Here is a 57671-nt window from a genome sequence, read left to right as displayed (position 1 = left end):
GCACGTTCGCTGGTTAGTGATTATAGTAAACTCAACAGTCCGACTGTTGAGGTATTTAACAGACTAGGCTTCGAGCTAGAGGTTGGTTTTGCCTCTGAGTTCCCAGTAGTGTTAATAGACGTAATTCGCCACTCAGATATGTTCATGGGTATTAGCAACTGTTTCCCAATCCAGGACTTTCCAGATCTCATCATGCTGAGACCCGATATGGATGTACCAGAAGCTCAATATCCAGCGAACGCCTATTTCCATGCTCGTCATACCAACAGCGAAATGATGAACTGGTTTACCTCATCGATCTCTGAAGTTTTTGAAAACAGCAAGCAACACAACACGATAACAAGCAAATAATCGTTCTTTAGGTACCATCAGTCATACGCTAACTGAAAAATCAGGCGTGACTCTCTGTTGTTTGCGCCCCTCATTTCACGATCAACGTCACACCCCGACCATCAAATCGATGAATAACCTTTCATTAACATGGCTGAGCTAGACAGTGTCGTTTTAGATTGATTACCCTATAAATTGCAGTTGGTTGTATAGGATAATAATGATGCGCTCTCAAAGTTTATTAATAAAAGCATCAATTTTGAGTGCCATAACCCTATTAGCAGGTTGTGGTACAGAAGAAGAATCAAGCGTCGCCGAAGTTGAAGCTTTAACCGTTTCAACAACAAATGTTGCTCTTAGCCCTTCTTACCAAGTAAGACGAGAATATGTAGGTACGGTTAGAGCTGGTCAGCAAGCAAATTTAGGCTTTGAGCTTTCAGGAAAAGTTGAGACGATCCAAGTTGATGTCGGTGACACTGTCACCAAAGATACACCACTGATCCAACTTAATACCGACCTTTTACATACCGAGCTTGGGCAGCTTAATGCACAAGATAATGAGGTACGAGCACAGCTCAATCTAGTCAATGCTAACCTGAAACGACAGCAATCTCTAAAAGCGAAAGGCTTCAGCGCGGATGCTGAAATCGATGCATTGACCAGTGAAAAAGGCGTATTGCAAGCCAACCTAGTTCGATTAAAAGCCGCCATCAGCGCGACGAAGCTCAGAATCGAAAAATCAACTATCCTCGCACCTTATAACGGTACGATTGCTCAGCGTCATGTCTCTCTTGGCGATGTGGTCAATGTTGGAACACCAACATTGGTGTTATTGGCCACGGAAGGCAAGGAAGCTTTCATAGGGATCCCAGCTGCTCAGTTATCACGAGTCTCTGACCTCTCCTCTCCCACTATTCGTGTAGATACTCAAGAATATGACGTAAAACTTCTGAATCCCGGAGCGAGAGTCGATACCCAGTCAAGAAGTGTAGGGCTTCGTTATCAGTTACCTGAAGGGGCTGACGTACTTGAAGGTCAGCTTGCTTACCTAGCATTTGATGAGACGATTCAAGACCACGGCTATTGGGTGCCATTGACGGCGCTCATTGACGGTTTACGCGGAGTCTGGAACGTCTATGTGGTCGGTGAAAAAAGCCAGGTAGAACGCAGGACCGTTAACGTACTTTATGCTAACAGCGAGCAGGCCTTTATTTCAGGCGCTGTCGCAGATGGAGAAGCGATCATTGCAAGCGGTCTGCACCGGGTCGTACCCGGTCAGCCAGTTAAAGTAGCGGAGTAAACTGTCACAATGAAGGTTATTCACGCCATAACGAATACTCGGCTTCTGATTCTCATCACTGCACTGCTCATTGTGAGTGGCTTTGCTGCTTTCTCCTCTTTGCCGCGTGCCGAAGACCCCATCATCAGTAACCGATTTGCCAATGTTACCACCAGCTTTCCCGGTGCCAGTGCAGAACGAGTAGAAACACTCGTTACTGAAGTCGTTGAGAACAAGCTACGTGAACTGAGCGAAGTTAAACTGCTCACCTCTACCTCCAGACCTGGTGTCTCTATTGTCACCATCGAGCTCAAGGATGAAATCACAGAGCCAGAGCCTGTGTGGTCGAAGGCCAGAGACAAGCTCTCGGATGTCGAGCCTTTCCTGCCTTCAGGAACGGCCCCTCCCGATCTTGATAGTGACCACACCTATGCCTTCACCGTTATCACTGCATTAACGTGGGCAGGCCCAGGTGACGTCGATGTTTTAACTTTGGGGCGCTACGCCAAAGAGTTGGCTAAGAGACTTCGAACCCTCTCAGGAACGGAGTTCGTTGATGAGTACGCGATGCCTGAAGAAGAGATTCAGGTTAACTTAAGGACCGCAGACACTGCCGCATTTGGCTCTTCAAGTATCCAAATAGGTGATAGCTTAAGTGGCGCAGATGCGAAAAACTCTGCGGGACAACTCGTCAGTCATTTTTCTCGATTTGGACTAGAGATAGAGTCTGAACTTGACTCTATAGAGCGTATCAAGCAGGTGCCATTAGTTGTCGCTAAAAACGGTCATATCATTCGAGTTGAGGACATTGCAACGGTCACTCGAAGCCAGAAAACACCAGAAAGTGAAGTTGCCATTATCGATGGTGAGCCTGGTGTGATCGTTGCTGCGAGAATGGAGCCAACACTTCGAGTTGATCAATGGACAGTTCGTGCCAAAGCCACCATTGAGAGTTTTGAACGAGACCTGCCAAGCAACGTAAACGTCACCATCTTATTTGACCAGCAAGGCTACACCACGACTCGCCTCGTCGACTTGGGTGAAAGCCTGCTTATCGGCTTTACGCTGATCCTCATCGTGCTCTTTATCACTCTTGGTGTTCGAGCCGCAATACTTGTCGCCATCGCTCTCCCTCTCACCTGTATGCTTACGCTGTCATTGATGAAAATGACCGCGATCCCAATCAATCAGATGTCAGTGACAGGCTTGATCGTTGCGTTGGGTATTATGGTCGACAATGCCGTGGTTATGGTCGATACCATCCAAAGCTATCGACTCAAGGGACAGGCTAGGCTAGAGGCGACAATGAATGCCATCTCGCATTTATGGGTTCCGCTGTTAGGCTCAACGCTCACCACCATTCTCGCCTTTGCACCAATCTTCCTGATGCCCGGCGCGACAGGTGAGTTTGTTGGTGCCATTGCGATTACGGTGTCATTCTCACTCGTGGGTTCCTATATTTTATCTCACACGGTAATAGCGGGATTTGCGACTATGTTATTGCCTAGTCACGCATCCGGTGACCATTGGTATAACACTGGATTGCGTATACCGGCGATGACTAAGTGGTTTAGCGAGTCCGTTCGACTGGCGATTAAGCACCCTGCGATATCATTGCTATTAGTGTTAACGGTTCCTATTACAGGCTATTGGAGCATTTCTCAGCTTACCGAACAGTTCTTCCCGCCATCGGATAGAGACATGTTTGAGGTTCAGGTGTATTTGCCACCTCAAGCAAGTTTGTATGCCACGCAAGCCATAACCGAGGAGGTTGATGCCGTTATCCGCTCTTATGATGGCGTTGAACGTGTCGATTGGTTGGTAGGCGCTAACTTTCCATCCTTCTACTATAACCTGCAAGCAACGCAAAACAACGCGCCTTACTTCTCGCAGGCGATGGTAAAAATGGATAACTTCCAACTCGCCAATGAACTGATTCCTGAGCTGCAGACAAGACTCAATAGAGAGTTGCCTGCGGCACAAATTCTGGTTCGTAAGCTAGAGCAAGGACCTCCGTTTAGAGCACCTATTGAGCTGCGTGTGTATGGCGAAAACCTGGATGTACTTAAATCCATTGGTGAAGATGTTCGCCTCATACTCGCTAATACTCCTCATGTCACTCACACAAGGGAAACACTGCAGCCTGGAACACCTAAGGTTTGGCTAAAAGTTGACGAGGATACCGCCAAACTCAATGGTATTTCACTTAATCAATTCGCCAACATGCTACAAGCCACTCTTGTGGGCAGAGAAACGGGCTCAGTCACTGAGGGCTCTGAGTCGATTCCAATCAGGGTACGAGTCGCAAATGAAGAGCGTGAAAATCTCTCTCACCTTGGTAATCTGCGTTTACCTATCTCTTCAGAGGTATACACGACCGGCGTCAGTGTGTCGACGCTCGCTGACCTTGAGTTAACCACCAGCCGTGGCGCTATCACGAGACGAAATGGCGAACGCGTTAATACAATTGAAGGTTATATTCAGGCAGGTGTGCTTCCTCAAACTGTACTTAATGAGTTTCAGAGTCGACTCGAGTCTTATGACCTACCCGCTGGCTATCGCATCGATTTTGGTGGTGAGTCCGCAGAGCGTGATCGCTCCGTCGCCTTACTGATCTCAAACATCTCAGTGGTTGTGGTCTTGATGATCTTAGTGGTTGTGATGTCGTTTAACTCATTCAGGCTAAGCTCGATCATCTTTATGGTTGCCGGTTTAGCGGGCGGTTTAGGTCTGCTCTCAGTCTGGTTATTTGGCTACCCATTTGGCTTCACCGTCATTATTGCCATGCTCGGTATCATGGGTCTAGCGATCAATGCCGCGATTGTCATTTTGGCAGAGCTAAGATTAGATAAAGACGCGTCCGAGGGTGATATTGATGCATCGGTCGACGCGGTCATGTCATGCACTCGACACATTACTTCAACAACCATTACGACCGTGGGCGGATTTATGCCATTAATCATTGCAGGTGGTGGTTTCTGGCCCCCATTTGCAGTGGCGATCGCAGGTGGTACGGTATTAACCACCTTACTGTCGTTCTACTTTGTCCCCGTCATGTATCGATTGATGGTAAAAAAGCGCAAGCCTCAAATCGTCGCTAGCACCTAAAGCCAGCAATAGGCAATTGCTTCATAGAAAAACGTCTCATTCGAGGCGTTTTTTATACTCCGGAATCATATATCAACCTGAGGGCACGTCAGATAAGCAAACAAAAAAGAGAAGAATTATTCACATAGCACGAGTTCTTCCAACATAAACAAAACATACCGCCCAGTATTTCTTCATTATTAGTTCTGCTCACCTTTCCGATTAGAAAATCTCGTGCTCGTAGCCCACATTCTCATACAACGATAAAACATGTAACAAATCTTGTCTGATAAAATAATAATGGATGTATAAACCACTTAATAGAAATTATTAAGGATAAAATCATGTGGAATAAACTCAACAAATCCATGATGTTCTGTCAGATGATGTTTGGTCTGTCGTTCTATGGCGTTATGGTCATTCTTACTCGCTTCTTCCTAGAAAATCTAGATTACAGCGAAGCCGATACAATGATGGTTGTCGGTGCCTTCTCCTCGATCGGGCCACTGTTTGCTATTGCTGGCGGCTTTATTGCAGATAAATTCTTAGGCGCTTACCGCTCTCTCACTATCGCTTATTTGGGCTTTACCTGCGGCTATGTACTGCTTGTACTCGGTGCTTCGACCGTAAACATTCCAATGAGTCTTGCCGGTATCGCATTAGCCAGCTACGGACGTGGCTTGATGTCTCCTTCTTACCCAAGCCTTTACAAGCGCACGTTTAAAAGCCAAGAAGACTTTGAGAATGGCTATCCAGTAAACTACTCCGTGAACAATGTCGGCGCATTGCTGGGTCAATATCTGTTCCCTATGTTTGTGCTTGTAATCGGATTCTATGGAAGCTTTGCACTGTCGGGTGTTTTAGCCTTTGCCGCTCTATTTATGCTGTTTAGCTTTAGGAAACAGCTACAAGGCGTTGGGGCCGACATCGATAAAGCGCCTGTATCGACCGCTAACTGGATCAAATTTGGCATTACTTCCGTGGCAATGATTGGCATGGTGTTTTTCATGTTCTCAAACATGGATATTGGTAAGAACATCGTTTACGCCATCGGCCTGGCCGCTATCGGTTACTTTATTTCATTGATGTTCAAAGCTGAGAGAGCAGACGCCTTGCGAATGGGCACCATTATCATCGTGACCGTGCTAACCACAGCCTTCTTTGTCTACTACGGTCAGATGATGACCTCTATGACCATGGTCACCATCAACACAATGCGCGGTGATCTATTCGGTCTTATCCCTATTGCACCAGAAGCCTCTATGTCGATGAACCCACTATGGTGTATTGTCGCTGGTCCAGTAATCGCAGCGACCTTCTCAGGTCTTGAAAAGCGTAATATTCACTTTACCACCGCGACCAAGATCGGCTTCTCATTCATTCTGACGGCAATTGCGTTTGGTATCCTTGCGTTTGCAGTTAAAAACGTCGGTGAAGACGTAATTATTCGTCCAGAAATATTCCTAGTAATCCACTTCTTCCAAGCATTTGCTGAAGTGATTGTGGGCTCTCTTGTTGTTGCCTTTATCCTGTCTGTTGCGCCTAAGCATATTGAGAACTTCTCTGTTAGTCTGTTCTCGGTGGCGATTGCACTATCAGGTATTGTTGGCGCCGTGTTCTCGACATCGATCGCGGCAGAGAAAGGACAAAAGATCACCCAGGAGTTTGTACAAACCGTCTATGGTGACTACTTCGGAATGCTCACAATGCTCGCTGTCGTGATGGTTCTGGTAGCCTTGGTCTCTTCCATTGCTATTCGTAAGATGCTCGCGGCTGCAGACAAGCATCAGCCGGAAGTGGAGCTTACGGAAGCAGAAAGCTAGATAACAAAAAGGCTCGCTACACATAAGTCGGCGAGCCTTTTTGATTTGAACAAGCAGTCACTATCAATTCACATTGATGCGTGTATCTCTCTGGTCATACATCTCCGGAGTGACGTGCAAGCCTCCCGAATAACCCGCTTTTTCTAGCATTTCTCGAACCTCTCTTACATCGCTCTCAGTGACCGACTCTTCTCTTGCCCCTAAGTGCAGTCGCACGAAGGTAATGAGATCTGCCAGCTTTTTATCTGAGAGCACATCTTCGAAGCTCGCCATTGGCATGAAGTTACGATCCTTATCGAGATAGGTTGGCTGAAGCCCTCTAATTGTCACCGCTATTGTATTGAACGGATCACTGTGCATGATTATCCCGTTGTTTAGCAATGTCGGAGCAATCGGGTCTCGCCCTTTGCCATCCGCACCGTGGCAAGCACCACAGGTTTGGTTGTACGTAGCGTATATTTCCTCTGCATACGCAGCGTCATCAAACCCTTTTGGCTGCAAGACAACAGCCGTGTCGCTAATCATGTTGTTGGTATCGCCAGCCAACAAATAATACGACATAGACTCAATGTCTTCTCGGGTCATCAAACTAAGGCTATTTTTAATGACATCCGCCATGCCCGCAAAAGCCGTTCCTTTATCTGAATGTCCGGTATGGAGGAAGTCAGTTAATGACTTGAGATCCCAGCCATCAACATAGAGTTCCTCTGCTGTAATGTCGGGCGCATTCCATCCGTCGATGAGATTACCCTGAAAGATGCGATCATTATCTAGCGCCTGCGCAATGTTGCGCGGCGTGTGACATTCTGAACAATGCCCAAGCCCTGCGACCCAATATTTGCCCCTTTGCCACTTATCAACATCCTCCACCTTGCCTTGCAGTTCTGTCGGCAGGTCGTAGTTCATTGGTGTTCTGTCAGCAAACACAATATCCCAAGCGAGCAAACCCAATCGTATGTTCGCGGGGAACATCATTTCATTGGTGTCATTGCGGCGAGCAACTGCTGCGATAGATTGCATGTACTCCCACATATCCCGCATGTCTTGCTCTGTTACGTATTGATATGAGGTAAACGGCATTGCGGGATATAGGTATCCATGTTTGCCCTTCCCATCAACCAACGCTGCGCGAAAATCCTCATAATCGTAACTGCCTATCCCTTCAGTCACATGCGGGGTAATGTTGGTCGAGTAGATGGTGCCAAATGGTGTGACAAAAGGTAGGCCTCCAGCGAATGGCTCTCCTCCCTCTGCGCTGTGACAGGCTACGCAGTCACCAGCATGGGCGAGATACTCCCCTCTCGTCACCGCTTCTGCATCTAGAGAGGCAAGTCGTTGGTCACTTTGAAGCCGTGCGTAGGTGATGTAAGCGCCGAGCGCTAAAATTTCGTTTTGCGAAAGCTGGCCCCCAAAGGCCGGCATCACGTTGTTTAATCCTGCTCTGATCGTATGCTGGATCTCCTCAATGCTGCCTCCGTGGAGCCAGATATTGTCGGAGAGATCCGGGACGCCTGTTTCGGTGTTAACTAACCTTCCGTCACCGTGGCAAGATGAGCAGGTTTTTATGAACAGCTCTTTACCCAACTCGACTTTCACCTCAGGGACATCAGTATGGCGTTGATTCAAAGACGCTAAGTAATAAGAGATCTTTGATATTTCGTCAGAACGAAGTACATCTATCCAGCCTGGCATCGCACCGTTTCGTCCTAGCTCAATGGAGTGAATAATCGCCTCATCTGATCCACCGTACATCCATTCATTATCAATAAGGTTTGGGAAATGCTTAGCACCCTGAGCATTGTCTCTATGGCAAGCGGCACAGTGAGTTTGAAACAACATACGTCCAGACGACACAATCTCGTTGTTGCTAGCAAGCGATACTAGCGAGGTGTCTTGTACACTTTCAAATTGCTCATCAAGTGAAGTCGATGGACGACTGAGTTTATCTTCCGATTGATCATAATTCATCAGACCAGACCAACTGCCAATCCCCGGGTAGAGAATGAGATAACCAAACGATATCGCAAACGCAGCAAAATAAGAGACAAACAAAATCTTAGGTGGCGGTGCGTCGTTCTCATCGATACCATCAAAAGTGTCTAACACCTTATCTTTGTCTGCCAAATGATTGCTGCGCCAATACTTAACAATGACGCCGACCATCAGAATAAAGAAAATAATGGTGCAGATAGCTGCCCACCAGCTCCAGAAGCTACTCATTACAGTCCCTCCTCTGCGGTATCAACACCAAGACTTTGAAGATAACGGATCAATGCCTCGCCTTTGGTCTTGCCTCTTACTTGCAGTCGGGCATTCGCGATTTCATCTTCGGTGTAAGGCACACCTAATGCACGGAGCGTTTCCATTTTGCCAGTAATGTCATCGCCTGAAAGCACTTGCTGAAACAGCCACGGGTACGCTGGCATTATCGAGGTTGGGATAACTCTACGTGGGTCGATAAGGTGAATTTCGTGCCATTGGTCAGAATATTTGCGACCTAAGTTCGTAAGATCAGGACCAGTTCGTTTTGAGCCCCACAGGTTTGGAAATTCATAGATGTCGTCAGACTCCTGGTTTGCTCTGCCGTTGCGCTTGGTCTCCGGCTCCAAAGGGCGCACCATCTGAGTGTGGCACACATGGCACCCTTCACTGATGTAAATATCTCGCCCTGCCACTTCGATTGCGGTCAGTGGTTTAGCTTGGCTCTCAGCGACTAACTCAGGCGTTCTCAGCAAGTTGGGTAACACCCAAACCAAAATAGAGAAAGAGGCAACGACCGCTGTCGATACAATCAATATAACGAGTGATTTAGTAAAATCCGCATTCATATCACGCCTCCTTAGTTACAAGAGCGGCAGGTGCTCGCACTGTTTTGTAAAGATTTAGCGCCATCAAGAACAAGCCAAGCACGAATAACGACCCGCCAAAGAAGCGCAGGAATAGCCAAGGTGCTTTAAAGTTCATCGCTTCAACGAAGCTATATTGCAACCCACCATTCTCACCTTGCGCTAGCCACATAACGCCTTCACCAATACCCGCAACCCAGAGCGCGATGGCGTACAAGGCAACGCCGGCGTGCGCTAACCAAAAATGCCACTTAATGAGTCGCGGTGACCATAGCTCTGTCTTGCCCCACAAACGTGGTATGAAGTAGTAAAAAACCGCTATCCCCGACATGCCTACCCAACCTAGGGCACCGGAGTGAACATGCCCAATCACCCACTCACTGTTATGAGCAATCATGTTGAACCAACGGATGGCAAGAAGTGGCCCTTCAAAGGTTGCTAGGCAGTAATAGAGAATCGCGGAGAAGAAAAACAGCATGATGTAATCTGTTTTGAGCTTCTGCTTATTTTGTAGCAAGGTCATCGCACTGTTGAACGCCCCTGCCCATGAGGGAAGCCAGAGGATCAGCGACATCACGATACCTATATTTTGTACCCAGACCGGTACAGAAGAATAGATGAGATGATGCGTGCCCGCCCAAGTGTAGAAGCCGACCAAACCCCAGAAGTGAATGATGGACAGTCTATATGAGTAGATGGGTCTATCTGCGACCTTTGGAATGAAGTAGTAATTCATCCCAATGACGCCCGCAGTGAGGAGAAAGCCTACTGCATTGTGGCCCCACCACCATTGAACAATGGCATCTTGCGCCCCCGCGAACACAGAATAGGACTTCATCAATGACGCTGGCATCGCAAGGTTGTTCACGATAAAGATCATCGCGATGACGATTATGAACGCTGCGAAGAACCAGTTGGCGACGAAGATATGCTGGACCTTGCGTTTAGCGATCGTACCGAAAAACAAAACACCGTACAGCACCCAAACCAGCACGATTAAGAGATCAATCGGCCATTCCAACTCCGCGTACTCTTTGGACGTGGTGTAGCCTAGAGGCAAGGATATCAGTGCAAGAAGCAGAACGAGTTGCCAACCCCAAAACACCATCCAAGATAAGCTTTTATTGAACAGGACGCACTGACAGGTTCGCTGAACGATATAAAGCGATGTCCCCATCAATATATTGACGACAAAGCCGTAAATAACACCAGAGGTGTGCAACGGTCTAAGCCGCCCAAACTGAAAATACTGAGAGTCGAAGTTCAAGACTGGCCAATACAACTGCGCCGCCAGAATGACGCCAATAACCATACCGGCAATAGCCCAGATGAACGAGGCCAGAATGAAATAACGAACTACTTTTGTATCGTATTGAGTCGCCGTGATGTCCATAATGGCTCCTTCACTGCTTATCGGCTTCTGTGCCAAGTTTTGAGTAGTAATAAGCGATATCGCTGATGTCTTGATCGCTGAGCGCGTCAGCTTGCTGTTGCATTAATACCGCCAAGCCTCCGCTGCGCTCTCTGGTTTGATAAGCCTTTAACGATGTAATGAGGTAAGCCATCTTTTGCCCGCGAAGATTCGGGTATGACTCTATGCTGGATATGCCATTGTCACCGTGGCAGGTCATGCAGGTTTTGGATTTCTGTTCACCTAACTTAAATCGCTCATCTGCAGCGACCAATGGTGATACCACCAGCGAACCCAACGCTAGTGGAAGAGACAGGAGTGTGACGGGGTTGATCATAATACGCGTCCTTGTTTGGTCAGGATTATGACTGCATAGTTGTCAAAGCATAGGTAGTGGTGACCCGATCAGTCAAAGCGTCAGCCTATATTGGTCTGACGCTTGCGAGCGTAATAGCTCGCCTTCAGTAAGTCAGGAGGCACACAGAGTACTTACGCACCCGCACGTAAAAGAGTACAAATATTGAGCTAGCTATTTGAGAAATGGAGAGAAATAAGAATTATTTATTATTAGAAATTAGTCTCGCAAAATCCAACGGATCTATTGGTTTGGAGAACACATACCCCTGCCCAAACTGGCAACCATGTTCCGTCAAAAATTCAACCTGCTGTTGATCTTCAACCCCTTCCGCAACCACAACTAAATCTAACGCTTGCGCCATCGCAATAATCGCTTGAACGATCGCATTGCTGTCAGCCTGGCTAGGGACATCATTGATGAAAGAGCGATCGATTTTGAGTTTGTTGATCGGTAGTCCTTTTAAGTAGGAAAGTGATGAATAACCCGTCCCGAAATCATCGAGCGAGATATCTATCCCTAGCTCTCGCAATTGACCTAGGGTTGCGAATGCGTGTTGCTGGTTTCTTAATAAGAAGCTTTCGGTAATTTCTATTTCTAGTTGCGATGTCGGAAAGCCAGTTTGTTGTGTAATCTCCACCAGTTGACTCACGAAGTCGGAGCGTTGCAACTGTAATGCCGAAGCATTAACGGCGATTTTTCCAAAATTCACACCAGAATCCAGCCATCGCTTGCCTTGCTCACAACCCGCACGCAGCACCCAGGCACCGATGCTTTGAATCAGGCCCGTTTTCTCAGCAATAGGAATAAACACACTTGGCGGTATCCAGCCAAGATCGGGGTGCTCCCAACGCAGTAATGCCTCAACACCAATTAGCGAGCGATCCGAAAAACGGTATTGAGGTTGATACGCTAGGGATAACTGTTGGCGGTCTACCGCTTCGTGTAAAGCAGACTGAATACGCACATGTTGTACCGACCTATCCGTCAGATCCGGGGAATAGAATGCATAGCCATTGCGTCCATTCTTCTTGGCAAGGTACATTGCCGTGTCGGCGTTTTTCAGTAAGGTTTCGCTGTCACTTCCGTCATCAGGATATAGCGCAATACCAATACTTCCAGAAACACAAATGTGGTCGTCTTGCTCTATTTCAAATGGCGCATTAAAAACACTTAAGGTCTGATCGACAATATCGAGAAGCTCCGCCTCAGAGCGGTACCCCGTCAAAATCATCACAAACTCATCACCACCAATTCGCCCCACAGCTCCGTTAGCCTTTTGGTGCGAAGTGAGGCGCTTCGCGACACTGGCCAGCAGCTTGTCGCCATAATGGTGCCCTTTACTATCATTGATGTGCTTGAAATGATCGAGGTCGAGAAACAGTGTCGCGAAGGGTTGACGCTCTTGTTTACCCACCTCGATGTGCTGCTCCAATAGTCGGGTTAGGTGAGCTCGATTCGGGAGATTGGTCAGTGGATCAAAAAAAGCCATACGGCGGAGCTTTTCTTCATTGGTTTTACGTAAAGAGATATCTTCAAACACGCAAATATAGTGAAGTAGGTCTCCGTGATCACCAGTAATAGCGCTTATCGTCGCCATTTGAGGATACACTGTCCCATCCTTCTTGCGGTTAATGAACTCCCCTTTCCATTGTCCTTGTTCTTTAAGTTGATCCCACATACTGGTATAGAATGTCCGACTATGGTGACCTGACTGCAAGAAACGTGGGTTCTCACCAATAACTTCCGATTCTTGATACCCAGTCAATACCGTAAAAGCGCGATTCACGTCCATGATTCTGGCATTGTGATCTGTGATCATCATGCCTTCTTGGAAGTTATTAAAGATCTCGCTGGTGATCGATAGTCTAGCTTCTACCTGCTTACGACGAGTCGCATTTCGGGTCATGCCTATAATGCCCACGAAATCCCCACTCTCATTATGAATAGGCGATTTAACCGTTTCTAGCCAAACTTCATTTCCGCGCTTATCAAGCGCGGCACACTCCTCAACGGTATGCTGAGAACCATGAGAAATGATTTGATCATCAACTTGTTTGAAGTGCCTTGCCCTCTCAGCATCAAACAGATCGTCATCGGTTTTGCCGTAGATATCGTTTCGATGGCGCTGCCAAGCGATTTCACTGGCTTCATTGACCGCAATATATTCACCGTTTGCATCCTTGACCCAGATATGGTCATCAAGTGCATCGATAAATTGCTGTAAGGTAGGGAGGTTCTTGCTGGACATGGTACTGAAACTCGGGACTGTCGGTTACTACTCGGCCAGGCCGAAGTTTCAGTATATCGTACTAAATGAAAGTACAAATTTATACAGAACAACTGTTTGAATCTGCAATTTATAAGTACCTAATATGGGGGAAAGTGCACATCAGAGTTTACAAAATCAAACAATCTGTTACTAACATAAGAGCATTTCGACTTTAAGCGATCAATACATTTTTCAACTGTGTCAGAGAGTTAACTTCATAATTAGGCGTAATTCCCTCAGGGGCTGCAGCACCTTGTGTGTTAAGCCAACAAGTTTCAACACCAAAGTTAATCCCACCCAATACATCTGAATGCGGGTTGTCCCCCACCATCAGCACTTTCGACTTACAAGGCAACCCCATAAGTTGGTGCGCGTGATCGAAGATCCCCAAGTCTGGCTTTGCTATGCCGACCTGCTCTGAGATAACCACATGCTCAAAATAATTTGTTAAGCCCGTACGCTCAAGACGAATAGCCTGTAGCTCGGTGAAACCATTGGTGATAATACCAAGTTTGGCTCGACCTGAGATGGCATCAAGCAGCTCTTTGGCACCCGGCAGCAAAGTACAGATATCCGCCATGGCTTCCAAAAACGCAGAGTTCATCTCTAAAGGGGTGATACCGAGCTTAGCTGCCCACCCTTCAAAACGAATCTGTTTTAGTTGATCCGCAGTGATTTTGCCGTCTTGGTAATCGACCCATAGTGGCTTGTTGACCAACTGATAGGCGTCGTAGTCTTCACGTGTAAAATCAACGCCAAAACGCTCGAACATCAGTCTCATTCCACCAAATGAATCGAAGTGGAATAACGTCTCGTCGGCATCAAATAAGATCCAGTCATACTTCATTATTGTTATACCTTTATTAACTATCGGGGCGATTATATACGCTCTAAAAAACAAACTGTACCCACATAATTTGGTGCTATCCAAAACATGCATAAAATGCATAGATGGATTCACAAAATGTCATTTGAGTCATACACTGTTGATCATTACACTGCGCGCTCTTTTTATTTCACTTTTGGGCGTTATGTTTTCACAATCCATTTTTGCTCAGCTAATGAGGATGTCGCTTCTACTGGCAGTGACTCTGTTGGCGGTACATCACTCACCAAAGTTATTAGACTTGCTGGCACAGCAAGCGATTAACAGTGGGTGTCACCAACAGAACCCATCGGATCCCATGGATCATTCTCATCATCAACACCACCATCATTAGAGCGTCATTACAATGAGTATTTTCCGCTTTCCAGCCCTTGTCTGGCTGGGCATTGGTATCCTGATCGTTAGTCTGGGTATTCGTCAGTCTTTTGGTATTTTCATGATGCCAATCTCTGATCACTTTCAAACGGGACGTGAGTTCTTCAGTTTTGCGATTGCGCTGCAAAACTTGCTGTTCGGTTTATTCCAGCCGTTCGTTGGCATGGCTGCAGATAAATGGGGCTCAAAACGCATTATTCTGCTCGGCGCCATCGCCTATGCAGTAGGACTCTATCTGACGTCGATTACAACGGAAGCCTCAGTTCTTTACTTCTCACTGGGCGCATTGGTTGGCTTAGGTCTCAGTGCAACTAGCTACGTTATTGTGCTTGGCGCCGTCGCCAAAGTAGTACCAGCAGAGCACGCAGCGAAAGCATTCGGCTTAACAACCGCAGCTGGGTCTTTTGGTATGTTCGCGATGATTCCTGGTGCGCAGCTAATGCTAGAAGATATGGGCTGGCAGGGTGCCCTACAGGGCTTCGCTGTGCTTTGTACCTTGATGATCGCCTTTTCGCTATTCATGAAGTCGTCACGCCAAGGAAAAGCAGCCTCTGCTCAAGTCGAAGCAAACGAGTTAACGCTGAAAGAAGCATTAAAAGAAGCGTTTAATCACAAAGGCTACTGGCTTATCCATGCCGGCTTTTTCGTGTGTGGTTTCCATGTCATGTTTATCGCTACGCACTTACCGAGTTATCTAGCGGATAAGAACCTTCCATCGAGCAGCGCCGCACTGGCACTGGCTTATGTGGGTATCTTTAATATCTTTGGCTCTTATTTCTGGGGTTTGATGGGTGACAAGTTCAGCAAACGCCATGTGATGTCGATGTTGTATCTATTTAGAACGGTAGTGATCGCCGCATTTGTGACCATGCCAGTTACCGAGCATACTGCCGCTCTTTTTGGTGGAGCTATTGGCTTCTGCTGGTTGGGCACAGTGCCATTAACTTCGGGTCTTGTTCGCCAGATCTTTGGTGCGCGCTATCTATCGACTCTATACGGTTTAGTCTTCTTCACCCATCAAGTCGGCAGCTTCTTGGGCGCTTGGGCTGGCGGTCGTATTTATGATTACTACGGCTCTTATGAACCTATTTGGTGGTCAACTGTGGTACTCGCATTTGCAGCAGCCTTGATTCACCTGCCAATAAATGACAAGCCATTGAGAGTACCAGCAGCAGCTTAATGTTCCTGAAAGCACTGTAAAAAAGAGGTCAACGAATCTGATTTGTTGACCTCTTTTTTAATTATATGCTTTGAACGCTTCCCTAATAATCGAAAGCTCTACATATCAAAGTTCTCTGAGCAGCGGGAATGACTCTTGGATCCTTTGCTCCGTCGCAACAAAGCCAATCAGCTTGTCATCAGCATTATAGGATTTCGCTACAATGCCCGATCGACTTACGTCGTAAGACCAGCGTGTCACATCCTCGCCAGTTAATACGCCAGATAACTGTATTGGGTAAGCTGGCGTTTTAACTTTGGTCAGCATGTTAGGTAGTAGTACTTTGGTTGGCGAAGACGTTAGCGTTTTCGCAAGTGCCGTAGCGCTAACAACAATGGGTTGTAAGTAGGCTCGAACCATTCCATAGATCTCCGCACAATCTCCCAATGCATAAATGTCTGGCTGAGAGGTTGCTAAGTACTCATCAACAATGATGCCTCTGTTCACAGACAGTTGAGCTTTCGTTGCCAATTGAACATTTGGACGTAGACCTGCGCATACGGTTACTTCATCGACTTTTAACGTTTCGCCATTACTGAGCTTGACCAGCTTCTCTGTTGATCGGTGTGACACTTCATCCATACACAAACCTGTGTAGATATTGATTGACTTAGCCTCCATTGCGTTGCGTAGTTTTGCCTCCAAAAACTCGGGCAATTGTGCAGTCATTAAGCGATTTGCAGGTTCAACTAGAGTTACCTCTTTTCCTGAATCAGCTAAATCCATTGCCAACTCTACCCCTATTAACCCGCCACCAATAACCAACACACTTTGTGCATCATTCCAGCGAGTTTGTCTCTGCTGGTATTCATACAGAGAATTATGAGTAATGACATCTGTTTCGGCATTCCCTGTGAAAGGAGGAATAAACGGTGAGGCACCTGTCGCCAATACCAACTTATGGTACTGAATCTTCTCCACAGCCGTTTTAACGACACGGTCATAGACTTCGATATCTTCCACTTTACTTTGCGCAAACAGAGTAACGTTGAATTCCGAAGCAAACTCGCTCGCCGTTTTTACCACCAAATCTGATGCCGTTTGCCGCTTTGAAAAAACATGACTCAGGTCCGGTTTATTGTATTCATGCCCTTCGTCTTGGGTAATCACAGCGATGGTTTTGTCTTGGTCCAGACGACGCACCGATTTTATTAGCTGGTATGCAGCAAAGCCACTGCCAATAATGACAATATCAAATAGTTTCATACTGGAGCCTACTGGTTGTGAGGAACGAAAACGTCTTTTCCAAGGTTACATTCCGGGCATAAGAAGTAATCCGGCACATCTACCCACGCTGTACCTGGATCTACGCCTTGGTTGGGTTCGCCAAGTTCCGGATCGTAAACCCAATTGCAAACACTACAAATCATGCATTGGCAATTTGCACCATGCTCAGAAGCGTTCACAGGTTCAGGTAACACTTCTGAGCCTATTGGTCCTTGCTCATTGGCCTGAGTGCTCACCGGCTCTTGATATTGAAGTGGCGCCTGTTCCAGTGGACGCAAGTTTGTTTGTCCAACAGACCACGCTTTAGCGATCTCTTGTCCATACGTTTTGCATTCGCGCATTGCTTTGCCGTCTGGTCGCCATTTTACCTTCATGCTTGCGGTCGTCTCGAAACCCGCGTCAGTCAGCCTAGTGTGGATTCGATCTACGGCTCCACCATTCCAGCCGTAGCTACCGAATGCAGCCGCTCGCTTATCCTTAAATCTCAGCCCAGTGATCTCTTCCAGCATGCCTGCAATTTTAGGCATCATCACATTATTCATGGTTGATGAACCGACAAGTACTCCCTTAGATCGGAATACATTGGCAAGGATTTCGTTTTTATCCTGACGGGAAACGTTAAACACCTTCACGGCCACACTCGGATCGACGTCATGAATACCTTGCGCAATCGCATCGGCCATCATTCGAGTGTTGTTAGACATAGTGTCGTAAAAGATCGTAATGCGATTCTCTTTATAGTTATCTGCCCACTCGAGATATTTCTCGATGATCTGAACTGGATTCTCACGCCACACAATACCGTGAGAAGTTGCGATCATATCGACTGGCAAGTTAAAGCTCAGGACTTCTTTAATTTTCGCGATGACTAAATTACTGAACGGCGTCAATATGTTTGAGTAGTATCGCAAGCATTGTTCATACAATTCAGCTTGATCGACTTCATCGTTGAATAGTCTTTCATCGCAATAGTGCTGACCAAATGCGTCGTTACTGAATAGGACGGCATCCCCCGTCAAGTAGGTCATCATACTATCGGGCCAGTGAAGCATTGGCGCTTCTACAAAAACAAGTTGCTTCCCATTACCAATATCAAGAGAATCACCCGTTTTCACAGTTTTAAAGTTCCACTCTGGATGGTGATGGTGACCAACGATTGAATCGATCGCAGCCTCTGTACAGTAGATTGGTGTTCCGGGAATACGCTCCATCAGCGCAGCGAGCGCGCCAGAGTGATCCTCTTCTGCGTGATTCACGATAATATAATCGATAGAGCTAAGGTCGATCTCCAGCTCTAGGTTCTGTAGAAACTGCTGGCTGAACCTGTGATCAACGGTATCAATCAAGACGGTCTTTTCTTCACGAATGAGGTAGCTGTTGTAGCTTGTACCTTTTGTCATTTTGTATTCTGTGCCGTGAAAGTCTTGCACTTCCCAGTCACGTTGGCCTACCCAATGAATGTTGTTTTTTACGTGAATAGTCATACTACTACCTATACCTGTGTTTTGTATTCTAGTGAGTTGCCCTTCCTATTGCATTGTGCATGCCAACTTAAAAATATCTTGTAAGCCACTGATTGATATATAATATTATTTATCAATGACATTTTATTTGTCCTATAGACAACAAATAAAAATTGTCCATAAGACAATATATTGTCATAGTGACAAAATACGAATCAAAAAAAGGCTCCAACTTGTGGAGCCTAACTGCAAATATGGGTCGTAATATTGATTCTCAGAAACCAATCACCATCCTCAAACCACGCCTCAAACAACAATTGCTTCTAGCGACTATGAAACATAGCTTGATCTGATTTCTCTTTATCAGACCAAAAGTTGATATTGAATTGTGCATCGTCCGACATTTCGATTCGATGCCAGTATTGTGGAGGGCTTGTAGCAAATTGCCCCGCCTCAATCACGACTTTAACTTCAGGCACTTCTGACTGCGAATCTGCAAATCCGAAATAGGTAACCGTCCCTTCCATTACGCACAGCTGCCCAAATACGCCCTCCGCAGTGTTGTGATGAGATAACAGTGCCTGAGGGACATTTTCTTTAGTAAAGAAAGGGGTAGAGCGCTGGATTGTCCAGTTTGCAGGAATACGGTGATGACTCATAGCAATGACCTCTTTAATACTTTATGAAAGAAACTCGTCACTAAACGGCGCACGATATTCACAATGAACTGACGCGGCGCAAAGCTTTCGTGTACCTCGCCTTTACTGACGATCGCAAATAGCTCAGCATTGGCCTCATTGAGTACATTCTCTAAATGAAGTTGATTCATATCATGGCTTCCTCTGATACAGTGACATACAAATGATATTCATTACTATCTTTGCATCTACTGTGCCAAATTATGCTCAACATGAAGGTTCCCGCTAAAATTAACTTAACCAACTGAATTTACGACAGTTATCCATACTTCAATCGTCTATCATGCACACATTGATTTTAGTACTTATCAAAATGATAAAGGCGTCGTATTATCATAGAGACAAAACAATTGTATTTATGACAATAATTAGAGGTTTTCTATGGGACAGTTTCGGTCTGCCTGGCTACAAATAGCGCTTGATATTACGTCCGGTATTTCACAACAAGATAGGTTTGACCGCTTGCTAGAAACCATCCGCAGCGTGTTGAAAAGTGATGCTGCAGCTTTGCTTAAGTTTGACGGTAAATCGTTTGTACCATTAGCCATTGATGGCCTGAGTGCCGATGTTCTAGGACGACGCTTTGCAATTGATAAGCACCCACGTTTTGAGGCCATCGCACGCGCTGGTGATATTGTTCGGTTTCCTTCAGATAGTGACTTGGTGGACCCATACGATGGTCTTATCCCTAATCACGAAGGAAACCTAGAGGTGCACTCATGCGTTGGGTTGCCACTTTTACTCCAAGACAACCTCATAGGTGCAATCACAATTGACGCATTCAACCCTGAGCAGTTTAATGCAACATCAGACAAAGATTTGCGAATACTAAGTGCTTTGGCGGCTAACAGTCTTCATACCGCCCTTCTGGTTGATAAACTGGAACGCTCCGGTGGAATCAGCTCTAGTAGCCCTTCGGTAAGCCCTATTAAAGAGCCCAACGACATCATCGGCAACTCTGCCCCAATGCTCTCCCTTAAAAGCCAAATTGAAGCCGTTGCTGCCACCGACTTATCTGTACTGATTGTTGGAGAAACGGGTACAGGTAAAGAGCTGGTGGCGCACTCTATTTTCTCTCAGTCCGAACGAGCAGATAAACCCTTTGTGTACCTAAACTGTGCTGCGCTTCCTGAGTCTGTCGCGGAAAGTGAACTCTTTGGACATATAAAAGGTTCGTTTACAGGCGCAATCAGCAATCGTAAAGGTAAGTTCGAACTCGCCAATGGTGGTACCCTTTTCTTAGATGAAATTGGTGAACTTTCTATGGCACTTCAAGCAAAACTGCTTCGGGCGCTACAATATGGTGATATTCAGCGTGTCGGTGATGATCGCAATATCAAGGTTGATGTTCGGATCGTGGCTGCCACCAATAGAGTCATGCACGAAGAAGTCAAAGCAGGGCGTTTTCGAGCAGATTTGTATCACCGCCTGAGTGTCTTCCCTATCTTCGTACCTACGCTGAAAGAGCGCGGTAATGACGTTGTATTACTTGCTGGTTTTTTCGCGGAGCGCTGTCAGTACAAACTCAAAGTTTCAAGTATCAGCTTAGAGCCCAGCGCACTCTCTGTGCTTAAAGGTTACTCCTGGCCGGGTAATGTTCGAGAGCTTGAACACGCTATTAATCGTGCGGCGGTCATTGCTAGAGCTCAAAGCCGCTCATCGCATATTGCAATTGGTAGTCGCCACCTCACCCTAGATCACGAGACTTCCACGTCACCAACAGAACCAAATACTGAAGGTGAAACAATACTTCAAGCACATTCAATCAAAGCAAGGAGTTTGAAAGAAGCGATCGATCACTTTCAAATCGAGTATATACAGTCAGCGTATTTGGATAATGACAGGAACCTCAGCGCGACAGCTCGCCAGCTTGACGTGAACCCTGGTAACCTTCACCGATTGATGAAACGCTTAAGCCTAAAATAGGTGTTGTAGAAATAGTATTACCCCATAGTTTGAGGACTTTCTTTGTAATTGCCGGGACATCAATGTGACTTCAATCGCTAAGTTAGATAGATGCGACTTTTCTCCTATAGCAAGTATGATAAAAGTTTCCTAGCATTAGAGCATTCACTCATTTTCGGATTAACGCTGTGGAAATTGAATATCAGAGTACCGTAGAAGACTCGCAACTTGTCAAATGGCTAACAACTAAACTCAGTCACGTCTCTGAGGAAGAACTCACTCAAAGCGAAGACGCCGATACGCTGAGTCGTAGCGATGTTTTTCAGCTTAGCTCTTTAATCTCGGACTACTTCTCGCAAGAGAATATTGCTCACAATGAAAAAAACTATTCCATCGTTTATGGCTTAATTACCGGCTATAAGGCCGACCAGTCACTATCTCGACAAGACATGCTGGAGTACTTGGTGAGCTGCGTTTTTCTATTTCAGAACTAGCCTAACCACTGGTTAGCCCTGCCAATAGTTTCCGATCCCACAGATAAAAAAAGCCCCTCACTAGGAGGGGCAATAGTACCATCGCTTATAATTATAGTGATATGCCAGTAAATTCTGTCACTCGCTAACTCTATGATTCAAAATGAATCGTGCGATAAATGGAAATTGTGTTCAAACGCTTGCTGGCAAGACCAACATTAACCAAAGTCACCGTTTACATAACCTTGAGTACGGTCATCGCTTGGGTTTGAGAAGATAACCTGAGTATCGTTATGCTCTACTAGCTCTCCCATTAGGAAGAATGCAGTTCGGTCTGAAATACGACGAGCCTGTTGCATAGAGTGCGTTACGATAACGATGGTGTAGTCTTTCTTAAGCTCTTCCATCAACTCTTCGATTTTGTGTGTCGCAATTGGGTCAAGTGCAGACGTTGGTTCATCCATTAGGATAACGTCAGGCTGCATTGCAATCGTACGAGCGATACATAGACGCTGTTGCTGACCACCAGACAGGCCAAAAGCGTGTGACTTCAAACGATCTTTAACTTCGTCCCAAAGCGCTGCGCCGCGAAGCGAGCTCTCTACCACTTCATCAATGTGCTTCTTGTCTTTGATGCCTTGTGCACGAAGACCGTAAGCAACGTTCTCGTAGATGCTCATTGGGAATGGGTTTGGCTTCTGGAATACCATACCTACTTTGATACGTAGGTCTGCAACGTCGATGTTGCCGTAGATGTCCGTACCATCCATTTCTAGCAAACCGGTAATTTTAACGCCTTCGATAAGGTCGTTCATGCGGTTCAAACAGCGAAGCAGTGTTGACTTACCACAGCCTGAAGGGCCAATTAGCGCTGTTACTTGGCGAGTAGGGATCGGTAGGTTGATCGCTTTAAGTGCTTGGTTTTCGCCGTAGAAAAGGTCTAGATTTTCAATGTTAAACTTGTTCATGTCTTTATTCTCTAAATTCTTTGTCGTGTTAATTCGTCTTTAATTTGATGGCTTGGCTCTTTATGGTCTGGCCTCACCATCAGTCGAATTGTTCTCAATTAGTACGTTGCTGTATTAAAGCGGCTAGCGATAAACTTCGTTAGCATATTGATAAGTAGGACAACCACAATCAGTACAGTCGCTGTACCGTATGCTTGGTTCCACTCATCCATGGTAAACAGTTCCGTTGTGAGTTTGTACAGGTGAACCGTTAGGGTACGACCTGAATCTAGCAGTGAATCTGGCACACGTGCCACCATACCTGCTGTCAAGAATACCGGTGCAGATTCACCGATAACACGACCAATACTTAGAATGACCGAAGTAAGAATACCTGGGGTTGCACTTGGCAGAATAAGACGCCAAATGGTGTAGATTTTCGACGCACCCAAACCGTAAGAACCTTCACGGTAAGTTTGTGGTACCGCCATTAGCGCTTCTTCTGTCGTACGGATAATAACCGGTAGAATCAAGATACTTAGCGTCAATGCACCCGATAGAATCGAGAAGCCAAAGCCCATGATGACTACAAAGAACGTCATACCAAACAGACCGAAGATGATTGACGGAATACCCGCCAACGATTCAGTACAGAAACGGATAACCTTAACCAGTTTACTGCCTACCTTCGCGTATTCGGTTAGGTAGATAGCCGTCATGATGCCCAGAGGCGCTGCAACAGCAATCGATGCAATAACCATGTAGATGGTCGAGACGATCATCGGGAAGATGCCCTTCTCTTTACCCGTTGCCGTGTAGTTGTCAGTAATAAAGTTCCAATCTACGTGCTGAAGACCATTGGATAGGATGTACCAAATAATCCAGAACAAGAAGCCTACGGTCATTGCCGCTGCTGCCCAAACAAAGGCATTGAGAATCGCGTCTTTTTGAACACGCGCTTTCTTTAGTTTTACTGTATCCATAATAATTACTTCGCTTTCTCACGGTTCAAGTACAGAAGAATCGAGTTGAGCATCATGATAAACACGAGAAGCACAACACCTGTCGCGTAAAGTGCGTTTGCATGCACGCCACTTGCGTAAGACATTTCGATTGCGATATTTGCTGTCAGTGTACGAGCAGACTCTAGGATGCTGCCAGGCATCGCTGGGGCGTTACCCATTACCATGATAATTGCCATGGTTTCACCTAGAGCACGACCGATGCCCAGAATCACGCCAGTCATGATGCCTGAACGAGCCGCAGGAACGAGAAGTTTAAAAATGGTGTAAATCTTTGATGCACCAAGAGCCAGTGAGCCCTCTTTGTAGGTGCGTGGTACTGCGCGAATCGATGTCTCTGACACGGTAATTACCGTTGGAAGAATCATGATGCCAAGTACGATGATACCCGCAAGAATCGTGTTACCCGCTGGTACATTAAACACCTGCTGGATAAGCGGTACGATGATAATCAGACCAAAGAAGCCGTAAACCACCGATGGGATACCCGCCAGTAGTTCAACCGCAGGACGGATAATATCTGCTAGACGCTTTGGTGCGATTTCAGCGATAAAGATAGCCGTTAGAACACCAATTGGAACACCAACGACGACAGCACCAAGTGTAGAGACAATCGATGCCACAATCATGGTTGCAACGCCGTAAAGCGCTGGTGGTAGCCAGTGCTGACCTAGTACGATGCCACTAACACCCACTTCTTGGAATGCTGGGATACTTTCTTTAACGATGAAGTAAGCAATAACGGCAAGAGAAACGATACCGATAATTGCACTGGTTAGGAAAAGTCCGTGGAAGATTCTTTCTCTCCAATCCACACGCTTTTGTGCCTTAAGGCTGCGAGGTTCGGACTGAGTCGCTTCGTTGTTCATAAGCTTCTCACTATTTGTTGCGATGGTCATAATACTGCTTCTATTTTTAAATACTTCGATAGACGCGCAAAAGGCTCAGCCCGAAAAGGTGGGCCGAGCAACTTAAATAATTTACTGGGTGACTTAGTTTACAGTGATGTAACCTTTATCAGCTGATAGTGCTTGAGCTTCGTCGCCAACCATCCAGTCTAGGAACTGTTGAGTTTCTGTTGAAGGAGCGCCATCTTTGTAAAGAACAAGGAAAGGACGAGCTACTTTGTAAGAACCGTTCTTAACGTTGTCTACAGTTGCAGCAGCGCCATCGATAGTTAGAGGCTGAACTGTGTCATCAACTGTACCTAGAGAGATGTAACCGATAGCGTATGGGTTGTTCGCTACAGATACTTTTAGTGCACCGTTGCCGTTTGCAACTTGAGCACGTTGAGAGATAGCAGAAACTTTCTTACCGCTGATCTCCATTTTCAGTTTCATGATGTCTTCGAATGCACCACGAGTACCAGAAGCTGTGTCACGAGTGATAGCAACGATTGGTTTGTTTTCGCCACCTACTTCGCTCCAGTTTGAGATTTCGCCTTTGTAGATGCGAGTGATTTGGTCAGCAGTTAGCTCTTTTACGCTGTTGTTTGGGTTAACTACAACTGCGATACCGTCACGAGCGATAACTAGCTCTTTAAGGTCTGCTGATTTTTCTTCTGCTTTAAGGTCACGAGAAGAGATACCTAGGTCTGCGCTGCCATCCTTCGCTGCACGAATACCTGCTGAAGAACCTGGTGCTTGGATTTCGATAAACACTGGTTCGCCTTTGTTCATGTAAGTTTCTGCAAAAACCTCAACCAGTGGAGAAGCACTATTAGAACCTACTACAGAGATAGTTTCTTTTGCTGAAGCTGATGTCACTGTTAGTGCGCCTAGTAGAGCGATTGCACCGATAACTGTCTTTTTCATCACAATTTCCTTTAATGGCTTGATTGCCTTGTTTCGTTTGAACGCTGACAAGATTAGTGGGGAAATATGACAGTTGTGTTTCAGTTCCTTGAAAGGTCTATGACAAATGAGAATTTTAAAAATGAGGGGTAATGGGAGAAGATCACTATAATTCAGAGGTTTACCAGGCTTATTTGAGCCTAAACTCAAATATGACAGCGAAAAATCGTACGATTATGACTGTCATAAACGAACTCGTTTGCTGAGTTTTTCGCCTCTTTTAAGATGCAAAAAGGGCCTCGATGAGGCCCTTTTTAGTTATTCACTGTCTGTTGGCTTAGGTTTTTTCTTCGGAATGAAGACCGAATCCCCCACAGCAACATTGTTGAAAAACGTTTTGTCGCGCTTGGCAGGCTTCTTAGGCGTCGCTTTCTTCTGCTGAGCTTTGCCTTTAGCTGCTTGTGCTTTCTTCTTGAAAGCCGGCTTCTTAGGACGGAATCCTTTGAATTTGCCTTTAAGACCTTCTAGTACTGAGAAGCTAATGTCTTGCTGAAGGAACGCCTCAACGCGTTTAAAGCTATCCCAGTCTTTAGGACCAACTAATGAAATCGCATCACCTTTGTTGCCAGCACGACCAGTACGACCAACACGGTGAACGTATTCCTCGGTATGTTTTGGCATATCAAAGTTAATTACGTGCGTGACAGTAGCGATGTCCAGACCACGAGAGGCAACATCAGTAGTCACTAGGATCTTAAACACGTGACGCTCGAACTGACTCATGATGGTGTTTCGTTGAGTTTGGTTTAGATTACCGCTAAGCGCGATAGCCTTAAGCTGTTTTTCATTTAGCCATTTAGTCAAACGATCGGTATCAACACGAGTAGCGGTAAAGATGATTACCTGCTTGTACTCAGCTTCTTCTAGAATACGCTCTAGTATAGCTTCTTTATGATCTAGATGATCACATAGGTAGAACTTCTGAGTGATGTCTTTATGTTCTTCGTTTGAAACACCAATAGAGATACGCTTTGGCGCATCCAGCATTTCTGCTGCGATATCGTTCACTTCGGCGTGATCAAGCGTCGCAGAAAACATCAATGTTTGACGGCGGCGGTGTTTCGCAGCGTTGTGGATGCGACGCAGCTCTGGAGCAAAACCTAGATCCAACATACGGTCAGCTTCATCAAGAACCAAGGTTTCTAGGCCGTCTAAGAACAATGAACGGTGCTCTAAGTGGTCAGCTAGGCGTCCTGGCGTCGCTACAATGAACTTTGGAAAACGGCGCAGTGCTTTTACTTGGTCGTTGAAGTTCTCACCACCTAAGATAAGTGTTGCCTCGTAAGACAAGCCACCCAACATAGATTTCAGCTCACCATATACCTGCTTTGCCAATTCACGTGTTGGTGCCAAAATCACACCACGTGGATCTTTTGCAGAGAATGCTTTGTTCTTAAGAGATTTATGCAGCATCGGCAATACAAATGCCAAAGTCTTGCCCGAACCCGTTTTTGAAGACGCCAGCAAGTCCTTACCAGCGATGGCTACTGGAATAGCCTGCTTCTGGATATCGGTCGCTTTTTTAAAGTCGTAGTGACTTAAGTTCTTCAATAGTCGGTTATCTAGGCCAAGTTCTTTAAATTGCAATGCAAGTTCTCCTCAGACGGTTGCAGGCTAAAAATGAGCGCGCATGATACCCGATAATTCCTCATGCCACCAGCCGATAAATATAGTATCTAACTAGCGTATATACCGCCTATGTAGGATAACTCCGAACACAATTCGATTGTTTTTTCATCAAAATGAAATAAAATCAGTCTATACAGAGACTTATCACGGCAACATGAACTCAACGTGACTTAGATCACATTAATCTCGCCAGTGTTAATCTCATAATTAAGACAAAGGAAGTTTAACCTCAAAATCGCGTAATTTTTTGGTTTTTCTGACTTTTAAATAATTTGCGTTCTTAAAATTAGGCACTAAACTCAAAAATAGCCTTATTGCTAACAATCAAGTTGCAGGGCTGTTTTAAATACTAATCCTGAAGGAGCTTATAATGAAGAAAGTTTTAATTGCAGCTGCAGCATCGTCAGTTCTACTACTAGCAGGTTGTGCATCTGGTCCAGATGAAGCAACGACAGCAAAAATGGATGACCTAAGCAACCAAGTTAGCCAACTAAGTGCAGACGTACAAGCACTTAAGAATGAAGTACAAATGGGTAACAAAAACGCGATGGCTGCTCAAGAAGAAGCTGAGCGTGCTAACGAGCGTATCGACAACATCGCTCAGTCTTACACTAAGTAAGCATAAATTAGACACTACGAAAAACGCCCACGATAATGAACTGACCCCATAAAGTTGGACTCATTTCTAAGCGGCTGCTAAGGCTTGATTTCGATATGCTATCGGACTCAGGCCTTTTAACTTCAGCTTAATTCGTTCGTTATTGTAATAGTCTATGTATTCTCTAATTCTTTCAATCAGTTCATCTGCACTTTTAAAGACTTCGTTATGATACATCTCTGTCTTGAGTATTCCGAAGAAGTTCTCAGCAACCGCATTGTCTAAGCAATTCCCTTTTCTAGACATACTTTGAGCGAGCCCTTTCTTCTTGAGATGGTTTTGATACGCCTTATTTTGATACTGCCAGCCTTGGTCTGAATGCACGATGGGATTCTCATGCTTTTTAAGTGTCTTTATCGCCTTTTTTATCATGTCAGTGACCAAGGGTAATGCTGCTGACTTACGCACCTCATAACTCACGACTTCTCGGTTGAATAAGTCGATAACGGGTGACAGATAAACCTTCTGACCATCGACTTTAAACTCGGTCACATCCGTTACCCACTTTTGGTTCGGTTTGTTGGCATTGAATTCTCTTTTTAATAAGTCCGAAGCGATCCGCCCAACTTCGCCTTTGTATGATTTGTATCTCTTGGGCCTGACCTTGGACCTAAGACCAAGCTCAATCATAAGACGTTGAACTCGTTTATGGTTAATCACCATGCCTGCCTTCCTCAAGGTGCATGTGATTCTGCGATATCCATAGCGCCCTTTGTGTTGCTGATAGATATCACGTATTTGCCTTTTTAAACTCGATTCAGAGTATGACTCCTGTGTTGTATTACGATGATAGTAATACACACTTCGGGCTAACCCAGTAGCTTTGAGTAAATGGTGCAAGCGGTACTTTGCCTTGAGCTCATCGACTACGAGTGTCTTTGCTTTGCTTTTTCCTTTTTGGCTTGAGCCAAGGCCTCTAACTTTTTTAGGACAGCATTCTCTGCACGTAAATACTCAAGTTCCTCTCTTAGTTCTTTCTCTGTCATCTGCTCAGATGGCTTAGGTTTAAGAGAGTGGTTTGTCATGCAAGGTCTGCCTTTTTTCTGTGGTTTAAGCCGGGATATACCCTGCTGAGCATAAAGCTTTTGCCATTGAAATAGTATCCCTGGAGACGATAAATCAAAGTAAGCACTGGTATATCTTAAGGACCAGTTATTAATACGCATAGTCTTTAGAACTTCTAGTTTAAAGTCTTGACTATAGGGAGCTTGCTCGTGACGAAAGCTATTTTCCCCATGAATTTGATAAACCGACACCCAATAACGAATTTGGTCTGACGATACTCCGAATTTAAGGTCAAGAGCTCTTGACCCCTCGTGTTGTGCATACTTAGCCAATTTTAGCTTGAATGCTCTGTGGTGTTTGGACATAAAAAGACCCCCAGTAATTGGAATGTCCAACTATTGGGGGTCAGTTCATAACGTGGGCGTTTTTTTATATCTGTTAAAACACTCTATTCAAGGTCATCCATCGCCGGAACCACCTCTACTGGCACCCCATTTTGAGCGAGCACAGCGGCACGTGCGATTTGATCACGTATGCCATACTCTTCCAACCACCAAGTCAGCTCCTGAGGGATCTCCATGTCTTTCTTGCTGCCATCGCTTCGCGTAAGCGGTTCGTGAGCCTCGATAAATACACTGCGATCAGGTTCTAGAGCTACTTTGATCGGTTCATCAATAATGCGCACTTGCATTCCGATATTTGCCTGATGGAACAGCCAGTCAATATCTTTAGGGTCCATTCGAATACAACCCGCACTCACCCTCAGACCGATACCAAAGTCTTTGTTCGTGCCATGGATAAGATAAGAGCCCGTACCATAAGCCAATCGCATGGCGTAGTCGCCTAGAGGGTTATCAGGCCCAGCAGGGACAACATCAGGCAGTTCAACCCCTTTTGCTAAGTAGTCCTTGCGAATAGAGGCTGGGGGCGTCCAAGTCGGGTTTTCCCTTAACTGACTTATTTTGGTAGTCATCTCTGGCGTATCTTGTCCAATACGACCGATGCCCACAGGGAAAATGTGTACCAGATTTTTCTCTGGCTCAAAGTAATACAAACGAAGCTCTGCAAGGTTAATAACGATCCCCCTGTACTCAACCTCTGGCAGAATGGCTTGGCTCGGGATGGTCAAGACATACCCTTCTTTTGGCAAGAATGGGTCAACGCCTTTGTTTGCTGCCATCAGCGACAAAAAGCCAACATCGTATTGTTTGGCAATGTCTGACATTGTTTCGCCTGCTTCAACACTGTGGTACTGAAGAGTGCCCACCATGTTACTTCCATCAGTAGGAAGCTCAAATGTCGCGGCGCTCACCCATTGAGAGAGTCCTAAGCATGCTGCTAACAAGGTCTTACGTAACATCAAAATTGGTCCTTCGCTTCTTTGTATAGTGCTAAGGTTATCTCTCTTTGCGTCTTATGATCAACTATTGGCTCCGGATAGGCCAACGAAGCAAACTCTGGCCACGTCCATGGCTTGTGGATAAATTTGTTAGGAACATCACGTAGCTCTGGGAGCCAAGTGCGAATAAACTCACCCTGGGAGTCAAACCGCTCACCCTGAGTAATCGGGTTGAAGATTCGAAAATAAGGCTGACCATCGCACCCTGTTGATGCGCACCACTGCCACCCGCCGTTGTTGGCTGCAAAGTCGCCATCGACGAGCTTACTCATAAAATATCTCTCTCCGCGGCGCCAGTCGATGTTGAGGTCTTTGGTCAAAAAGCTCGCCACAATCATTCTTAACCTATTGTGCATCCAACCAGTTTGGTTCAGTTGCTGCATGGCGGCATCAACGATAGGGTATCCCGTCTTTCCTTCGCACCAGCGCTCAAACCACGAATCCTCCCCCGGCCACCTCAATGCCCTTTCCCAATCTAAGTATCCATGATGTTTGCTTAACTTAGGTTCAAAATGGGTTAGGTGTTGGTAAAACTCACGCCAAATGAGTTCACTCAACCACACTTGAGCACCTTCGGATAACGGTTCATTACCCGCATCATAGTAAAGCCGCGCGATACACTGTCTGACAGATAACGCCCCAATAGCCAAATAAGGACTGAGTTGACTTGTACCGTCTATCGAGGGAATGTCACGCTCGGTATTGTAGTAACGAGCCGATTCATCAGAAAACTGCCTTAATCGTGCCAATATGTCCTTGGTTGACACCAACCATTGGCTGCTGTCTTGGCGCGGGTAATCAAACACGTCATCTAATGAGTCACGATCCTCTTGAGGCAATGACACCTCAACGGACACCTTCGGTTTTCTTACCTCGGCGTGAGAGAATTGGTTCTGCCAAGCTTTTCGAAAAGGCGTAAAGACTTTGAAGTAGCCACCTTGCTTGTTCAGTACCGTTCCGGGTGTCAGCATACATTTGTCTGAAAAGGTGTGAACTGAAATATTGTGAGTCGATGCTGCCTGGGATAAAAATGTTTCACGCTGGACTTCATTAAACTCGTAATCGCTGTTCAAATAGATATCGGTAACGCTTTGTTTGAGACAGTAGCTAATCAACCAATCATTCGCAGAACTGAAGTTATCACTGCACCCGTAAATAAGTGGGACATTAATATCGCTGAGCTCGGATTCTAGTTCACCGAGTCGTCGGTAGATGAGATCGGCTTGCATTGGAGACAGATCATGCTGCTCCCATTGTTTAGGGGTAACCATATAACAGCCAATAACAGGCGTGGTTCCATCTATCGCTTCAATGAGGGCAGTGTTATCAATCGCCCTTAGATCACGGTTAAACAACACCAATCTCATGTTTCAGTACTCTCTTTTTCTTCTAATAAATGTTCTATGACAGGTGACAGCTTCCACACCACGCCACCTTTTTCTCTTTGTATGCGAATCGATTCAAGCTGCTTTTCAGACAAAGACTTTTCTGCGAACAACTGAACCGAGCCAAAGCTCGAAGGATCGGACTGAAGTACCGATAAATCTTCGACACCATCTAAAAACGTCACACTGACACCCTGCTCCGCGAGCTTAGCGTAACTGAGCCAAGCAAAAGGGTTTCCTGCTACATCCATGCTAACGAACAAGACTGTTTCTGATTTTTTGCGCTTGGAATCCAACGTCGACATCACTGCGAGTTTCTGAACAAGGGACGTTCGGAATAGAGATAGCTGTATAGCTTTTGGACCCACTTTCAAAAACTCTGCAGCGTTAAGCACTGGGACCACGAATTTACTCTCTACTATATCGAGAGGATATTCCTTCAAGACGGTATCCAATATCTTGTCTATCTTATTGCCATTCAGGTGACTGAGCGCGTCTAACATCTCAGACACCTCTTCGAGCTGGTCGGTATCAACACTCGCTTGTGAGAGTGTGTCAGAGTCGAGTAACGACTTGACCTTGCCTATAGAAACGCCCTTGCTTAGCCAACCTTGTATGGTATTGATACGCTCAACGTCCTCCGGCGTGTAGAGCCTATGCCCCTTGTCAGTGCGCTGGGGCTGAATCAAGTTGTATCGGCGCTGCCACGCTCGCAAGGTAACGGGCTTTACGCCCGTTAAATCGGCGACTTCACGGATCGCATATAAAGTTTCATTACAAGCCATACCTTAGACGCATCTCCTCTGGGTGTGGTTGCAAAAACTGCTGCTGCGCCAAGTATTCATCTGGATACGCATTGAGATAGTGTTTCAGCAGCGTAAGTGGAGCAAGAACAGGAAGTATGCCAGTACGGTAGTCGTCTATTACCGTCGCAAGTTCTGCTTTTTCAGCTTTGGTGAGCGAGCGTTTGAAGTAGCCTTGGATGTGCATAAGAACGTTGGTTACGTTTTTACGGCTTGCACGATTCTTAAGACCCTCCATCAATCCGAGCCGGTAAGCTTGATAAAACTCTTCAGGGCTATAATCGGCTTGATTCGCCACCAATCTACCTAACTCCTTGTACGAGGCAGGGTCATGCGCCATGAGCGTCAGCTTGTATCGTGAGTGAAACGCAACGATTTTACCCGCAGTTGGTTCCCCCTCCATTGATTTGTAGAAGTCATTCAGGCCGTATACGCGCGATATAAAGTTTTCTTTCAATATAGGGTCATTGAGCCTGCCATCTTCTTCTACTGGCAGCCAAGGCATAGTCTCCATCAAGTGTTTTGTATACAAGCCAACGCCATCGGTTGATGCGTGACCATTTGAATAGACCTTCACACGCTCCATACCGCAACTTGGCGATTTCGCGCACACGATGTAGCCGCACATCTCGGTGTCTTTGAGTTCATCGACCTTACCTCGGGTGAATTGCATCATGCCATCGGTGTAGTCTTTCGAAGCGTCTTTTGTTTCAACTAGAATAATGCGCTCTTCGTCACTCATTAATCGAATCGTAGGACGTGGAACAGACAGCCCCATTCCCACCTCCGGGCACACGGATACGAAGTCAAAATAGTCGCGAAGTTCTTTGTTTACGTACGTGCTTTGCTTATGACCTGAATCAAATCGAACCTTTTCACCTAAAAGACAGGAACTGATACCCACTTTAATTTTGTCACCCATTGCCATCTCCCTATTCTTATCGCTCTTGCTAACGTTGTACAAAAAATATCTATGTATAAGTATTAGACTACTTTGGAATGTGATACAAAAAATTGTTTTGTACAATTATATGGAGAGGGGAAGCGATTGGTTCACATCGAGATGAGAAATACCTCGCCATCGCTGTTAGTTGCAGAAAAATCGATTGCCCTACCGCTTTCAACATATTTAGTTATCATCATGTCATTATCTTCTCCTTACAGATAAAACTGTGACTAAACTCTCATAGAACCCTTACACCAAGCGCTAGAATCACCCACAACAACGAACGACACGTTCAACAATATTAGTTAAAACTTTAGGAGTGACTCCATGGCAACCCCACATATCAATGCAAAACCAGGTGATTTCGCAGAAACTGTCCTAATGCCAGGCGACCCACTTCGTGCTCAATACATCGCTGAAACCTTCCTAGAAGACGTTGAGAAAGTGTGCGATGTTCGTAACATGTTCGGTTACACCGGTACTTATAAAGGTCAACGCGTGTCCGTTATGGGTCACGGTATGGGTATCCCGTCATGCTGCATTTACGTTCATGAGTTGATTAAAGACTACGGTGTAAAAAACGTTATTCGCGTGGGTAGTTGTGGCGCTGTGCGTGACGATGTAAACCTAATGGACGTTGTAATCGGTATGGGTGCTTCTACTGATTCTAAAGTGAACCGCATTCGCTTCAACGATCACGATTTCGCAGCCATCGCAGACTTTGGCCTACTAGAAGAAGCGGTTAAGCAAGCTCGCCTTCAAGAAGTACCAGTAAAAGTGGGTAACATCTTCTCTGCAGACCTGTTCTACACTCCAGAAGCTGATATCTTCGACAAAATGAAGCATCTAGGTATTCTTGGTGTTGATATGGAAGCCGCAGGCATCTACGGCGTTGCTGCTGACCTAGGTGCAAAAGCGCTGACCGTACTTACTGTTTCTGACCACATCATTCGTGGTGAAAAACTAAGCTCTGAAGACCGTCAAAAATCATTCAACGATATGATGGTCGTCGCGCTAGAAACAGCGATTAACCTGTAATCAGAAAAAGCCAGCTCTTAGCCTGAAATGAGCTGGCTTTTTTCTAACTGGATAACGATAAAGCGTACTGCGAGATAATCACTGAGTTGAATCCGCGGTACGAAACAAACCATAGGGGGTGAACGTGTCAGAAGGCAGACTGCCGATGGCCGCAGAAGGGTTACAGCTCAATTTTTGTAAAACATTGGCGTGTGACAATTTTGGACTAAGTGATGCAAACCTCTATATCCTGCAGCACAGTAACCCTAAACGGCCAGCGATGGTATGCCGCGAGTGTGGCGCGTTTCCCCCCCTACTTAACAACCAAGAAGTTCTCAATGAGCTTAAACGGTTGAAACTTCATCATCATGAAGGACTCCCTTCGTGCAAAGATCCTCAATGCGAACATTTTGGGCTCTCTGTTCATACCCACAAAGATCGTTACCACTCGTTTGGTTTTAGTGGTGATCGTCAACGCTACCGCTGCAAAGCTTGTCAGGGTACCTTTGTTGATAAATGGTCTGGAAGTAACAAGAAACTGAGCTTTCAAGAGTCGCTTTTAGGGCTGCTTTTCACCGGATATTCCGTTCGTGAGATTTGTCGTAAGTTAGGTATTAATCCGAAGACTTTCTACGACCATATCGATCAAATCGCGAGTCGTTGCCGACGTAAACTCGCGGATATTGATGGTCGCTGGATAAAACATGCCGATACTTTTGAACTCGCATCGCATTACCGTGCACTGCAACCACAAAGTAACAATGGTGTTTTTTGGTTTGCTACCTGTGATGCTAAATCGGGGTATGTGCTTTGCCAGCACACGAACTATTCTGCAAGTGATGCCACAGACGCGTTAGAAGATCATGACGCATACGCTGTAAATGCTCAGATTGTTCCGAAAAGCTATAGCGCAGAAACCAACCATGAGATTTCAGCATCAGCCTCTGATTTAAAAGCGCGCATCGATCTCACCTATCAAAACATTCTGGCAAGAAGCAATGTTGAGGATCCTTTAGGGAATTACGCGCGTTTTTCCTACCCTGCGGTGGGGTCGCTCATTCGCGCACCTTATACTTCCTATGCACACTATTTGCTGATTCTAGAGTCACTGTTCGAGGAAAACTCAGACGGCAATAAACGTATTACTCTCTACATGCCCCAAGACCCTGTACTCCGTTCTGCCGCGCTCAGCGTTTTCTTAAAGCAGATTCAAAGTAATCATGTCGAACTCATGTATGTAGAGCAAGACGACCAATGGCAAGATGGTGAAACTTCCGAGCTTGTGGATGTAGTGTTAATGGGGTGGTGGAGAGATCGCTGGGCAGTCACTCATCAGAGCACAGGAGCAAGCAAAGGCGTTTGCTACCTAGCTGGCAACAACCCCAATGTCTCATACTGGTTACAAACCGCGAACACCAAGCAAGTCAGTTTCTATCAAGATAGATTCCAGCTATTGTTTGAGAGCTTCGTTAATGAGCCCAGAAGAAAGCTAAGACCCGCCGGAATACATCCCCTTCTGGATATCTTCCGAGCTTGGCACAACTTATGTTATCAAGATAAGCAAGGATTGACGGCTGCTCAGAGGCTTGGCGTCACCGACGCTCCGATGACGCTTCGCTGTCTACTTGAGTAGCTAGTTTGTCGCTTTACAAAAAGAACAAAGAAATTCCCAATAGCGCACACAGAGTACCGACAACACTACGTCGAGAGATTTGCTCTCCTCGCACTGCGTAGATAATCAAAATGAACAATGGACTGGTTGCAATAAGGGTCTGCGCCACGGCCGGATTCGCATGCTTGAGCGCAATTTGTTGCAGCCACAACGCAAGGAAAGTTCCAACAAAGATAGCGGCGATTAGCCAATACCAACTCACCGCTTTCATAGTGCGCCCTTGCTGAATCATCGAGCGGTAAGGCTTTTTCTCGAGCAATGGAACAAGACAAGCAACAACGGCCACACCAATAGTCAGACGGATAAAGGCACCGAGAAGCGGTGGCAAATCCCCTTGGACTAGCGCAAAGTGAGAGATAACCACCCCCGTCGCTTGGCAAACGCTCGCCACCAATCCAAACCCGATCCCAGAAAGGCTGGTTTTTTCGTTTCCATCACCATTTGGCTGGAACACAACCGCGGTAACCGCGACGGTTGTAATAACGACACCTAACCAACTTTGAAAACCCAGAGCAGTACCTAAAAACATCAATGCCAGGACACCAGACAGTGGCGGAGCAAGGGATTCTAGTAGCAATGTTTTCCCTGCACCGATGCGTTTTAGAGACGCAAAGTAGGCACTGTCCCCGATGGCAATCCCGATCACGCCAGATATACCGAGAATCAAAACGTAACTTGATTTCAACTCTACCGCTGGCATTGGTATAAAGGGCATCACTAACAGCATCATGGTCGATGCTAATACGCCTTTAATAATATTAAGCTGCATTGCAGAGAACTGATGGCTAAATTGACTGTAGATCCATGTCGCGACGGCCCATACGACCGCAGCGCCTATCGCGGCGAACTCCCCAAGAAATGTCACTAAAACCTCGAATATTTATCAGATTGCTATTGCACAATACATAATTATAACAAATACTTAACTAGCGTCGATTCGTTGCGCTTTTTGTAAATGTTGTTGAGCAAGGATGCATTATGTTTCTGGACTATTTTGCCTTAGGGCTACTCGTGTTTGTTGCCCTGGTACTGTTTTATGGAATTATCGTTATCCACGATATTCCCTATGAGATCGCCAAAGAGCGCGACCACCCTCATCAGGATGCCATACATGTCGCAGGTTGGGTAAGCTTATTTACGCTACATGCCATCTGGCCGTTTCTGTGGATTTGGGCCACGTTATGGCGCAATGAAAGAGGTTGGGGCTTCCATAAGCTCGAAGAAGAACAACACGACCTTCACCACCGCCTAGAAAAACTGATTGATCAAGTTAGCTCACTCGAGCAAGAGGTGGGCTACCTCAAAGGCAAGCAAGCACAAGAAAAAGCCGCCGCACAAACTCAATCACAGCCGCAGGCCGAGGAGAAGTAAGCCATGGATTTATTACTTGTTTTAACCTATGCCGCGCTTTGTATCGCTATTTTTAAGATCTTTAAGATCCCTCTGAATAAATGGACCGTTCCAACGGCTGTACTTGGTGGCGTGGTGCTAGTCGGCACGCTAATCCTGCTGATGAACTACAACCACCCATTTAGCCAAATCGGCGGGCAGTTCTACACGACCACCCCTATCGTATCAAGTGTTCGAGGCAAAGTGGTTTCGGTTGACGTAGAGGCAAACCAGCAACTGCGCAAAGGTGATGTCCTATTCAAAATTGATCCTATTCCGTTTGAAGCAGAAGTCATTCGTGCAAAAGCTGCACTCGCTGATGCAGAGCAGGATGTTCTTGAGTTAGAAAGTGCTTATAAAGCCGCTCAGTCACAAACCATCAAGGCGCAAGCGGAACGTGATAAGGCGGAACGTGAGTATAATCGTTACCAACAAGGCTTTAAAAAAGGCGCTTTCACCGAGCAACAAGTCGACACTCGCTTACAAACCTTTAAGGCAAATCAAGCCGCTTTAGAGGCAGCACAAGCGCAAGAAGAAAGCTCGCGACTCGCTTTCGAGTCAGAGATCTTTGGCGAGAATACGATGGTCGCTCAGCTAAAAGCACAGCTGATTCAAGCTGAGTTTAATCTAAGAGAAACGGTTGTCGTTGCGCCAACAGATGGCTACGTTACCCAGCTTGCGTTAAGACCCGGTATGATGGCAGTGCCTCTTCCACTTGCACCACTCATGACCTTTGTCCACACTGAGCAAGACTTTTATGTAGGTGCATTTAGACAAAACTCACTACAGCGCCTAGAGTCAGGTTTCGAAGCGGAATTCTTGTTCCGAGCACTGCCAGGTAAAGTATTCAAAGGAAAAGTCGTTGAAGTGTTGCCGACGATTCCAGAAGGGCAAATCAGTGCTAGCGGCACGCTGCGTACTACGCAAACCTTCAATACCTCTGGTAGAGCTATGGTGAAGTTGATTATCGAGGATGATATGAGTGAATACGTACTACCTACGGGTTCCAATGCCGAAATTGCCGTCTACTCAGATAGCTTCACGCACGTGTCCATCATGCGCAAAGTTCTTATCAGAATGAAGAGTTGGCAAAACTACTTGTATCTAGACCACTAATATTTGGGACTATGATTAACAATAAAGGCAACTCAAACGAGTTGCCTTTGCTTTTTCTACCATTCCCAATACGTATTAACATTCCCAATACGGTGGGCTGCCGTAAAACTCAGTAAAGTAATCGATAAATGCTCTCACCTTAGGCGCAAGTAATCGTGAGCTTGGATAAACCACCCAAATCGCCACATCTGAGTCCAAGGGGTAATCTTCTAGTACCTGGACTAAAGTGCCCTCTTTAAGCTGTTTATACACACTCCATGTCGAGTTGATAGCAAGCCCTAATCCATCGATACAAGCATCTCTCATGGCGTCACCATTGTCAGTTCGCAGCACACCCTTGGTCTTAATTGTCTCTTTTCCCTGAGAGGTCACAAAGGTCCAGCTCTCTAAACCCACTAATTGCACACATTGGTGGTTTGATAACTCGCTCGGCGTCTCAGGTGCGCCAAACTTTGATAGATACTCAGGTGAAGCGCAAACAATACGCCTATCTGTCGCCAATTTTCGAGCGATCAAGGTTGAATCTTTAAGCTCTGCATCGCGTATCGCTACGTCAAATCCTCCCTCAACCAAATCAACGATATTGTCGCTAAAACGAAAATCAATCGTTAGCTCGGGGTATTGAGTTAAGAAGCCCTTCAAAGCAGGAACAATATGCAAACGACCAAATGACGCTGGCGCCGTTACTCTCAGTGTGCCGGAAGGCGTTGTACTGCCCACGCCGACTGAGGCCCTTGCGGTTTCCACCGTCGAAAGCACTTCTTCAGCATGAGGTAGGAAAGCTACGCCCTCTTCGGTCAACGACACCTTTCTCGTGGTTCGATGTACTAAACGCACGCCGAGCGCCTGCTCAAGCTTACTTATATGCGCGCTCGACACAGCAGGAGAAAGACCCAACTCTTGCCCTGCAAGGCTGATGTTGTTGGTGGCAGCAAGCCGGACAAACAGTTTAAGGTGTTCGATATTCATGGCTGGAAGTTAAAATATGAAGTGATAGCAATACTTTAGCTAACGCCAGAACTGGGGTCAATCGAGTCGCCTTGGCTTATAACTGACCTTTGATCATTGACGTAATCTTAGCGTCTGTTGGCGAGGTTCCTGTCGAGAAAACACCGACGACGTTACCGTCACGGCCGACAAGATACTTATAAAAATTCCACTTCGGCGTCACGCCACTCTGCTTTGCCATCTCAGCAAAAACTGGGTTAGCATTGTCTCCCTTGATTGAGCTTCGCGCCATCATAGGAAAGGTGACGCCGTAATCTAGGTAACACACTTTTGCCGTGTTTTCTTCGCTTCCCCTGTCTTGATTAAAATCGTTTGAAGGAAAGCCAACCACACTGAAGCCTTGGTCTTTAAACTCGTTGTGAAGCGCTTCAAGCTCCTTAAACTGACCAGTGAATCCACATTGGCTAGCAGTATTGACGACAAGTAACACTTTTCCCTGATAGGCGTCGCACAGACTTACGGAATCGTTAGAGTTGAGTTTGCGTTGGGTAGAATCCAACAAGGAGGGACAATTGCTTGCGAGGGCTTCTTTGGCGAATAAACCAAACAATAAACCGAGTATCAATGCTTTGAAAACCATGCTCATTTCTGCCTCCTTTTAGTGAGATTATTCTTACGGGTAAAAGTAAGAATAGTTCATCAGCAAAAATGTACACATTACCTAACTTCACTAGTGCACCAGCGATACTTGATTAAAACGACAAGCAGCCACACTAGGTGGCTGCTGATAGTATGTAATGCTGGCGTGTCTAGCCAATCGTCAATTTGAACTGCTCAAGCAAGTCTCTTTGTCTGTCAGTCAGGTTAGTCGGAGTTTCCACTTGAATCTTAACAAGCAAGTCACCCGTTTGCCCCTTACGGTCTGTCACACCCTTCCCAGTCATTTTAAATTTTCGACCAGATTGTGTGCCCGCTGGAATCTTTAGCTTAAAGCGGCTATCGAGCACATTCACTTCAGCCTCGCCGCCCAGAGCAGCCGTCACCATATCAACTTTGGTGTTGCAGATTAAATCGTTACCATCACGCTCTAAAAAAGCATGACTGCGCGTCGCGATAGACAGGAGAAGGTCGCCCGCTGGACCACCATTAATGCCCGCACCGCCTTTGCCCGAGAAGCGAATTTTCTCGCCATCTTTAATCCCTGCTGGGATCTTCACATTGATCTTTTTGCTCTCGCCGTTAATCGGCAGTTCAACCACTTTTTCAGCGCCTTGAATCGCATCAACAAAGTCGACCGTTAGAGTAAACTCTTGATCTCTGCCTTTCTGAGCTCTTGCTCGGCCATGACCACCACGCGCTTGGGAGAAGATATCCTCAAAACCTCCAAATCCACCACCGAAGCCGCCACCAAAGCCACCACCACGCTGGCGGAATGCGTCGCCAAAGATATCCTCGAATCCACCGCCACCATGGCCGCCGTGGCCGCCAAAACCGCCACCTTCAAATGCAGCATGGCCAAACTGATCATACTGACGTCTTTTTTCAGTATCAGTGAGTACCTCGTAGGCCTCTTTAACTTCCTTAAAGTTTGCTTCTGCTGCGGTGTCACCTGGGTTTTTGTCTGGGTGATATTTCATCGCCAACTTTTTGTAGGCTTTCTTAATATCCTTTTCTGAGGCTCCCTTGGAGACACCTAGCACGCTGTAATAATCTCTTTTTGACATGCTAAAACCTCACTCAATCTCTTACTCAAACGGAAAAAAGGGCGTATGAGTTTCCCTCTTACGCCCTGAATACCGATAAGTTTATGTATTTATGAACATAACTCAACTGTTTATTACACCGTTTTCACGGCTCACCAGAGGCGTTATTTCACTTCTTCAAAATCTGCTTCGACGACATCGTCATCAGCGCCTGATTTAGATTGAGCGTTGTTGCTTTGGGCTTGCGCTTTCTGCTGAGCAATTTCCATTAGCTTCTGCGCTGCGGTTACCAGAGCCTGAATCTTGTCATCAATCGCAACCTTATCCTCGCCCTTGCGTGCATCTTCTAGCTCAGATATGGCCGTTTCGATCTCATTTTTCACGTCTGCTGGGAGCTCATCACCTGCTTCCTCCACCTGCTTGCGCGTGGAGTGAATCATCTGATCCGCTTGATTCCTAGCTGTCGCTAACTCTTCAAACTTTTTATCCGCTTCCTTGTTTGCTTCTGCTTCTTGAACCATTTTTTCGATGTCAGCATCACTCAAACCGCCTGATGCTTGGATCGTGATCTTTTGCTCTTTACCAGTAGACTTATCTTTCGCAGATACGTTGAGGATACCGTTCGCATCAATATCGAATGTCACTTCAATCTGTGGCATTCCGCGTGGTGCTGGTTGAATACCCTCAAGGTTGAACTGACCAAGTGACTTGTTGTACATCGCTTGCTTACGCTCACCTTGTACAACATGAATCGTTACTGCGCTCTGGTTGTCCTCTGCAGTAGAGAATACCTGATTCGCTTTAGTTGGAATCGTGGTGTTCTTCTCGACAAGCTTAGTCATCACGCCACCCATGGTTTCAATACCCAGTGATAGCGGGGTTACATCAAGCAGAAGGACATCTTTCACGTCACCCGCGAGAACGCCCCCTTGAACCGCAGCCCCCATAGCGACGGCTTCATCTGGATTGACATCACGGCGTGCTTCTTTACCAAAGAACTCTGCTACTTTCGCTTGGACCATTGGCATACGCGTTTGACCACCGACAAGAATGACATCTGTGATATCACTTGCTGACAGTTCAGCATCGTTAAGCGCGGTCTTAAGCGGTTCAATCGAACGAAGTACAAGATCTTCAACCAAGGATTCGAGTTTAGCTCTGGTCACCTTCACGTTTAGGTGCTTAGGTCCCGTTGCATCGGCTGTCACGTACGGCAAGTTAACATCTGTTTGAGAAGTAGAAGAGAGTTCAATCTTCGCTTTCTCAGCCGCCTCTTTAACACGCTGCATCGCTAGAGCATCCTTCTTAAGGTCGATGCCTTGCTCTTTTTTGAACTCTTCCACTAAGTAATTAATCAAGCGGTTATCAAAGTCTTCACCACCTAGGTGTGTATCACCATTGGTTGCTAATACTTCAAAGGTCTGTTCGCCTTCGACTTCATCTATCTCGATAATAGAGATATCGAAAGTACCACCACCTAAGTCGTAAACAGCGATTGTGCGGTCGCCGCCTTTCTTATCAAGGCCATAAGCAAGGGCCGCAGCCGTTGGTTCGTTAATGATTCGCTTAACTTCTAAACCCGCTATGCGACCTGCGTCTTTTGTGGCTTGTCGCTGTGCGTCGTTGAAGTAAGCTGGCACCGTAATGACTGCCCCGGTAACTTCTTCACCAAGGAAATCTTCCGCTGTTTTCTTCATTTTCTTCAGTACTTCAGCCGAAACCTGTGGCGCGGCCATTTTTTGGCCTTTGGCTTCTACCCAAGCGTCACCGTTGTCTGCCTTGACGATGTTGTAAGGCATGATTTCGATATCACGTTGAACTTCTTCGTCTTCAAAGCGACGGCCGATCAAACGCTTGATAGCGAACAGTGTATTCTCTGGATTAGTCACTGCCTGGCGTTTCGCCGGTTGACCGACCAAAGTCTCACCATCGGTGTAAGCAATAACGGATGCCGTGGTACGTTCACCCTCTGCGTTCTCAATCACACGTGGTTTGTCGCCATCAAGAACCGCGACACATGAGTTTGTTGTACCCAAGTCAATACCAATAATTTTTCCCATAATAATACCTCTCCGCTTCGCATTATTTATTCTAATGCAAAGCCTTAATTCTATAGTTTATTTCTGCGCACCAAAGGAGCAGCTTAGGCGCGCAGTTTACGTTGATTGCACATTCGATCAGGCACTGTTATCTCGTTGAGGGTTATCACTAGCAAATTAAATGGTTTGCTAGTTTTCGACTCTAACGACTGTGCCTCTCAACAGACTTATTATTTGCTGATCGAAATCTTACGTGGCTGCATTGCTTCTGGCACTTCGCGGACTAAATCGACGTGTAGTAAACCATTTTCCACACTTGCTGCTTTCACGGTGACATAATCTGCAAGCTGGAATTTGCGCTCGAAATTGCGCTCGGCGATGCCTTGATAGACGTAGTTTGGCTTATGTTCCGAAGGTTTAACCTCACCAGACACGATCAGCATGTTCTCGTTTTGAGTCAGGGTTAATGCATCTTCAGCGAAGCCAGCGACAGCCATCGTGATGCGATAGTTGTTTTCGTCTTTCTGCTCGATGTTGTATGGAGGGTATCCATTAGATGACGGCTTCTTCGCACTGTTTTCCGCTAGGTTAAACAGACGATCGAAACCAATGGCATGACGGTATAGGGGTGAAAAGTCTACATTACGCATAATACTATCCTCACAATAAGCAATAGTTCTCAACGTGATCACAAACATGCGATAACATCGAGACTGGACACATACTCTCCGCGCGCTCAGGTGCCGCATTTAGACATATGTTCCAAGTGTTAACAGGGTTGAAGCTCATTTAGTCTCGCCAAACGGCTTCAAATAACGAACGGTTATTGCTTCCCTAGTAAGGCAAAGCTAACCGCTCAAGAACTCCAATAGGCAGTTCATGTAAATAATATATGCTTCCGAAAATAACCTGTCAACACTTGCATTAGATTTTTTATTACTTTGTTGTTGGAAGTACTCTCACTTCAATCATTGATGAGACATCAATCCGATTCGCTAGTTTTTGAATATCTTCCACGCTCACCTGACGAGCATAAGCTTCAAAATTTGCTTCATTGGCTAGGTTCTCTGGATAGCTTGATGCTTGTGCCATAAGACCAAACCAAAAGCCATTGCTCTCATAACTTTGCTCTACGCGGTCAGTCATGGGTGTGACCGCACGGACTAGCTCATCCTGAGTCACTCCCTTCTCTTGAAGATCTTTAACCAGCTGTTTGTAGATATTGAGCACCACATCTACATTTTCAATCGTGGTGTTACTGTTTAAGTTGAGGTAACCATAGTCTTTGTAGAGAAGTGACTGAGAAGAATCCACCCAAGGAGAGTAAGCTTTACCGGTCGACTCTCTAATCGCATCGTTGACTCGAATTTGCAGGATAGATCTTAAGATCGCAAAACCAACGACATCGCTATAATTGGAGCCGTCAGGTAAAGTAAAATAGCCCGATGCCAGAGCGGTATTCGGCTCTCCGTGATGGTAAAAAGTGTACGACTTATTCGGTTGTAACTTCATCTCCGTCACAGGCCTGTCTATAAAGGCTTGTGCCTTTATATCCAATGCTCCAAAAGTTTGAGCTACGTAATCGACAGCCTGCTGCTCACTGATGTTCCCCAGCAGCGACACCTCCACTGGCCCCTTATTAATCGAACGCTCGACAAAAGGTTGCAACACCGTCAAGGGAAGCGCTTCAACCGATTCAATACTTGGATAAACCCAGCGGGGGTCACCCTGATACATTAACTCACCACTATTGAAGCCTAGAACTCTCTCTGGCGTCGTTGGGTACGAATCATAAATTGACTTTAGGTGCTCAATCGCGAAAGCGTGACCACTTGCTCTATATCCGGGATGGGTGAGAAACGCTGCCGTCACTCTTAACTGGTCAAGCACATCTTGAGGTGGCACACGATATTGACTCTCTATCGCATCGTCTGTCAGATAAATGTTGGCATTAATCTGTCGACCCGAAAATATCGATCTCAGGTCATTGATATCGTGAGCCTCTAATCCACCAGCCACAAAGCCGGCATCAAAAAGTGTTGCGAATGCGCCCTCCTCCGGGGTGAGCCCGAGCTTGCCTTTACCAGCACGAACGCTGATGTAAACCGCATTTGACTCATAGTCGGTTGGTTTTACGTTAAGATAGACGCCGTTTTCAAACCTATAACGAGTCACGCCGCCAAAATTCGTTGTTTCCAGCTTTTCAGCCGTCCCTTCTTTGCCAAAGCTCTGATAGGCAAACTCAGCTTGTTTCTGAGGAGTGTAAGGAGACACTTGTTTAGCGCTCGCTATCTGATAAGTTTCAAGAACATCCCGACTCGTTGCAGATTTCGCCTGTCCAGTAGAAGGTCGTTCGGTTACGTAAATTCGCGGCGCTTTTCCTTGCCAGTGCTGCTGAAAAGCGCGATTGAATACCTCAATATCTTGTGACATCACATCTTGCTCGAACAGAGACAAATCAAATGCACTGCTGGTCGTGACCATGCTATTGTTGACGTCGCTAACAAGCTTAGACGCATAATCCGCACTGTAAGTATCGTCTTCCGCCTCTGCGTCTAATTTGAGCAGATTATGGTATTTGTCGAGCTGTCGTTTTATCTCTTGCTCGGTAAACCCATATTGAGCCGCTTGACGAAGACCTTGGTCTAATACCTGAAGTCCTTCTCGCCACAGACCGTAAGGGGTTGTCATGCTCAATTGATTAATGGCAATGACATCAAACTGATTGTAAGAGCCGACATAAGGTGACAATAACTTGCCTTCACTGGCATAAGACTGAGTTTCAAGTCGATACTGAAGTGCTTGATTAGCAATATACAAAGTAAGTTCTTGGGAGCGTTTTGACTTTGAGTCTGGTTCGCGATTTATTGGCTCGAGAAAGTTCAATTCCACCGTAGTTCTAGCGTTAACATCAAGAAATACCCTCGCTTCAGGCTGACTTGGCAGAGTGACTTGTTTGCTATACGCCTCTGGCTGCTTGCCTTTTACCCGCCAATCTCCAAACTGCTTTTCAACCATAGCAAAGGTTTGCTGAACGTCGACATCACCAGAGATGATTAGCGTCGTGTTCTCTGGCGTATAGTAATGGCGATAAAAGTCTGTCAAACGCTGCTTATCCACCATTTTCATGCCGTTAAGTGTTCCTAGAGGGATCCGCTCTATGATATTGCCGTCTCGTAGAACAAAGCTAGACCAGTCGTAGAGCATGTTAAGATCGAGCGTCGTCCTCTCGCGAACCTCTGAGGAGATAACTGGTAGTTCACGCTCAATTGCCTCTTTATCAAGTGTCAGTTCCGACGCGGTTTCTCTCATGATAAATAGCGATGTTTTTAACGTTTCAACATCATTTTTCGGTAGTTCTAGCATGTATACCGTTTGCTTAAAGTTGGTTTCAGCATTGGTATCTTTACCAAATGACAAGCCATGTCTTTCAAGGATTTGAACCATTTCTCCCTCGGGCACATTCGTCGAACCGTTAAATGCCATATGCTCGAGAAAGTGCGCTAAACCCGGTTCTTCTTGCCCCGGTTCTTGCAAGGAGCCCGCCGCAACACGCATACGAATCGACACGGCCTTTTTAGGCTTATCGTTAGCAATAACAATCACCCTCATACCATTGCCCAAAGCTTTGACATGCAGTTTCTCATCAAGCGGCAGATCTGACTTTTCAAACCAAAGTGTTGTCTGATTATCTGGTGTCTCTATGTGTGCATGTGCGCTAAACGAAGCAACTTGAATCAAGGCCAGTGTGGCGAGTAAAAACAACTTCACGGTTGGAGTGTGAAGGCGATGAGAAAAAATCATATCGAATATCCCTGAGGTTTTATTTGTCACCATCATGTAACAAAACACATATAGCGTGCTTATATTAGTAAAAATCAATCAATATGACCGTAAGGGTCTGTACGAAATTTCTCCTTCGTTTCATACGTTGCGAAGCTAACTGTGATAAGAGGTTGAAATTATGTATTTTTGATAAAACTTTACATTTTATGGTATGGATTGCATACGAAAGTTCTGCTCTTATAGAGGGGAATTTTTTATCGACGTCATCGAGTGTTCTAGTTACAAATTAAGCTACCCCAAAGAAGGGTAGCGTTACTCACACTCCCCCGAAAACGTCTTTTGTGCTTGTTATATAAGGAGTTATACAATGCCGAAGGAAAACCAATATTCCCATATTTCTAGTAACGCTCGTCTAAGAAACACAACCGCTATGATTCTAGCGGGAGGGAAAGGCACTAGGCTTAAAGAGCTTACCTCGACGATCGCAAAACCTGCGGTCTCGTTTGGTGGTAAGTTTAAAATCATCGACTTCGCACTCTCTAACTGCATCAACTCAGGTATCCGCAAGGTCGGTGTCCTGACCCAATATATGGCTCAAGACCTGATCAGCCACATTCAGTCAGGCTGGCAGTCGTCTTATTCTGCATTGGGCGAAGGCGTACACATCATTCCTGCTCAACAGCGTATCGGTGAAAACTGGTATCGCGGTACGGCAGATGCCATCTACCAAAACCTTGATTTGATCAAGCGTCAAACGGCCACTGAGCGTATTTTGATTTTAGGCGGGGACCATATCTACAAGATGGATTACTCGCGAATGATCAACTTCCACGTTGAGAGCGGTGCTGACGTCACAGTTGCCTGTATCCAAAAACCCATCGAACAAGCCTCAGAATTTGGTGTGATGGGTCTAAACGAACAGGGCGATATCATCAATTTCGTTGAGAAACCAAAGAACCCAACTCCGATGCCTAACGATGACAGCAAGGCGTTAATCTCGATGGGTATCTATATTTTCAATGTCGATGTCTTGGATGCTGAGCTTCGTCAAGCGTTAGACAATCCTGACTACAAACACGATTTTGGTCATAACATCATTCCAAGTCTAATTGGCCGTAGCAACCTAAAAGGCTATGTGTTTACCGAGCGTGGTCACCCAGGAGGTAATGGTTATTGGCGCGATGTTGGTCATGTTGATGAGTATTACGCCGCGACTATGGATCTGTTGGCTCCGACGCCAGAGTTGGACCTATATGACACCAGCTGGCCAATTATGACCAATCAGGTTCAAAGACCTGGAGTGAAGTTCTTGTTCAACGATCCAAACCGCCGAGGGTTTGCAGTCGACTCAGTGCTTTGCGCTGGTGCGATTATTTCTGGTGGTCAAGTCAACCACAGTTTGGTCTCTTCCGATGTACGAGTAGAAGACTTCGCTGAAGTACAAGACAGTATCCTTTTACCGCGCTCAATTGTTGGCAAAAGCTGCAAGCTTAAGAAAGTCATCGTTGGTGAAGAGTGCATCATACCTGATGGTACAGTCATTGGTTATGATCTTGAAAAAGACAAGAAACGTTACACGGTAACTGACAATGATGTAGTACTCGTTTCAGCCGAGATGTTTGAGGCTAAACAAGAAGTCGACGCTAACAGCGATATTGAGGCTCTAGCTTAAACCTAGCTACTTGCTTAAACCTAACGAAAGAGGGGCGCTCGCGCCCCTCTATTTTTTTTGTTTATTTTACTTGTCGCTTTTGTACAGCTTCAAGGCATCATAAAACGCCGCCATCGTCTTAGCATGAGCATCAAATAGTTCGTCCACACTGACTTTATCTCTAACTTCCGCCACATATCGCGTCGCGATGTCATCAGTTTTCGTTCTATGCAATCGAATTAAGGCTCGGCCTTGCTCAGTGACACTGAGCATTTTTTTAACTCGACCATTTTCTTTGGTCTTTGTCGCAGTGAGCAAACCACTCGATTCTAGCTCACGAACCGCTTTGTTGACTTTGGAGGTATCAGCCAGTAGAGCTTGGCTGATTTGATACTGCGTGCACTCACATTGTTCAGAGCACCTCTCTACGTACTGGAGTACAAAGAAATTGAACAATGAGAGCTTCGTCGTTGAGGCTTCTGAGACTAATTTTTTTAGGTGTTCCGTCACCAAATAGCAAATGTATCCATCACTGGGTAGCGGATTCATAACTGTCGGCTCCACAGAGGATTTATGTATTTATTGGGTAAATATAACAGCCCCATAGTAAAGATTTAAACCATAATATTTTGTTACACGGTTCCTGTGATCTGGTTGGTATTCTGTGGCTTTGAGGGACTTTAGCACTGCAAATGACTGCATTTTTCAGTTATAGCGAAAAACATTCAAGGTCTGCATAATGACATACAAGCATCGGTACTTATGCTTGAGTATGATGGTCACAGTCTACTTAGGTTGAACTACCCCTAGATGCTATTAACCCTTGAAGAGGAGATGCCTCTTCGGATTGTAATACGGAATTTGACCTTACGTTTAATGACGTTTAGCGGGCTTTATGTCCGCTTTTTTTTTGTATTAGCAAAAGATTAAGAAAGCATAAGATATAGATTAAGCTTCCCTAACTGTTATTGCGGACTTACCTTAATCACGCTAGGATTTCCTCTCGATACAAACGAATGTTTCCTATAACAATTGTGGAGAGAAAGAAGCATGAGTACTGAATATATCCCACCAAAAGTATGGACTCACGATAGCGAAAGTGGTGGTCAATGGGCCAGCATCAATCGCCCTGATTCTGGCGCAAGACACGAACAAACCCTACCCGCTGGCGAACATGCTCTTCAACTCTATTCGTTAGCTACGCCAAATGGTCAAAAGGTTACCATCATGCTTGAAGAGCTTCTTGCTCTTGGTAAAGCTGATGCTGAATATGACGCCTACACCATTAAGATCGGTGATGGAGACCAGTTTGGCTCTGGTTTCGTTGCGGTAAACCCAAACTCAAAGATTCCTGCATTGCTTGACCGCTCAGGTAGTGAACCTGTTCGCGTCTTTGAATCGGGAAACATTCTTCTTTATCTCGCTGAAAAGTTTGATGCTCTGTTACCTAAGAAAGCAGAAACTCGTGTAGAAGCAATGAACTGGCTATTCTGGCTACAAGGTTCGGCACCCTACCTAGGGGGTGGTTTCGGTCACTTTTACGCTTATGCGCCGGAAAAGTTCGAGTACCCAATCAATCGCTTTACGATGGAAACTAAGCGCCAACTTCACCTTCTTGATGCTCGATTGGCTGAGAATCAGTTCCTTGCGGGTGACGAATACACTATCGCTGATATCGCTACGTGGCCATGGTATGGAAATCTAGTGATCAACAACCAGTACGATGCGGCTGAGTTTCTAGATGTCGAAAGCTACCCTAACCTAATCCGCTGGGCAAAAGAGGTTGCTGAGCGTCCAGCTGTGAAGCGTGGCCGTATTGTAAACCGCGTCTGGGGGGAAGAATGGGAAACGTTGGCTGAGCGCCATAGTGCAGCAGATATTGACGAAGTACTCGCCAAACAACCTAAATAGAGTAATACCGACATTGCAACAAGGTGCACAAAAAATGCGACGCCTACGGGAAAGCGCCAATATTGTGTGATAGGCTCCACAGAAATAGCGGTGTTGCATATGAGCACACCGCTATTTTTTACAAGGAGTCATACGAGGAACGTTGAGTTAATGTCTAAAGAAGAATTCTGTCATCTGGCAAGCTTTGAGGCATTCGATGGAATGGATGTCATCAACGCACAATTTGTTGATACCACATTTGGCAAACACGCACATGGAGAATTTGTGATTACGCTGGTTGATGCAGGCGTTCAGCAATTCTTTCATAAAGGTGCAACTCATAATGCTATTAGTGGCGATATTTGTATCATTAGCCCAGACGAAATCCACACTGGCAGCAAAGGGTGTGAACAAGGATGGCGTTATCGTGGTATCTATCCTAGTGAACAGCAAGTCCGTGACATCTACAAAGAGATGTACGCAAAGGATGGACTGCCAACGTTTCGTAATAGCACCATCTCTGATGAGAGGTTAAAACGGCAAATGCATCTGCTATTTTCAACCATCAACAACGGCGGCGAACAACTAGAGGTGGAGAGCCATCTAGAACTGCTATTGGTAAAAATGATCCTACAATATGGTTCATCGAGACTTGCTACTACAGATGGTTCCAATGCCAAGTCCAACATCATTGTCGCCCGTGACTACCTCGCTGATAACTGCACCAAAAAGGTCGCTCTCGATGAACTAGCGCAATTAACTGGCGTAAGTAAATACCATCTAATTCATGAATTTAAACGTCACTTAGGCGTTACCCCTCACCAGTTTCAAGTCCAACAGCGGATCAGCTATTCCAAATCCTTATTAAAAGCTGGCAACAAGCCCATCGACGTTGCGCTAGCCTGTGGTTTTCATGATCAAAGCCATTTCCACAAAACCTTCGTCAGCGCGATGGGAATCAACCCAACGACCTACCAACAACAATTTTTTACAAGATAACTGACTCTAGGCTCATTAGAGTGGCTACTGCATAAACAAATAAAATAACAACGTCAGTAGCTAGGTTAGTTGGAGTAATAAATAAAATGGAGTTACATCAAGTCGAGTTCTCGACAGAACGATCTCGTTCGTACAAATTGGCTTTGAATCAATTTCCAGAGTGTTGGAAAGAAGACACCTTAATGATGTTTGATTTTCTTGCCCCTCAATGTGGTGAGGCAATACTAGAAATTGGAGCGGGAAGCGGCTTTTTCTCATTCGACATTTCTACCGCCATTGGTCCAGAAGGACGACTTTTTGTTGTTGATCCCTCTCCAGATCAATTAAGACCCATCTATGATCGAGCCAATGAGAACATCACCATAATGCAAAGACCCGCTGAGGATATTTCTCTGTCTGAAGGCGTAGCACTCGACGCAATTTGGTCACGCGGTGCTTTTCACCATGTAAAAAGTAAAGAAGCGGTATTGAGCAACCTAGCACAGTTCGCCAAGCCTGGTGCGCGCTTGGTGATTTGTGACATCTTCAGTGGTACTAAGCTATCGGACTACTTTGATGAGCATGTCGCGATTTCATGCACGACAGGGCACGAAGTGAGTTTTTTGAGCAAACCATACGCCAAGAGTTTGTGCAAACTGACAGGATGGAGTGAGCCTAAATTCACAGATTTAGCACTACAGTGGCATTTTGAGCGAAAAGAAGATATCGGTGTCTTTCTGTCGCTACTTCATTCAAACAAGCCTGAGTATTCCCACAAACACAGTTTAGATGATGCTGAGCGCCTACTCGGCATACGACGTACACCGCAAGGGTGGGCACTTAACTGGCCAATGACTGTGATGACAGCTATCAAGGAATAAAATGGAAAGTCAGCTAGCCTTTATCACCATTTGCATAGCTTCAGCGGCATCCCCAGGACCGGGGATGTTGGCAGTATTGAGCAATAGTTTGAACCAGAATATGCAACGTACAATTCCAGTCATTCTCGGCATTTCCACTGGGCTTTTGCTTGCTTCTATACTGTCCAATTCTTGGTTGCTGACCTTAGTTCATACTAATGACCTCGCCTACCAAGTCATGACCGGGCTTTGCAGCAGCTATATTATCTACCTTGGTTGTCGTGCGATTTATTATTCACGAAGCCAAGCGATGATTGAGGCGCGTTCATACGGTTACAAGAGCGGAGTTCTGATCTCGCTATTGAATCCAAAAACTATTGTTTTTTTTGGCGCTTTGTTTCCTCTTTTCGTGAAAAGTGAACAATACTTCGCGCTGCAAGCAGCGGTACTTACTCTAGAGTTGATCTTAATTACTCTGTCTATTCACTTACTTCTATCACTTGCAACTGAGAAAGTAGCTAGGTTTTTAAAACGTCATATTGTGATTATAAATCGGCTGACCGGTGTCCTGTTCATTCTGCTAGGGACAAGCGGGTTACTCCTATAGAGACAAAAAGACCACATTATGTGGTCTTTTTAACTTCAGCTATCGAGAGTAACTGTGTTGAATACGGACAGGTTAATCGCTTTCTTTTTCAACCAGGCTCGCTTCATATTCACTGATATCATTTTCGCGCCAGATCTCTGCGTCTGAACAATCCATACCAGAGTTAAACGTATCCCAACAAGCAGAATACTTCACCGGCACTGGCTCAATGCCGTGTTCACGCAATCGGCGCATTGTCTCTTCACAACGGTCATCAATCAAGACTCGACCGTCACCAATCGTCGGTGCGTTCATCGCTCCGCGAGCCACGTCTTCCAGAGGGATTGGAATAATGGTGTAACCCTCAAGGCACTTAGGCAAGCCTTCGCTCATTAAGCCATAGTTTGGCGCATCAGGCAGACCAACAACACCCTCTTTAATCATCATGATGAAGCAATCAAAGTGATAGGTTAAGTTAGAGTCGAAGAAAACCTCTTCATACGTATAACCTTCATCTTCCAAGATACGTTCCATCATGAACTTACCACCGAGTGGGTTACCTGCCGAGGTATGATCGTGGCAAGTCTCTTCTTGGTAAGTTTCTGGAATACACTCTTTATTCGGTACACCCCAACCCAACAGTAAGTGCTTGTCAGGAAAGATCTTCACAGCTGCGTTATCAATACCAATCATGCCTGGCCCCTGCATGTTTACATCTGGTTCAGGAAACGGCATCGAACGGTAGCGCAAATCAGGGTTGGCTTTAAACAACTCATTGGTACCAGCACGTGTTGCAAATTCCCACTGACGTACAGGACCACACTCCCAAATCTGCATGAATGTATCGCCCATAATACGACCATAGCCAGGTCCGCCATAAATTGAGCAGAATTTTGGACCTTTCCATGCTGCGTTATTATCGACAATCGCCTCTGGGTACTCACAATCACGGTTGCGAATCACTTTGACGCCGCAGCTTTCGAGCGCCGCTGCTAGACCATCGGACTCTTCTTGCATCTCAGCAAACAGCTCTGGATCTACATCTTTTAGCGGTTTGTTTTTGTGTTCACGCCAAAACTGCATTGCTTCGTCTGCCAGACTGTCACCCGTCATTGCATGCATTTCGCCTACATCTGGGTCCGGTACATAAACCGCATTCAGGTCACCAACATATGCCGCTCTGTAACGTGCAAAACCGTGTTCAACGTGACAACGCGTATCTTTAAACTGCTTAATTAGGCTTGCGTTGAGCTTGTCCCATTTTTCTTGCTCTGAAAGCATGAATGACTTCATCTCAGGATCTAGGTGCGGGTTATTTTGGATATCATTTTTAGCCATAATCTGTGCCTCGTATTGACTAGTGTTTATGGCATCCGTGCGATTTACATTAACTGGTGAAGAATCCTCTCCCCCACCTTAAGGTTTAAAACGCTGCGCTGAACTTCACCGCGTTGCGTTGGGTGTAATTTAAACTGAGAGGAAAATGTGAGCGAATAAGTTATTTCCAATAATTTTGGAAGTTTGATGTTCAAAGTCAGCAAATACGGCCCGTAACGAGCTATTATCTAAGGATTATTCAAAGGTAACCGTAATTAAGGAGCGTCGATGCTGTCATTAGATCAGTTGCTGATGTTTAGAACTGCGGCAGAAGAAGGCAGTTTTTCTGCAGCGGCAAGGGTAGTTGGCAAGCGTGTGAGCACAGTGAGTGCCGCTATAATAGCTCTGGAAGATTACCTTGATGTCGCTTTGTTCGACAGAAGTACGAGAAAGCCAACCCTGACCGAAGATGGAGAGAGGCTCTATGTTAACTCACAGATACTTCTGCGTGAGGTAACTAAAATTGAACGCAGCATGCTTCCTCAAAATCGAGATGCTGAGAAAACGTTTAAGATCGGGGTTGAAAACATATTGCCGACAAGTGTATTCGAAGAGCAGATTAATAGAGTCAATCAACGATACACGGATACTGCAATACATATTGTTCGCAGCGACTCGAACAGTCTATTCAAACAACTAAGTGAAGAATCTTTGGATGTGTTACTGGTGGGGACACAGGGTAAGTTGATGGATGAGTTTGAAAGCAAGGGGGTTGGCAATATCAACCTTAGTCTTGTTTGTGCCCCTGACTCAAAACTTGCTGATCTAGAAATGGTACCAACTCACACTCTCTATACCGAGCGTCAGATATCTTGTTCCAGCCTGGTCCATAACCCGCTTCTGTCACAGTTATTGATATTTTCGCCAGAACAGTGGGAAGCGTCGAGCTTAGAGGACGTACTTGCTCTTGTCGAACAAGGTTTAGGATGGGCATGTGTCCCAGAGGAAATCGCCCTTCAGCGCCAAGATCTCGGGTTCCTAAAAATCATTCAATCAGATCTAATTAACGCTGGGGTCAGTATTGCTGTTGATATCGTCGAATTAGAGGGGGCAGAGCATGGTCCGGTGCATAAGTTTTTTACGGGACTATATATGTAATGCCCTTGCCTCATCCTAAAATGCAAAAAGCCCCCATTCATCGCATAGCGACCAATGGGGGCTGGCAGTGTCTTTCGTCGGCTAACTCAGATTAAAGAACCGTAATGATGTCTTCTTGAGCTAAACGAGACTTAGGCAGACCGTAGTTATAATCTTCACCTTCTTTGTGGTAGCCAAGTGCAAGTGCAAAATCACACACGTAACCACCGAGTTCGTCTTTAAAGATCTCACCGATCATCTCTGGGTCAACGCCTTCCATCGGAGTAGATGCGATGCCCATGCGCGCAAGAGTATGAAGTACATTACCCAACGCGATGTAAGTTTGCGCTTTCGTCCACTGACCGTTAAAGCCGTTTTCATCGGTGTTTAGCTCTGCAAAGCCAAACGCACCGTTTAGCATTTGGTCGTACATGTCTGCTGGCAAGTGACCCGATGTTACTTCCACGTCCACCACTTTTTTGTAGTCATCTTTGGTAAAGTGCGGGTTGTGTGCGAATAGAATCGTATGAGATGCTTCTTTCGCATGTGGTTGGTTGAACTGGTGCATATTTGCAAAAGTGTCGTGGAAACGCTGCTTCGCTTCATCACTCTCGATCACAATAAACTTCCACGGCTGTGAGTTGATAGAAGAAGCTGACAGGCGAATTGCCTCTTTGATAACTTCCATATCCTCTGCAGAAATACGCTTAGTCGCATCGTATTTTTTAGCTGTGTAACGGTTGTTTAGATCTTTAATGATTTGATGAGTCACTGTGCTCTCTCCACTATATATTCACTACAAAATTGGGGCTTCAGCGAATGTTTCGGTGATTTACAGCATCGCAAACCGCTTGTTAACCCAGAACCAACTCGTGTCGGCGAGGTGTAGATTAGAGCTAAAGCGCTAGAAGAAAAAGAGCCAAATTCCCCAGACATTATGGGCAAAATCTTCCACAATACTGTCGGTATGCATCTCTAGATCAATTTTCGTTCACTTAATCGCCGATACGAGATCTGTTAGACACAAATTTTTCTAATTTAAGACTATGATTGAGGTAGGTTATACGGCAAGAGGGCGTGGTTATGAAATACAAACATATCCTAGTGGCACTTGAGCTTTCTCCTGAAAGTAATGTGTTGATTGATAGGGCTGTTTTTCTAGCAAAACTATTGGACGCCGATGTTTCATTTATCCATATTGATGGCACACACGGTGAAATATATTCAGACCTAGTTGACTTGAAAGACGACCCTGAGCAACGGCCGCTAAACATCGAAGCGATGGAACAGTTACATGGTTTTGCAGAGTATGCCGAGTGCGAGCTAAATCACTTTATTATTGGCACAGGCGACCTTGGTGACAAATTGAAAGTTGCGATTGCGCAAAATGATTTTGATTTATTAATTTGCGGTCACCACCATGATTTCTGGAGCAAAATTGTGTCTGCTTCCAGACAAGTTATCAATAGCTCACCAGTGGATGTTCTTGTGGTTCCAATTGAGGATTGATCGCTGTCAAACCAGTATAAAAGCTCAGCCTAGCGCTGGGCTTTTTTATGACATTACTTATTGAGCGTCAAAGAGATACGAACGAAGTTTTCGTCTTCATATTGGATCTGATAACCGAAGATTTCATTCGCATATATTGTTCCTAAGAACAGGTGCTTTTCACGCACAGTGCCGCGGAACAGGATGGAGATGTCGGCAACAAGCTGGTTCTTCGTGCCAAAGTGAGCATTGAGATCATTGGACAACACACAAAGTAAACAGCCATTTTCGTCATGGCTAAGATCCACATCTTCAGGTGTAGAAAGAAGCGCTGTTGTACCCAGTTTCTTTTCTATTTCTCGGATCAGTAGCAAGTAGCTATCTAGGTGTGGCTGCAGTGCTTCAGGTTTAGCCTCTACGGCTGTAAGCAGCACATCCTCTAGATCTACCTGAGACTTTTTAGCTTGCAGACTCATCGTCTTCAACTGCTTGCGAATCGCTTTATACTTATTGCTCTTTAGCTTGGGTTTCAGCCAGCGAACAAGTAACTCGTTCTTCTTTTCACGGTCGAAGAACGGAGATTTGCGATCAAGCTTTTGAAATTCGAGGTATAAAAGGGCGTGCAAAGACACCTCGGTCAATAGACGTATTGATTCCGAGTTAGACGTACTCATTTGCTTTGAACTGGATCCTTTGTTCTGCATTGTAGTCTGTAGGTAGTATAAGGAAAGGAATAATGGTGCCGAGAGAGGGACTCGAACCCTCACACCAAAGGCACTAGCACCTCATGCTAGCGTG

At 45.7% G+C, this 57671-nt stretch carries 51 protein-coding genes, 1 tRNA gene and 1 pseudogene (2 of these 53 cut by a window edge); 20 read left to right on the top strand and 33 right to left on the bottom strand.

Going from position 1 to position 57671, the window contains the following annotated elements; all coding sequences use genetic code 11:
* From J4N45_RS20590 to J4N45_RS20575, 4 genes are all read left to right on the top strand, one after another.
* Nucleotides 1-351 carry the 3' portion of a LysR family transcriptional regulator gene (locus J4N45_RS20590; RefSeq protein WP_252016575.1) on the top strand. It extends 612 nt beyond the left edge of the window, so only the last 351 of its 963 coding nucleotides appear in the window; its start codon lies beyond the left edge, outside the window; the stop codon is at nucleotides 349-351.
* 202 nt (nucleotides 352-553) lie between these two features.
* Nucleotides 554-1630, top strand: a complete 1077-nt coding sequence (locus J4N45_RS20585; protein ID WP_503058025.1) for an efflux RND transporter periplasmic adaptor subunit — start codon at nucleotides 554-556, stop codon at nucleotides 1628-1630.
* 9 nt (nucleotides 1631-1639) lie between these two features.
* Nucleotides 1640-4717 (top strand): efflux RND transporter permease subunit, encoded by a 3078-nt coding sequence (locus J4N45_RS20580; RefSeq protein WP_252016570.1) that lies wholly within the window; start codon nucleotides 1640-1642, stop codon nucleotides 4715-4717.
* A 323-nt stretch (nucleotides 4718-5040) separates the two neighbouring features.
* On the top strand, nucleotides 5041-6519 hold the full coding sequence (locus J4N45_RS20575) for a peptide MFS transporter (RefSeq protein WP_252016568.1): 1479 nt from the start codon (nucleotides 5041-5043) through the stop codon (nucleotides 6517-6519).
* A gap of 63 nt (nucleotides 6520-6582) precedes the next feature.
* On the opposite strand, the gene J4N45_RS20570 is transcribed toward J4N45_RS20575, so the two are convergent.
* The 6 genes from J4N45_RS20570 to yjjG all read right to left on the bottom strand — a co-directional run bounded on the left by J4N45_RS20570 (nucleotide 6583) and on the right by yjjG (nucleotide 14250).
* On the bottom strand, nucleotides 6583-8739 hold the full coding sequence (locus J4N45_RS20570) for a c-type cytochrome (protein WP_252016564.1): 2157 nt from the start codon (nucleotides 8737-8739) through the stop codon (nucleotides 6583-6585).
* The gene (locus J4N45_RS20565) at nucleotides 8739-9347 is read right to left on the bottom strand and encodes a cbb3-type cytochrome c oxidase subunit II (RefSeq protein WP_042470888.1); all 609 of its coding nucleotides are present in this window, start codon (nucleotides 9345-9347) and stop codon (nucleotides 8739-8741) included. The genes J4N45_RS20570 and J4N45_RS20565 overlap by 1 nt, the downstream gene beginning before the upstream one ends.
* A gap of 1 nt (nucleotide 9348) precedes the next feature.
* On the bottom strand, nucleotides 9349-10758 hold the full coding sequence (gene ccoN / locus J4N45_RS20560; protein WP_252016561.1) for a cytochrome-c oxidase, cbb3-type subunit I: 1410 nt from the start codon (nucleotides 10756-10758) through the stop codon (nucleotides 9349-9351).
* 10 nt (nucleotides 10759-10768) lie between these two features.
* On the bottom strand, nucleotides 10769-11113 hold the full coding sequence (locus tag J4N45_RS20555; RefSeq protein WP_252016558.1) for a c-type cytochrome: 345 nt from the start codon (nucleotides 11111-11113) through the stop codon (nucleotides 10769-10771).
* Nucleotides 11114-11333: 220 nt separating this feature from the next.
* Complete coding sequence (locus J4N45_RS20550; RefSeq protein WP_252016556.1) at nucleotides 11334-13382, bottom strand: putative bifunctional diguanylate cyclase/phosphodiesterase; 2049 nt, start codon at nucleotides 13380-13382, stop codon at nucleotides 11334-11336.
* Between the two features lie 193 nt (nucleotides 13383-13575).
* A complete protein-coding gene (gene yjjG / locus J4N45_RS20545) occupies nucleotides 13576-14250 on the bottom strand; it encodes a pyrimidine 5'-nucleotidase (RefSeq protein WP_252016553.1) in 675 nt (224 codons plus the stop codon).
* Nucleotides 14251-14434: 184 nt separating this feature from the next.
* Between yjjG and J4N45_RS20540 the strand changes: the two genes are divergently transcribed.
* Entirely contained in the window at nucleotides 14435-14623 is a 189-nt protein-coding gene (locus J4N45_RS20540; RefSeq protein ID WP_128649017.1) for a hypothetical protein, read from the top strand.
* A gap of 12 nt (nucleotides 14624-14635) precedes the next feature.
* The gene (locus J4N45_RS20535; RefSeq protein ID WP_252016550.1) at nucleotides 14636-15844 is read left to right on the top strand and encodes an MFS transporter; all 1209 of its coding nucleotides are present in this window, start codon (nucleotides 14636-14638) and stop codon (nucleotides 15842-15844) included.
* Between the two features lie 105 nt (nucleotides 15845-15949).
* Here the strand turns inward: J4N45_RS20535 and norW are convergent, their stop codons facing one another.
* The 4 genes from norW to J4N45_RS20515 form a co-directional block, all read right to left on the bottom strand.
* On the bottom strand, nucleotides 15950-17089 hold the full coding sequence (gene norW / locus J4N45_RS20530; protein WP_252016547.1) for an NADH:flavorubredoxin reductase NorW: 1140 nt from the start codon (nucleotides 17087-17089) through the stop codon (nucleotides 15950-15952).
* Nucleotides 17090-17097: 8 nt separating this feature from the next.
* Nucleotides 17098-18594: an anaerobic nitric oxide reductase flavorubredoxin gene (gene norV / locus J4N45_RS20525; RefSeq protein ID WP_252016543.1), complete on the bottom strand. Its 1497-nt coding sequence runs from the start codon at nucleotides 18592-18594 to the stop codon at nucleotides 17098-17100.
* A 302-nt stretch (nucleotides 18595-18896) separates the two neighbouring features.
* Entirely contained in the window at nucleotides 18897-19232 is a 336-nt protein-coding gene (locus tag J4N45_RS20520; RefSeq protein ID WP_252016541.1) for a TehB family protein, read from the bottom strand.
* Nucleotides 19229-19402, bottom strand: a complete 174-nt coding sequence (locus J4N45_RS20515) for a hypothetical protein (RefSeq protein WP_252016539.1) — start codon at nucleotides 19400-19402, stop codon at nucleotides 19229-19231. The genes J4N45_RS20520 and J4N45_RS20515 overlap by 4 nt, the downstream gene beginning before the upstream one ends.
* Before the next feature lie 250 nt (nucleotides 19403-19652).
* Between J4N45_RS20515 and norR the strand changes: the two genes are divergently transcribed.
* Nucleotides 19653-21197 (top strand): nitric oxide reductase transcriptional regulator NorR, encoded by a 1545-nt coding sequence (gene norR, locus J4N45_RS20510; protein WP_252016537.1) that lies wholly within the window; start codon nucleotides 19653-19655, stop codon nucleotides 21195-21197.
* Between the two features lie 167 nt (nucleotides 21198-21364).
* Nucleotides 21365-21670, top strand: coding sequence for a hypothetical protein (locus J4N45_RS20505; protein ID WP_252016534.1), 306 nt, complete (start codon nucleotides 21365-21367; stop codon nucleotides 21668-21670).
* 197 nt (nucleotides 21671-21867) lie between these two features.
* On the opposite strand, the gene pstB is transcribed toward J4N45_RS20505, so the two are convergent.
* The 5 genes from pstB to J4N45_RS20480 all read right to left on the bottom strand — a co-directional run bounded on the left by pstB (nucleotide 21868) and on the right by J4N45_RS20480 (nucleotide 27058).
* Nucleotides 21868-22617, bottom strand: coding sequence for a phosphate ABC transporter ATP-binding protein PstB (gene pstB, locus J4N45_RS20500; RefSeq protein ID WP_128649019.1), 750 nt, complete (start codon nucleotides 22615-22617; stop codon nucleotides 21868-21870).
* A gap of 98 nt (nucleotides 22618-22715) precedes the next feature.
* The gene (pstA, locus tag J4N45_RS20495; protein ID WP_042470879.1) at nucleotides 22716-23579 is read right to left on the bottom strand and encodes a phosphate ABC transporter permease PstA; all 864 of its coding nucleotides are present in this window, start codon (nucleotides 23577-23579) and stop codon (nucleotides 22716-22718) included.
* 5 nt (nucleotides 23580-23584) lie between these two features.
* Nucleotides 23585-24517, bottom strand: coding sequence for a phosphate ABC transporter permease subunit PstC (gene pstC / locus J4N45_RS20490; protein WP_042470876.1), 933 nt, complete (start codon nucleotides 24515-24517; stop codon nucleotides 23585-23587).
* 93 nt (nucleotides 24518-24610) lie between these two features.
* Entirely contained in the window at nucleotides 24611-25432 is an 822-nt protein-coding gene (locus J4N45_RS20485) for a phosphate ABC transporter substrate-binding protein (RefSeq protein ID WP_252016532.1), read from the bottom strand.
* Nucleotides 25433-25729: 297 nt separating this feature from the next.
* Nucleotides 25730-27058, bottom strand: coding sequence for a DEAD/DEAH box helicase (locus J4N45_RS20480; RefSeq protein WP_252016529.1), 1329 nt, complete (start codon nucleotides 27056-27058; stop codon nucleotides 25730-25732).
* Between the two features lie 412 nt (nucleotides 27059-27470).
* Between J4N45_RS20480 and J4N45_RS20475 the strand changes: the two genes are divergently transcribed.
* Nucleotides 27471-27719 carry an Lpp/OprI family alanine-zipper lipoprotein gene (locus tag J4N45_RS20475; protein ID WP_042470870.1) on the top strand — a complete coding sequence of 83 codons (249 nt, stop codon included), beginning with the start codon at nucleotides 27471-27473 and terminating at the stop codon, nucleotides 27717-27719.
* A 66-nt stretch (nucleotides 27720-27785) separates the two neighbouring features.
* Here J4N45_RS20475 and J4N45_RS20470 read toward each other — a convergent pair.
* The 6 genes and pseudogenes from J4N45_RS20470 to J4N45_RS20445 all read right to left on the bottom strand — a co-directional run.
* Nucleotides 27786-28625 (bottom strand): annotated as a pseudogene (locus J4N45_RS20470) (IS3 family transposase); the annotation flags it as partial.
* On the bottom strand, nucleotides 28625-29128 hold the full coding sequence (locus J4N45_RS20465) for a helix-turn-helix domain-containing protein (RefSeq protein WP_252016527.1): 504 nt from the start codon (nucleotides 29126-29128) through the stop codon (nucleotides 28625-28627). The pseudogene J4N45_RS20470 and the gene J4N45_RS20465, both read right to left, overlap by 1 nt.
* 83 nt (nucleotides 29129-29211) lie before the next feature.
* Complete coding sequence (locus J4N45_RS20460) at nucleotides 29212-30123, bottom strand: L,D-transpeptidase family protein (RefSeq protein ID WP_252016524.1); 912 nt, start codon at nucleotides 30121-30123, stop codon at nucleotides 29212-29214.
* The gene (phrB, locus tag J4N45_RS20455; protein ID WP_252016521.1) at nucleotides 30123-31529 is read right to left on the bottom strand and encodes a deoxyribodipyrimidine photo-lyase; all 1407 of its coding nucleotides are present in this window, start codon (nucleotides 31527-31529) and stop codon (nucleotides 30123-30125) included. The genes J4N45_RS20460 and phrB overlap by 1 nt, the downstream gene beginning before the upstream one ends.
* Nucleotides 31526-32332: a MerR family transcriptional regulator gene (locus J4N45_RS20450; RefSeq protein WP_252016518.1), complete on the bottom strand. Its 807-nt coding sequence runs from the start codon at nucleotides 32330-32332 to the stop codon at nucleotides 31526-31528. The genes phrB and J4N45_RS20450 overlap by 4 nt, the downstream gene beginning before the upstream one ends.
* The gene (locus J4N45_RS20445) at nucleotides 32322-33272 is read right to left on the bottom strand and encodes a YbgA family protein (protein ID WP_042471785.1); all 951 of its coding nucleotides are present in this window, start codon (nucleotides 33270-33272) and stop codon (nucleotides 32322-32324) included. The genes J4N45_RS20450 and J4N45_RS20445 overlap by 11 nt, the downstream gene beginning before the upstream one ends.
* A gap of 351 nt (nucleotides 33273-33623) precedes the next feature.
* Here J4N45_RS20445 and deoD point away from each other — a divergent pair, with 351 nt between their 5' ends.
* Together deoD and J4N45_RS20435 are read left to right on the top strand one after the other, a co-directional pair.
* Complete coding sequence (gene deoD / locus J4N45_RS20440; protein WP_128649023.1) at nucleotides 33624-34334, top strand: purine-nucleoside phosphorylase; 711 nt, start codon at nucleotides 33624-33626, stop codon at nucleotides 34332-34334.
* A gap of 124 nt (nucleotides 34335-34458) precedes the next feature.
* On the top strand, nucleotides 34459-35946 hold the full coding sequence (locus J4N45_RS20435; protein WP_252016516.1) for a lactate dehydrogenase: 1488 nt from the start codon (nucleotides 34459-34461) through the stop codon (nucleotides 35944-35946).
* 13 nt (nucleotides 35947-35959) lie between these two features.
* Here the strand turns inward: J4N45_RS20435 and J4N45_RS20430 are convergent, their stop codons facing one another.
* On the bottom strand, nucleotides 35960-36850 hold the full coding sequence (locus J4N45_RS20430; RefSeq protein WP_252016514.1) for a DMT family transporter: 891 nt from the start codon (nucleotides 36848-36850) through the stop codon (nucleotides 35960-35962).
* Between the two features lie 113 nt (nucleotides 36851-36963).
* On the opposite strand from J4N45_RS20430, the gene J4N45_RS20425 reads away from it, so the two are divergent.
* A complete protein-coding gene (locus J4N45_RS20425) occupies nucleotides 36964-37356 on the top strand; it encodes a DUF3302 domain-containing protein (RefSeq protein ID WP_234497255.1) in 393 nt (130 codons plus the stop codon).
* 3 nt (nucleotides 37357-37359) lie between these two features.
* On the top strand, nucleotides 37360-38490 hold the full coding sequence (locus J4N45_RS20420; RefSeq protein ID WP_042470851.1) for an HlyD family secretion protein: 1131 nt from the start codon (nucleotides 37360-37362) through the stop codon (nucleotides 38488-38490).
* A gap of 75 nt (nucleotides 38491-38565) precedes the next feature.
* Here the strand turns inward: J4N45_RS20420 and J4N45_RS20415 are convergent, their stop codons facing one another.
* The 6 genes from J4N45_RS20415 to J4N45_RS20390 form a co-directional block, all read right to left on the bottom strand.
* Nucleotides 38566-39459, bottom strand: coding sequence for a LysR family transcriptional regulator (locus tag J4N45_RS20415; protein WP_128649025.1), 894 nt, complete (start codon nucleotides 39457-39459; stop codon nucleotides 38566-38568).
* Nucleotides 39460-39535: 76 nt separating this feature from the next.
* On the bottom strand, nucleotides 39536-40084 hold the full coding sequence (locus J4N45_RS20410) for a glutathione peroxidase (RefSeq protein WP_128649026.1): 549 nt from the start codon (nucleotides 40082-40084) through the stop codon (nucleotides 39536-39538).
* Between the two features lie 163 nt (nucleotides 40085-40247).
* Nucleotides 40248-41162 (bottom strand): DnaJ C-terminal domain-containing protein, encoded by a 915-nt coding sequence (locus J4N45_RS20405; protein ID WP_252016511.1) that lies wholly within the window; start codon nucleotides 41160-41162, stop codon nucleotides 40248-40250.
* Between the two features lie 143 nt (nucleotides 41163-41305).
* Nucleotides 41306-43201: a molecular chaperone DnaK gene (gene dnaK, locus J4N45_RS20400; protein ID WP_252016507.1), complete on the bottom strand. Its 1896-nt coding sequence runs from the start codon at nucleotides 43199-43201 to the stop codon at nucleotides 41306-41308.
* Between the two features lie 209 nt (nucleotides 43202-43410).
* The gene (locus J4N45_RS20395; protein WP_252016504.1) at nucleotides 43411-43830 is read right to left on the bottom strand and encodes an Hsp20 family protein; all 420 of its coding nucleotides are present in this window, start codon (nucleotides 43828-43830) and stop codon (nucleotides 43411-43413) included.
* Between the two features lie 286 nt (nucleotides 43831-44116).
* Entirely contained in the window at nucleotides 44117-46984 is a 2868-nt protein-coding gene (locus J4N45_RS20390; protein WP_252016502.1) for a M16 family metallopeptidase, read from the bottom strand.
* A 349-nt stretch (nucleotides 46985-47333) separates the two neighbouring features.
* On the opposite strand from J4N45_RS20390, the gene glgC reads away from it, so the two are divergent.
* The gene (glgC, locus tag J4N45_RS20385; RefSeq protein WP_252016500.1) at nucleotides 47334-48638 is read left to right on the top strand and encodes a glucose-1-phosphate adenylyltransferase; all 1305 of its coding nucleotides are present in this window, start codon (nucleotides 47334-47336) and stop codon (nucleotides 48636-48638) included.
* Nucleotides 48639-48704: 66 nt separating this feature from the next.
* Here the strand turns inward: glgC and J4N45_RS20380 are convergent, their stop codons facing one another.
* On the bottom strand, nucleotides 48705-49166 hold the full coding sequence (locus J4N45_RS20380; protein ID WP_252016497.1) for a MarR family winged helix-turn-helix transcriptional regulator: 462 nt from the start codon (nucleotides 49164-49166) through the stop codon (nucleotides 48705-48707).
* 501 nt (nucleotides 49167-49667) lie between these two features.
* On the opposite strand from J4N45_RS20380, the gene yghU reads away from it, so the two are divergent.
* The 4 genes from yghU (at nucleotide 49668) to J4N45_RS20360 (ending at nucleotide 52952) form a co-directional block, all read left to right on the top strand.
* A complete protein-coding gene (yghU, locus tag J4N45_RS20375; RefSeq protein WP_252016495.1) occupies nucleotides 49668-50528 on the top strand; it encodes a glutathione-dependent disulfide-bond oxidoreductase in 861 nt (286 codons plus the stop codon).
* Nucleotides 50529-50678: 150 nt separating this feature from the next.
* Nucleotides 50679-51506 (top strand): AraC family transcriptional regulator, encoded by an 828-nt coding sequence (locus J4N45_RS20370; RefSeq protein ID WP_252016492.1) that lies wholly within the window; start codon nucleotides 50679-50681, stop codon nucleotides 51504-51506.
* 86 nt (nucleotides 51507-51592) lie between these two features.
* Nucleotides 51593-52366: a class I SAM-dependent methyltransferase gene (locus J4N45_RS20365; protein WP_042470829.1), complete on the top strand. Its 774-nt coding sequence runs from the start codon at nucleotides 51593-51595 to the stop codon at nucleotides 52364-52366.
* Between the two features lies 1 nt (nucleotide 52367).
* Nucleotides 52368-52952: a LysE family translocator gene (locus J4N45_RS20360; RefSeq protein ID WP_252016490.1), complete on the top strand. Its 585-nt coding sequence runs from the start codon at nucleotides 52368-52370 to the stop codon at nucleotides 52950-52952.
* Nucleotides 52953-53024: 72 nt separating this feature from the next.
* Here J4N45_RS20360 and J4N45_RS20355 read toward each other — a convergent pair whose 3' ends face one another.
* The gene (locus tag J4N45_RS20355; protein ID WP_252016488.1) at nucleotides 53025-54269 is read right to left on the bottom strand and encodes a hypothetical protein; all 1245 of its coding nucleotides are present in this window, start codon (nucleotides 54267-54269) and stop codon (nucleotides 53025-53027) included.
* Nucleotides 54270-54536: 267 nt separating this feature from the next.
* On the opposite strand from J4N45_RS20355, the gene J4N45_RS20350 reads away from it, so the two are divergent.
* Nucleotides 54537-55406, top strand: a complete 870-nt coding sequence (locus tag J4N45_RS20350) for a LysR family transcriptional regulator (protein WP_128649834.1) — start codon at nucleotides 54537-54539, stop codon at nucleotides 55404-55406.
* A gap of 91 nt (nucleotides 55407-55497) precedes the next feature.
* On the opposite strand, the gene J4N45_RS20345 is transcribed toward J4N45_RS20350, so the two are convergent.
* Nucleotides 55498-56157, bottom strand: a complete 660-nt coding sequence (locus J4N45_RS20345; RefSeq protein ID WP_234497271.1) for an NAD(P)H-dependent oxidoreductase — start codon at nucleotides 56155-56157, stop codon at nucleotides 55498-55500.
* Nucleotides 56158-56468: 311 nt separating this feature from the next.
* Between J4N45_RS20345 and J4N45_RS20340 the strand changes: the two genes are divergently transcribed.
* Complete coding sequence (locus tag J4N45_RS20340; protein WP_042470815.1) at nucleotides 56469-56894, top strand: universal stress protein; 426 nt, start codon at nucleotides 56469-56471, stop codon at nucleotides 56892-56894.
* A 53-nt stretch (nucleotides 56895-56947) separates the two neighbouring features.
* On the opposite strand, the gene J4N45_RS20335 is transcribed toward J4N45_RS20340, so the two are convergent.
* Together J4N45_RS20335 and J4N45_RS20330 are read right to left on the bottom strand one after the other, a co-directional pair.
* Entirely contained in the window at nucleotides 56948-57547 is a 600-nt protein-coding gene (locus J4N45_RS20335) for a DUF2913 family protein (protein WP_234497272.1), read from the bottom strand.
* Nucleotides 57548-57610: 63 nt separating this feature from the next.
* Nucleotides 57611-57671: transfer RNA gene (locus J4N45_RS20330), tRNA-Leu, on the bottom strand; it runs 23 nt beyond the window's last position.

The sequence above is a fragment of the Vibrio sp. SCSIO 43140 genome, assembly GCF_023716585.1.
Taxonomy (GTDB): Bacteria; Pseudomonadota; Gammaproteobacteria; order Enterobacterales; family Vibrionaceae; genus Vibrio; species Vibrio maritimus_B.
Note: the sequence above shows the minus strand (reverse complement) of the source record. Positions and strands in the feature narration are given on the sequence as shown.

What these genes read in the sequence shown, in the direction of transcription:
- J4N45_RS20585 (WP_503058025.1), top strand. Translation starts at nt 554, where the DNA reads ATGCGCTCTCAAAGTTTATTAATAAAAGCATCAATTTTGAGTGCCATA.
- J4N45_RS20580 (WP_252016570.1), top strand. Translation starts at nt 1,640, where the DNA reads ATGAAGGTTATTCACGCCATAACGAATACTCGGCTTCTGATTCTCATC.
- J4N45_RS20575 (WP_252016568.1), top strand. Translation starts at nt 5,041, where the DNA reads ATGTGGAATAAACTCAACAAATCCATGATGTTCTGTCAGATGATGTTT.
- J4N45_RS20570 (WP_252016564.1), bottom strand. Translation starts at nt 8,739, where the DNA reads ATGAGTAGCTTCTGGAGCTGGTGGGCAGCTATCTGCACCATTATTTTC.
- J4N45_RS20565 (WP_042470888.1), bottom strand. Translation starts at nt 9,347, where the DNA reads ATGAATGCGGATTTTACTAAATCACTCGTTATATTGATTGTATCGACA.
- ccoN (WP_252016561.1), bottom strand. Translation starts at nt 10,758, where the DNA reads ATGGACATCACGGCGACTCAATACGATACAAAAGTAGTTCGTTATTTC.
- J4N45_RS20555 (WP_252016558.1), bottom strand. Translation starts at nt 11,113, where the DNA reads ATGATCAACCCCGTCACACTCCTGTCTCTTCCACTAGCGTTGGGTTCG.
- J4N45_RS20550 (WP_252016556.1), bottom strand. Translation starts at nt 13,382, where the DNA reads ATGTCCAGCAAGAACCTCCCTACCTTACAGCAATTTATCGATGCACTT.
- yjjG (WP_252016553.1), bottom strand. Translation starts at nt 14,250, where the DNA reads ATGAAGTATGACTGGATCTTATTTGATGCCGACGAGACGTTATTCCAC.
- J4N45_RS20540 (WP_128649017.1), top strand. Translation starts at nt 14,435, where the DNA reads ATGTTTTCACAATCCATTTTTGCTCAGCTAATGAGGATGTCGCTTCTA.
- J4N45_RS20535 (WP_252016550.1), top strand. Translation starts at nt 14,636, where the DNA reads ATGAGTATTTTCCGCTTTCCAGCCCTTGTCTGGCTGGGCATTGGTATC.
- norW (WP_252016547.1), bottom strand. Translation starts at nt 17,089, where the DNA reads ATGAAACTATTTGATATTGTCATTATTGGCAGTGGCTTTGCTGCATAC.
- norV (WP_252016543.1), bottom strand. Translation starts at nt 18,594, where the DNA reads ATGACTATTCACGTAAAAAACAACATTCATTGGGTAGGCCAACGTGAC.
- J4N45_RS20520 (WP_252016541.1), bottom strand. Translation starts at nt 19,232, where the DNA reads ATGAGTCATCACCGTATTCCTGCAAACTGGACAATCCAGCGCTCTACC.
- J4N45_RS20515 (WP_252016539.1), bottom strand. Translation starts at nt 19,402, where the DNA reads ATGAATCAACTTCATTTAGAGAATGTACTCAATGAGGCCAATGCTGAG.
- norR (WP_252016537.1), top strand. Translation starts at nt 19,653, where the DNA reads ATGGGACAGTTTCGGTCTGCCTGGCTACAAATAGCGCTTGATATTACG.
- pstB (WP_128649019.1), bottom strand. Translation starts at nt 22,617, where the DNA reads ATGAACAAGTTTAACATTGAAAATCTAGACCTTTTCTACGGCGAAAAC.
- pstA (WP_042470879.1), bottom strand. Translation starts at nt 23,579, where the DNA reads ATGGATACAGTAAAACTAAAGAAAGCGCGTGTTCAAAAAGACGCGATT.
- pstC (WP_042470876.1), bottom strand. Translation starts at nt 24,517, where the DNA reads ATGACCATCGCAACAAATAGTGAGAAGCTTATGAACAACGAAGCGACT.
- J4N45_RS20485 (WP_252016532.1), bottom strand. Translation starts at nt 25,432, where the DNA reads ATGAAAAAGACAGTTATCGGTGCAATCGCTCTACTAGGCGCACTAACA.
- J4N45_RS20475 (WP_042470870.1), top strand. Translation starts at nt 27,471, where the DNA reads ATGAAGAAAGTTTTAATTGCAGCTGCAGCATCGTCAGTTCTACTACTA.
- J4N45_RS20465 (WP_252016527.1), bottom strand. Translation starts at nt 29,128, where the DNA reads ATGTCCAAACACCACAGAGCATTCAAGCTAAAATTGGCTAAGTATGCA.
- J4N45_RS20460 (WP_252016524.1), bottom strand. Translation starts at nt 30,123, where the DNA reads ATGTTACGTAAGACCTTGTTAGCAGCATGCTTAGGACTCTCTCAATGG.
- phrB (WP_252016521.1), bottom strand. Translation starts at nt 31,529, where the DNA reads ATGAGATTGGTGTTGTTTAACCGTGATCTAAGGGCGATTGATAACACT.
- J4N45_RS20450 (WP_252016518.1), bottom strand. Translation starts at nt 32,332, where the DNA reads ATGGCTTGTAATGAAACTTTATATGCGATCCGTGAAGTCGCCGATTTA.
- J4N45_RS20445 (WP_042471785.1), bottom strand. Translation starts at nt 33,272, where the DNA reads ATGGGTGACAAAATTAAAGTGGGTATCAGTTCCTGTCTTTTAGGTGAA.
- deoD (WP_128649023.1), top strand. Translation starts at nt 33,624, where the DNA reads ATGGCAACCCCACATATCAATGCAAAACCAGGTGATTTCGCAGAAACT.
- J4N45_RS20425 (WP_234497255.1), top strand. Translation starts at nt 36,964, where the DNA reads ATGTTTCTGGACTATTTTGCCTTAGGGCTACTCGTGTTTGTTGCCCTG.
- J4N45_RS20420 (WP_042470851.1), top strand. Translation starts at nt 37,360, where the DNA reads ATGGATTTATTACTTGTTTTAACCTATGCCGCGCTTTGTATCGCTATT.
- J4N45_RS20415 (WP_128649025.1), bottom strand. Translation starts at nt 39,459, where the DNA reads ATGAATATCGAACACCTTAAACTGTTTGTCCGGCTTGCTGCCACCAAC.
- J4N45_RS20410 (WP_128649026.1), bottom strand. Translation starts at nt 40,084, where the DNA reads ATGAGCATGGTTTTCAAAGCATTGATACTCGGTTTATTGTTTGGTTTA.
- J4N45_RS20405 (WP_252016511.1), bottom strand. Translation starts at nt 41,162, where the DNA reads ATGTCAAAAAGAGATTATTACAGCGTGCTAGGTGTCTCCAAGGGAGCC.
- dnaK (WP_252016507.1), bottom strand. Translation starts at nt 43,201, where the DNA reads ATGGGAAAAATTATTGGTATTGACTTGGGTACAACAAACTCATGTGTC.
- J4N45_RS20395 (WP_252016504.1), bottom strand. Translation starts at nt 43,830, where the DNA reads ATGCGTAATGTAGACTTTTCACCCCTATACCGTCATGCCATTGGTTTC.
- J4N45_RS20390 (WP_252016502.1), bottom strand. Translation starts at nt 46,984, where the DNA reads ATGATTTTTTCTCATCGCCTTCACACTCCAACCGTGAAGTTGTTTTTA.
- glgC (WP_252016500.1), top strand. Translation starts at nt 47,334, where the DNA reads ATGCCGAAGGAAAACCAATATTCCCATATTTCTAGTAACGCTCGTCTA.
- J4N45_RS20380 (WP_252016497.1), bottom strand. Translation starts at nt 49,166, where the DNA reads ATGAATCCGCTACCCAGTGATGGATACATTTGCTATTTGGTGACGGAA.
- yghU (WP_252016495.1), top strand. Translation starts at nt 49,668, where the DNA reads ATGAGTACTGAATATATCCCACCAAAAGTATGGACTCACGATAGCGAA.
- J4N45_RS20370 (WP_252016492.1), top strand. Translation starts at nt 50,679, where the DNA reads ATGTCTAAAGAAGAATTCTGTCATCTGGCAAGCTTTGAGGCATTCGAT.
- J4N45_RS20365 (WP_042470829.1), top strand. Translation starts at nt 51,593, where the DNA reads ATGGAGTTACATCAAGTCGAGTTCTCGACAGAACGATCTCGTTCGTAC.
- J4N45_RS20360 (WP_252016490.1), top strand. Translation starts at nt 52,368, where the DNA reads ATGGAAAGTCAGCTAGCCTTTATCACCATTTGCATAGCTTCAGCGGCA.
- J4N45_RS20355 (WP_252016488.1), bottom strand. Translation starts at nt 54,269, where the DNA reads ATGGCTAAAAATGATATCCAAAATAACCCGCACCTAGATCCTGAGATG.
- J4N45_RS20350 (WP_128649834.1), top strand. Translation starts at nt 54,537, where the DNA reads ATGCTGTCATTAGATCAGTTGCTGATGTTTAGAACTGCGGCAGAAGAA.
- J4N45_RS20340 (WP_042470815.1), top strand. Translation starts at nt 56,469, where the DNA reads ATGAAATACAAACATATCCTAGTGGCACTTGAGCTTTCTCCTGAAAGT.
- J4N45_RS20335 (WP_234497272.1), bottom strand. Translation starts at nt 57,547, where the DNA reads ATGAGTACGTCTAACTCGGAATCAATACGTCTATTGACCGAGGTGTCT.